Source organism: Actinomadura monticuli, assembly GCF_041463655.1.
In the GTDB taxonomy this organism is placed as follows: Bacteria; Actinomycetota; Actinomycetes; order Streptosporangiales; family Streptosporangiaceae; genus Spirillospora; species Spirillospora monticuli.
Genome location: NZ_JAXCEI010000028.1, coordinates 1 through 57,671, shown reverse-complemented (window position 1 = coordinate 57,671; position 57,671 = coordinate 1). Strand labels below are relative to the sequence as shown.

General features: G+C 72.5%; 48 protein-coding genes, 2 tRNA genes and 1 rRNA gene (1 of these 51 running past the window's edge). 36 read left to right on the top strand and 15 right to left on the bottom strand.

The features are described 5' to 3' along the window. Both SM611_RS36095 and SM611_RS36090 read right to left on the bottom strand, forming a co-directional pair. Positions 1 to 1,293 carry the 5' portion of a glycosyl hydrolase family 18 protein gene (locus SM611_RS36095; protein ID WP_371954902.1) on the bottom strand. Its footprint begins 531 nt before the window's first position, so only the first 1,293 of its 1,824 coding nucleotides appear in the window; the start codon lies at positions 1,291 to 1,293; its stop codon lies beyond the left edge, outside the window. Between the two features lie 195 nt (positions 1,294 to 1,488). Continuing rightward, positions 1,489 to 1,959 (bottom strand): MarR family winged helix-turn-helix transcriptional regulator, encoded by a 471-nt coding sequence (locus SM611_RS36090; protein ID WP_371954900.1) that lies wholly within the window; start codon positions 1,957 to 1,959, stop codon positions 1,489 to 1,491. A 61-nt stretch (positions 1,960 to 2,020) separates the two neighbouring features. Here SM611_RS36090 and SM611_RS36085 point away from each other — a divergent pair, with 61 nt between their 5' ends. Beyond that, a complete protein-coding gene (locus SM611_RS36085) occupies positions 2,021 to 2,437 on the top strand; it encodes a cupin domain-containing protein (protein ID WP_371954899.1) in 417 nt (138 codons plus the stop codon). A gap of 38 nt (positions 2,438 to 2,475) precedes the next feature. Here the strand turns inward: SM611_RS36085 and SM611_RS36080 are convergent, their stop codons facing one another. Together SM611_RS36080 and SM611_RS36075 are read right to left on the bottom strand one after the other, a co-directional pair. Continuing rightward, entirely contained in the window at positions 2,476 to 3,120 is a 645-nt protein-coding gene (locus tag SM611_RS36080) for a response regulator (protein WP_371954896.1), read from the bottom strand. Then, entirely contained in the window at positions 3,072 to 4,379 is a 1,308-nt protein-coding gene (locus tag SM611_RS36075; RefSeq protein ID WP_371954893.1) for a sensor histidine kinase, read from the bottom strand. Before SM611_RS36075 ends, SM611_RS36080 begins: the two co-directional genes overlap by 49 nt. A gap of 263 nt (positions 4,380 to 4,642) precedes the next feature. On the opposite strand from SM611_RS36075, the gene SM611_RS36070 reads away from it, so the two are divergent. Beyond that, on the top strand, positions 4,643 to 7,153 hold the full coding sequence (locus SM611_RS36070; protein ID WP_371954892.1) for a Tex family protein: 2,511 nt from the start codon (positions 4,643 to 4,645) through the stop codon (positions 7,151 to 7,153). Positions 7,154 to 7,204: 51 nt separating this feature from the next. Here the strand turns inward: SM611_RS36070 and SM611_RS36065 are convergent, their stop codons facing one another. Further along, complete coding sequence (locus SM611_RS36065) at positions 7,205 to 8,362, bottom strand: hypothetical protein (protein WP_371954891.1); 1,158 nt, start codon at positions 8,360 to 8,362, stop codon at positions 7,205 to 7,207. Positions 8,363 to 8,590: 228 nt separating this feature from the next. On the opposite strand from SM611_RS36065, the gene tig reads away from it, so the two are divergent. The 4 genes from tig (at position 8,591) to clpX (ending at position 13,216) form a co-directional block, all read left to right on the top strand. After that, positions 8,591 to 10,105 (top strand): trigger factor, encoded by a 1,515-nt coding sequence (gene tig / locus SM611_RS36060; RefSeq protein ID WP_371954890.1) that lies wholly within the window; start codon positions 8,591 to 8,593, stop codon positions 10,103 to 10,105. A gap of 317 nt (positions 10,106 to 10,422) precedes the next feature. Further along, positions 10,423 to 11,055 (top strand): ClpP family protease, encoded by a 633-nt coding sequence (locus SM611_RS36055; RefSeq protein WP_371954909.1) that lies wholly within the window; start codon positions 10,423 to 10,425, stop codon positions 11,053 to 11,055. A gap of 61 nt (positions 11,056 to 11,116) precedes the next feature. Continuing rightward, complete coding sequence (locus tag SM611_RS36050) at positions 11,117 to 11,767, top strand: ATP-dependent Clp protease proteolytic subunit (RefSeq protein WP_371954908.1); 651 nt, start codon at positions 11,117 to 11,119, stop codon at positions 11,765 to 11,767. Between the two features lie 174 nt (positions 11,768 to 11,941). Next, positions 11,942 to 13,216 carry an ATP-dependent Clp protease ATP-binding subunit ClpX gene (clpX, locus tag SM611_RS36045; protein WP_371954889.1) on the top strand — a complete coding sequence of 425 codons (1,275 nt, stop codon included), beginning with the start codon at positions 11,942 to 11,944 and terminating at the stop codon, positions 13,214 to 13,216. A gap of 161 nt (positions 13,217 to 13,377) precedes the next feature. Here clpX and SM611_RS36040 read toward each other — a convergent pair whose 3' ends face one another. Beyond that, positions 13,378 to 14,031: a response regulator transcription factor gene (locus tag SM611_RS36040; RefSeq protein WP_371954888.1), complete on the bottom strand. Its 654-nt coding sequence runs from the start codon at positions 14,029 to 14,031 to the stop codon at positions 13,378 to 13,380. Continuing rightward, positions 14,032 to 14,823 (bottom strand): sensor histidine kinase, encoded by a 792-nt coding sequence (locus tag SM611_RS36035; protein ID WP_371954887.1) that lies wholly within the window; start codon positions 14,821 to 14,823, stop codon positions 14,032 to 14,034. It abuts the gene before it with no gap. Positions 14,824 to 15,144: 321 nt separating this feature from the next. Between SM611_RS36035 and SM611_RS36030 the strand changes: the two genes are divergently transcribed. Beyond that, positions 15,145 to 17,766 (top strand): valine--tRNA ligase, encoded by a 2,622-nt coding sequence (locus tag SM611_RS36030; protein ID WP_371954886.1) that lies wholly within the window; start codon positions 15,145 to 15,147, stop codon positions 17,764 to 17,766. Positions 17,767 to 17,889: 123 nt separating this feature from the next. Continuing rightward, entirely contained in the window at positions 17,890 to 18,951 is a 1,062-nt protein-coding gene (locus SM611_RS36025) for a hypothetical protein (protein ID WP_371954885.1), read from the top strand. Here SM611_RS36025 and SM611_RS36020 read toward each other — a convergent pair. Then, positions 18,923 to 20,125, bottom strand: coding sequence for a folylpolyglutamate synthase/dihydrofolate synthase family protein (locus SM611_RS36020; RefSeq protein ID WP_371954883.1), 1,203 nt, complete (start codon positions 20,123 to 20,125; stop codon positions 18,923 to 18,925). The genes SM611_RS36025 and SM611_RS36020 overlap by 29 nt on opposite strands. Positions 20,126 to 20,232: 107 nt before the next feature. Between SM611_RS36020 and SM611_RS36015 the strand changes: the two genes are divergently transcribed. The 18 genes from SM611_RS36015 to SM611_RS35930 all read left to right on the top strand — a co-directional run bounded on the left by SM611_RS36015 (position 20,233) and on the right by SM611_RS35930 (position 43,439). Further along, positions 20,233 to 21,606, top strand: coding sequence for a bifunctional folylpolyglutamate synthase/dihydrofolate synthase (locus SM611_RS36015; protein ID WP_371954907.1), 1,374 nt, complete (start codon positions 20,233 to 20,235; stop codon positions 21,604 to 21,606). Further along, positions 21,603 to 21,947 carry a DUF4233 domain-containing protein gene (locus tag SM611_RS36010; protein ID WP_371954882.1) on the top strand — a complete coding sequence of 115 codons (345 nt, stop codon included), beginning with the start codon at positions 21,603 to 21,605 and terminating at the stop codon, positions 21,945 to 21,947. The genes SM611_RS36015 and SM611_RS36010 overlap by 4 nt, the downstream gene beginning before the upstream one ends. 127 nt (positions 21,948 to 22,074) lie before the next feature. Beyond that, positions 22,075 to 23,544 carry a hypothetical protein gene (locus tag SM611_RS36005; protein ID WP_371954881.1) on the top strand — a complete coding sequence of 490 codons (1,470 nt, stop codon included), beginning with the start codon at positions 22,075 to 22,077 and terminating at the stop codon, positions 23,542 to 23,544. Between the two features lie 46 nt (positions 23,545 to 23,590). After that, positions 23,591 to 24,001 carry a nucleoside-diphosphate kinase gene (gene ndk / locus SM611_RS36000; protein WP_371954880.1) on the top strand — a complete coding sequence of 137 codons (411 nt, stop codon included), beginning with the start codon at positions 23,591 to 23,593 and terminating at the stop codon, positions 23,999 to 24,001. 196 nt (positions 24,002 to 24,197) lie between these two features. After that, a complete protein-coding gene (locus SM611_RS35995; protein WP_371954879.1) occupies positions 24,198 to 25,232 on the top strand; it encodes a rod shape-determining protein in 1,035 nt (344 codons plus the stop codon). Positions 25,233 to 25,322: 90 nt separating this feature from the next. Continuing rightward, positions 25,323 to 26,342: a rod shape-determining protein MreC gene (mreC, locus tag SM611_RS35990; RefSeq protein WP_371954878.1), complete on the top strand. Its 1,020-nt coding sequence runs from the start codon at positions 25,323 to 25,325 to the stop codon at positions 26,340 to 26,342. Between the two features lie 2 nt (positions 26,343 to 26,344). Continuing rightward, positions 26,345 to 26,944, top strand: a complete 600-nt coding sequence (mreD, locus tag SM611_RS35985; RefSeq protein ID WP_371954877.1) for a rod shape-determining protein MreD — start codon at positions 26,345 to 26,347, stop codon at positions 26,942 to 26,944. Continuing rightward, positions 26,941 to 29,013 (top strand): penicillin-binding protein 2, encoded by a 2,073-nt coding sequence (gene mrdA / locus SM611_RS35980; RefSeq protein ID WP_371954876.1) that lies wholly within the window; start codon positions 26,941 to 26,943, stop codon positions 29,011 to 29,013. The genes mreD and mrdA overlap by 4 nt, the downstream gene beginning before the upstream one ends. Further along, positions 29,010 to 30,194, top strand: coding sequence for a rod shape-determining protein RodA (gene rodA / locus SM611_RS35975; RefSeq protein ID WP_371954875.1), 1,185 nt, complete (start codon positions 29,010 to 29,012; stop codon positions 30,192 to 30,194). The genes mrdA and rodA overlap by 4 nt, the downstream gene beginning before the upstream one ends. Before the next feature lie 101 nt (positions 30,195 to 30,295). Continuing rightward, positions 30,296 to 32,218, top strand: a complete 1,923-nt coding sequence (locus SM611_RS35970; protein WP_371954874.1) for a TIGR03960 family B12-binding radical SAM protein — start codon at positions 30,296 to 30,298, stop codon at positions 32,216 to 32,218. A gap of 238 nt (positions 32,219 to 32,456) precedes the next feature. Further along, on the top strand, positions 32,457 to 33,314 hold the full coding sequence (locus SM611_RS35965; RefSeq protein WP_371954872.1) for a TIGR03936 family radical SAM-associated protein: 858 nt from the start codon (positions 32,457 to 32,459) through the stop codon (positions 33,312 to 33,314). A 207-nt stretch (positions 33,315 to 33,521) separates the two neighbouring features. Further along, complete coding sequence (locus tag SM611_RS35960) at positions 33,522 to 36,761, top strand: Rne/Rng family ribonuclease (protein WP_371954871.1); 3,240 nt, start codon at positions 33,522 to 33,524, stop codon at positions 36,759 to 36,761. Between the two features lie 291 nt (positions 36,762 to 37,052). Continuing rightward, the gene (gene rplU / locus SM611_RS35955) at positions 37,053 to 37,367 is read left to right on the top strand and encodes a 50S ribosomal protein L21 (RefSeq protein WP_371954870.1); all 315 of its coding nucleotides are present in this window, start codon (positions 37,053 to 37,055) and stop codon (positions 37,365 to 37,367) included. Positions 37,368 to 37,381: 14 nt separating this feature from the next. Then, the gene (gene rpmA / locus SM611_RS35950; RefSeq protein WP_179847075.1) at positions 37,382 to 37,639 is read left to right on the top strand and encodes a 50S ribosomal protein L27; all 258 of its coding nucleotides are present in this window, start codon (positions 37,382 to 37,384) and stop codon (positions 37,637 to 37,639) included. Between the two features lie 83 nt (positions 37,640 to 37,722). After that, positions 37,723 to 39,120 carry a GTPase ObgE gene (obgE, locus tag SM611_RS35945; protein WP_371954868.1) on the top strand — a complete coding sequence of 466 codons (1,398 nt, stop codon included), beginning with the start codon at positions 37,723 to 37,725 and terminating at the stop codon, positions 39,118 to 39,120. Between the two features lie 107 nt (positions 39,121 to 39,227). Further along, the gene (gene proB / locus SM611_RS35940; RefSeq protein WP_371954867.1) at positions 39,228 to 40,334 is read left to right on the top strand and encodes a glutamate 5-kinase; all 1,107 of its coding nucleotides are present in this window, start codon (positions 39,228 to 39,230) and stop codon (positions 40,332 to 40,334) included. Between the two features lie 20 nt (positions 40,335 to 40,354). Further along, entirely contained in the window at positions 40,355 to 41,614 is a 1,260-nt protein-coding gene (locus tag SM611_RS35935; RefSeq protein WP_371954866.1) for a glutamate-5-semialdehyde dehydrogenase, read from the top strand. A 73-nt stretch (positions 41,615 to 41,687) separates the two neighbouring features. Beyond that, on the top strand, positions 41,688 to 43,439 hold the full coding sequence (locus SM611_RS35930) for a TIGR03767 family metallophosphoesterase (RefSeq protein ID WP_371954865.1): 1,752 nt from the start codon (positions 41,688 to 41,690) through the stop codon (positions 43,437 to 43,439). Between the two features lie 58 nt (positions 43,440 to 43,497). Here SM611_RS35930 and SM611_RS35925 read toward each other — a convergent pair whose 3' ends face one another. Beyond that, positions 43,498 to 44,532 carry a M48 family metallopeptidase gene (locus SM611_RS35925; protein ID WP_371954863.1) on the bottom strand — a complete coding sequence of 345 codons (1,035 nt, stop codon included), beginning with the start codon at positions 44,530 to 44,532 and terminating at the stop codon, positions 43,498 to 43,500. Between the two features lie 89 nt (positions 44,533 to 44,621). On the opposite strand from SM611_RS35925, the gene SM611_RS35920 reads away from it, so the two are divergent. The 8 genes from SM611_RS35920 to SM611_RS35885 all read left to right on the top strand — a co-directional run bounded on the left by SM611_RS35920 (position 44,622) and on the right by SM611_RS35885 (position 49,246). Then, positions 44,622 to 45,908, top strand: coding sequence for a phenylacetate--CoA ligase family protein (locus SM611_RS35920; RefSeq protein ID WP_371954862.1), 1,287 nt, complete (start codon positions 44,622 to 44,624; stop codon positions 45,906 to 45,908). Between the two features lie 53 nt (positions 45,909 to 45,961). Then, positions 45,962 to 46,549: a nicotinate-nucleotide adenylyltransferase gene (nadD, locus tag SM611_RS35915; RefSeq protein WP_371954861.1), complete on the top strand. Its 588-nt coding sequence runs from the start codon at positions 45,962 to 45,964 to the stop codon at positions 46,547 to 46,549. A gap of 191 nt (positions 46,550 to 46,740) precedes the next feature. After that, the gene (rsfS, locus tag SM611_RS35910; protein ID WP_371954859.1) at positions 46,741 to 47,154 is read left to right on the top strand and encodes a ribosome silencing factor; all 414 of its coding nucleotides are present in this window, start codon (positions 46,741 to 46,743) and stop codon (positions 47,152 to 47,154) included. Continuing rightward, positions 47,147 to 47,809 (top strand): histidine phosphatase family protein, encoded by a 663-nt coding sequence (locus SM611_RS35905; protein WP_371954858.1) that lies wholly within the window; start codon positions 47,147 to 47,149, stop codon positions 47,807 to 47,809. Before rsfS ends, SM611_RS35905 begins: the two co-directional genes overlap by 8 nt. A gap of 78 nt (positions 47,810 to 47,887) precedes the next feature. Then, positions 47,888 to 47,960, top strand: a tRNA-Ala gene (locus tag SM611_RS35900). 389 nt (positions 47,961 to 48,349) lie between these two features. Beyond that, positions 48,350 to 48,580, top strand: coding sequence for a hypothetical protein (locus SM611_RS35895; RefSeq protein ID WP_371954857.1), 231 nt, complete (start codon positions 48,350 to 48,352; stop codon positions 48,578 to 48,580). Positions 48,581 to 48,681: 101 nt separating this feature from the next. Continuing rightward, entirely contained in the window at positions 48,682 to 49,089 is a 408-nt protein-coding gene (locus SM611_RS35890) for a hypothetical protein (RefSeq protein WP_371954856.1), read from the top strand. A gap of 84 nt (positions 49,090 to 49,173) precedes the next feature. Further along, positions 49,174 to 49,246 (top strand) — tRNA-Ala (locus tag SM611_RS35885). Positions 49,247 to 49,296: 50 nt separating this feature from the next. Here SM611_RS35885 and SM611_RS35880 read toward each other — a convergent pair. The 4 genes from SM611_RS35880 to SM611_RS35865 are packed head-to-tail and all read right to left on the bottom strand — an operon-like array spanning position 49,297 to position 51,612. Beyond that, positions 49,297 to 50,400, bottom strand: coding sequence for a baeRF2 domain-containing protein (locus SM611_RS35880; RefSeq protein ID WP_371954855.1), 1,104 nt, complete (start codon positions 50,398 to 50,400; stop codon positions 49,297 to 49,299). 55 nt (positions 50,401 to 50,455) lie between these two features. Then, positions 50,456 to 50,965 (bottom strand): DUF1360 domain-containing protein, encoded by a 510-nt coding sequence (locus SM611_RS35875; RefSeq protein WP_371954854.1) that lies wholly within the window; start codon positions 50,963 to 50,965, stop codon positions 50,456 to 50,458. Then, a complete protein-coding gene (locus SM611_RS35870; protein WP_371954853.1) occupies positions 50,962 to 51,321 on the bottom strand; it encodes a VOC family protein in 360 nt (119 codons plus the stop codon). The genes SM611_RS35875 and SM611_RS35870 overlap by 4 nt, the downstream gene beginning before the upstream one ends. Continuing rightward, positions 51,322 to 51,612 (bottom strand): DUF7218 family protein, encoded by a 291-nt coding sequence (locus tag SM611_RS35865; RefSeq protein WP_371954852.1) that lies wholly within the window; start codon positions 51,610 to 51,612, stop codon positions 51,322 to 51,324. Between the two features lie 32 nt (positions 51,613 to 51,644). Between SM611_RS35865 and SM611_RS35860 the strand changes: the two genes are divergently transcribed. Further along, positions 51,645 to 54,878 carry an ATP-binding protein gene (locus SM611_RS35860; RefSeq protein WP_371954851.1) on the top strand — a complete coding sequence of 1,078 codons (3,234 nt, stop codon included), beginning with the start codon at positions 51,645 to 51,647 and terminating at the stop codon, positions 54,876 to 54,878. Positions 54,879 to 54,955: 77 nt separating this feature from the next. Here the strand turns inward: SM611_RS35860 and SM611_RS35855 are convergent, their stop codons facing one another. Next, the gene (locus SM611_RS35855) at positions 54,956 to 55,777 is read right to left on the bottom strand and encodes an ABC transporter permease (RefSeq protein WP_371954850.1); all 822 of its coding nucleotides are present in this window, start codon (positions 55,775 to 55,777) and stop codon (positions 54,956 to 54,958) included. Then, positions 55,774 to 56,766 carry an ATP-binding cassette domain-containing protein gene (locus SM611_RS35850; RefSeq protein WP_371954849.1) on the bottom strand — a complete coding sequence of 331 codons (993 nt, stop codon included), beginning with the start codon at positions 56,764 to 56,766 and terminating at the stop codon, positions 55,774 to 55,776. The genes SM611_RS35855 and SM611_RS35850 overlap by 4 nt, the downstream gene beginning before the upstream one ends. A gap of 846 nt (positions 56,767 to 57,612) precedes the next feature. On the opposite strand from SM611_RS35850, the gene SM611_RS35845 reads away from it, so the two are divergent. After that, positions 57,613 to 57,671, top strand: a 16S ribosomal RNA gene (locus SM611_RS35845); the annotation flags it as partial.

Below are 57,671 nucleotides of genomic sequence, written 5' to 3'. Positions count from 1 at the left end.
CGCGTCCATCTTGCCGCCGTCGCTCGCGTCGGCGGTGATCGCGGCCGTCACGAGGTTGTTCGACCCGAACGTGGACCGCAGCGCCGACAGCACGTTCTTCAGCGCGTTCGGGCCGCTGGTGTCGCAGGTGAGTCCGCAGGCGTTGGGGTACTCCCAGTCGATGTCGATGCCGTCGAACACGTCCGCCCAGCGCGGGTCCTCGACCAGGTCGTAGCAGGACTCGGCGAACGCGGCCGGGTTCTGCGCGGCCTGGCCGAAGCCGCCGGACCACGTCCAGCCGCCGAACGACCACAGCACCTTCAGGCCCGGGTGCAGCTTCTTGAGCTTGCGGAGCTGGTTGAAGCTGCCGCGCAGCGGCTGGTCCCAGGTGTCGCCGGCGCCGTCGACGCTCTGGTCGGCGGTGTAGGCCCTCTCGTAGTCCGCGTAGCTGTCGCCGACGGTGCACTTGCCGCCCTGGACGTTGCCGAACGCGTAGTTGATGTGGGTGAGCTTGCCGGCGGAGCCGCTGGTCTCGATGTTCTTGACGTGGTAGTTCCGCTGGTAGACGCCCCAGTCGACGAAGTAGCCGACGATCTTGTCCCCGCCGCCGCTGCCGCCCTCGTCGGTGGTGACCGCTACGGAGGCCGAGGCGGGAGAGGTGTTCCCGGCGGCGTCGCGGGCCTTGACGATGAAGGTGTAGGCGGTCTTGGCCGACAGCCCGCCGACGGTGGCGCCGGTGCCGGTGGTGGAGGCGGCCTTGGCGCCGCCGTTGTAGACGTCGTAGCCGGTGACGCCGACGTTGTCGGTCGACGCGTTCCAGGCCAGCGTGACGCTCGTGGCGGTCTTGCCGGTGGACCGGAGGCCGGACGGGGCCGCGGGGGCCTCGGTGTCGCCGCCGGGGGTGCCCGTGCCGTCGCAGGACGCGCCGTTGACCGTGCAGTTCGCGAACCAGCCGGAGCCGCTGCCGCCGAACCCGAAGCCGACGCTGGCGCCGGGCGCGATGGTGCCGTTCCAGCCCGCGTTGGTGAAGGTGTAGTGGTTCCCGGAGACGGTCTTCGTCGCGTCCCAGACGTTGCCGACGGACGTCCCGGACGGCATGTCCGCTTCGAGTCTCCAGCCGTTGACGGCCGAACCGGTCCCGTTGGTGATGGTGCAGCTTCCGTCGAAGCCGGTGCCCCAGTCGGAACCCTTCTTGCAGGTGGCGGTGACGGTCCCCGCCGACGACGCCGGGGGCGCCGTGAGCAGGGCGGTGGCCGCCGTCAGTGTCGCTGCGCCGGCGAGCGCGATGGCCCGCCGTCCGCCCGGTCTTGGCATGATTCTCCGTTCGGTCCGGCCCCCGAATCAAACAGGAATCCCCGCTCAATTCTTAGGAAACTTTCCTAAGAATTGGAAGGATGGTAACCGGGCCGGACGGCGCGTTCAAGGGCTCGCGGAGGGCCTGGAACCGCCCGGGCGGGTGGTCTAAGCGACTGCCTGGAGTCATGCGGCCGCCGGTCCGCCGAAAGAGTTTCAGGCCGTCCCGAACCAGCCGGGCATGTCGAGGCGCCACAGGTCGGCGGGCGTCATCCGGCGGAGGTCGTCCTCCAGGGCGCCGAGCCGGTCGGCGCCGAGCGAGCGGGCCCAGTCGTCCCGGATCCGGTCGAAGATCGCCGCGGACCGGGCGAGCGAGTCCGTCCCCCGCGCCGTCAGCCGGACGATCTTGCGCCGGGCGTCCCGGGGGTCGGCGCCGCGCTCGACGTACCCGGCCCGCTCCAGCGACTCGACCATCTTGCCCGCCGCCTGCTTGGACACCCCGAGCCGGCGGCCGAGCTCCACGGCCGTCGTGCCGTGCGGACCGATCGCCTGGAAGACGAACCCGTGCATCGGCCGCAGCTCCGGATGCCCCTCCCGGGCCAGCTCGGCGTGCAACTCGTCGACGATCACGCGGAAGGCGAGGAAGAGCCGCAGCGGCAGCTCGAATCCGGGCGCGTCACTTGACATGAAAGACAACCTCATTGACTATATGGACAACCACATTGTCTAAACTAGGGGATCGGGGCTCATGACGCTCATCCGCCACGACGAAAGCCGCCGCACCGAGACGCCGAACGGCACCATGACAACGTTCGCCACGCCCACGCAGGGCGGCACCGAGGGCATCGCCGTCTGGCGCGTCGACATGGCGGCCGGCCGGACCGGCCCGCTGCACGCCTTCGACACCGAGCAGGTCTGGACGTTCCTGGACGGCGCCGCCACCGTCGACCTGGACGGACGCAGGCTGGAGGCGGGCGCCGGCGACACCGTCGTCCTGCCCGCCGGCCTGCCCCGCCAGATGACGACCGGCGGCTCCGGGTTCACCGCCGTCGTCGCCGCCCACGCGGGCTGCCTCGCCTACGACCCCGAGGCCCGGGTCGACCCCGACAGGTGCGAGATCGCACCCCAGGGAGACGAGCGGATCGTCCCGCCCTGGGCCCGGTGACGGGACCCGGTGACCGGCCCCGCGACCCGGCCCGGTGATCAGGTGCCCAGGTAGGCGAGGACGGCCAGGACGCGGCGGTTGTCGTCCTCCGACGGCGGCAGCCCGAGCTTGCCGAAGATGCTGTTGGTGTGCTTGCTGATCGCCTTCTCGGTGACGAACAGCTTCCCGGCGATCGCCGCGTTCGACCGCCCCTCGGCCATCAGGCCCAGCACCTCGCGCTCGCGGGGGGTCAGCCGCTGCAGCGGCTCCTCGCGGGCGTGCCGGGTGAGCAGCTGCGACACCACGTCCGGGTCGAGGGCGGTGCCGCCGTCCGCGACCCGGCGCACCGAGTCGACGAAGACCTTCACGTCCGACACGCGGTCCTTCAGCAGGTAGCCGATGCCGCCCGTGCTGTCGGACAGCAGCTCCCGCGCGTACAGCTGCTCCACGTGCTGCGACAGCACCAGCACCGGCAGCCCCGGGACCTGCTCGCGCGCCTCCAGCGCCGCCCGCAGCCCCTCGTCGGTGAACGTCGGCGGGAGCCGCACGTCCACCACCGCGACGTCCGGGCGGTGCGCGGTCAGCGCCCGCAGCAGCGACGGGCCGTTGTCGACGGCCTCGACGACCTCGAAGCCGAACGCCTCCAGCAGGCGGATCAGCCCGTCCCGGAGGAGGGCGAGGTCTTCGGCGATGACAACGCGCACGGCAGCTCCATGGTCACGACGGTCGGCCCGCCGGGCGGGCTCGTCACCGCCATCGTCCCATCGAAGGCCGCCAGCCTGCGCTCGATGCCGCGCATCCCGCCGCCCGCCGCCGGGTCGGCGCCGCCCGTCCCGTCGTCCCCGACGATCATCAGCAGCCGGCCGCCGGAATGCTCGACCTGGACCCAGGCCCGCCGCGCGCCGGAGTGCTTGACGACGTTGGCGAGCATCTCCGCGACCGCGAAGTAGGCCGCCGACTCCACCGGCGCGTCGGCGCGTCCGGGCAGGTCGACGTGGACGTCCACGGGCAGCGGCAGGGTCAGCGCCAGGGCCCGCACGGCCCCGTCCAGCCCGCGCTCGGCCAGCACCGGCGGATGGATGCCGCGCACCAGGTCGCGCAGCTCCGTCAGCGCCGTCCCGCTCGCCTCCCGGGCCTCGGCCAGCAGCTTCTGCGCCATCTCGGGGTCGTGCCTCATCATCTCCTCGGCCAGCCCGATGTTCATGCTCAGCGCGACCAGCCGGGCCTGCGCGCCGTCGTGCAGGTCCCGCTCGATGCGGCGCAGCTCGGCGGCCGAGGCGTCCACGGTCTCCGACCGGGTCTCGGTCAGCCGCCGCACCCGCTCGGCCAGCGCGCTCCGCGTCGGCGCCAGCAGCGACCGGCCGAACAGCGCGTGCGCCCTCAGGATCGCCCCGCCCGCCGGGACCGAGAGCACCAGCAGCAGGGCGCCGCCGACGACCGTCCCCGCGTAGCCGACGGCGCCGAAGTCCTCGATCATCCAGAACGGGCCCCAGCCGTAGCCGGTCAGCAGCGCGACCCACCACGCCACGAACAGGCCCTCCAGCCCGTACACGGTCATGCCCCCGGCCAGCACCCCGAGGACGAGCGCGACCGGCACGTTCAGCAGCGACCACAGCAGGTCCCGCCACGTCGCCGGGTCGCCGAGCACCCACTTCAGGCGCCCGATCGGACCGGACGCCCCGGCCGGCTCCGGCCGGTACGGCTCCGGGATCGGCACGCCCTGCCAGTTCGCGGCCAGGGTCCGCTGCAGGTTCGCCACCGCGCGGATCGCCAGCAGCACCGACGGCGCCAGCACGATCCCGACGCCCAGCGGGATGAACGCGAGCGACAGCACCGCGAGGATGAACAGCGGGAGGTTCACCGCGTAGGCCAGGACGATCTGGGCCACCGCCCGGACGACGTTGAGGAACGTCGCGCGGGCGAGCCCGCCCAGCCGGTCGATGAGGTGATTCCCGCCGTCCACCCGTCCTCCAAGGATTCCGAGGTCCTGGGGGAGCCGCCGCGGCCGCTCCCGGTCCCACCATTGTGTCGCCGGACGTCCGGCGGCCCAGTGGGCCCAGGCCCCCCATCAGGGGCGGATCATGGGGGAGTTAGCCCTACCCTCTCGCGGATGAGCGGGGACGGCCGGTCGCCGACCGGCCCGTCCTTCGAGCGGTGACAAGACAACCGGCCCCGTTCCCTGGACAATGCACAGGCGACATTCAGGGGAGAAAGCGAATCCAAGCTGTGACAGCGACCATCAGCCAGACGTCCGGCGACCAGACCACGCCGTCCATCACCCAGCGCATCGCCGAGGAGATCGGCGTCCGCGAGGGGCAGGTGCGGGTCGCAGTCGACCTGCTCGACGGCGGGGCGACCGTCCCGTTCATCGCCCGCTACCGCAAGGAGGCGACCGGAACGCTCGACGACGCGCAGCTCCGCGCGCTGGAGGAGCGCCTGCGCTACCTGCGCGAGCTGGACGAGCGGCGCGCCGCGATCCTGGAGTCGGTCGAGTCGCAGGGCAAGCTCACGGGCGAGCTCAGGGCCCAGATCATGGCCGCCGACTCCAAGGCGCGGCTGGAGGACATCTACCTCCCGTACAAGCCGAAGCGGCGCACCAAGGCGCAGATCGCCCGCGAGGCCGGCCTCGAACCGCTCGCCGAGCTGCTGCTGGACGACCCGTCCCGCGACCCGCGGTCCGAGGCCGCCGCCTACGTCGACGCCGAGAAGGGCGTCGCGGACGAGACCGCCGCACTGGAGGGCGCCCGCGCCATCCTCGTCGAGCGCTTCGCCGAGGACGCCGACCTCATCGGCGCGCTGCGCGAGCGCATGTGGAACCAGGGCCGGATGGTCTCGCGCGTCCGGGAGGGCAAGGAGGAGAGCGGCGCCAAGTTCTCCGACTACTTCGAGTTCGCCGAGCCGTTCGCGAAACTGCCCTCGCACCGCGTCCTCGCGCTGTTCCGCGGCGAGAAGGAAGAGGTCCTCGACCTCGACCTGGAGCCCGAGGAGGCCGACGACTCCGCCGCGCGCAGCTCGTACGAGGCGGAGATCGCCCGCCGGTTCCAGATCGCCGACCAGGGGCGCCCGGCCGACAAGTGGCTGTCGGACGCCGTCCGCTGGGCCTGGCGCACCCGGATCCTCGTCCACCTCGGCATCGACCTGCGCACCCGGCTGCGGCAGGAGGCCGAGGACGAGGCGGTCCGCGTGTTCGCCGCGAACCTGCGCGACCTCCTGCTCGCCGCGCCCGCCGGCAGCCGCGCCACCATGGGCCTCGACCCGGGCCTGCGCACCGGCGTGAAGGTCGCCGTCGTCGACGCCACCGGCAAGGTCGTCGCCACCGACACGATCTACCCGCACGAGCCCCGCCGGAAGTGGGACGAGTCGATCGAGACGCTGGCCCGGCTGGCCCGCGAGCACAAGGTCGACCTCGTCTCCATCGGCAACGGCACCGCGTCCCGCGAGACCGACAAGCTCGCCGCCGACCTGATCGCCCGGCACCCCGACCTCGAACTCACCAAGATCATGGTGTCGGAGGCGGGCGCGTCGGTGTACTCGGCGTCGGAGTACGCCGGGCGCGAGCTGCCCGGCATGGACGTCTCGCTGCGCGGGGCGGTGTCCATCGCCCGCCGCCTCCAGGACCCGCTCGCCGAGCTGGTCAAGATCGACCCCAAGTCGATCGGCGTCGGCCAGTACCAGCACGACGTCTCGGAGGTGAAGCTGTCGCGCTCCCTGGACGCCGTCGTCGAGGACTGCGTCAACGCCGTCGGCGTGGACGTCAACACCGCGTCCGCGCCGCTGCTCACCCGGGTTTCCGGCATCGGCGAGGGGCTCGCGGAGAACATCGTGTCGCACCGCGACGCCAACGGCCCCTTCCGCAGCCGCGGCGGGCTGAAGGACGTCCCGCGCCTCGGGCCGAAGGCGTTCGAGCAGTGCGCGGGCTTCCTGCGCATCCCCGGTGGCGACGACCCGCTCGACGCCTCCAGCGTGCACCCGGAGTCGTATCCCGTCGTCCGCCGCATCCTGGACGCGGCGGGCGGCGACCTCAAGGGCCTCGTCGGCAACACCGCCGTGCTGCGCTCGCTGAAGCCCGCCGAGTTCGTCGACGAGACGTTCGGGCTGCCGACCGTCACCGACATCCTCGCCGAACTGGAGAAGCCGGGCCGCGACCCGCGCCCGGCGTTCAAGACCGCCACGTTCAAGGAGGGCGTCGACAAGATCGCCGACCTCGAGCCGGGGATGCTGCTGGAGGGCGTGGTCACCAACGTCGCCGCGTTCGGCGCGTTCGTGGACGTCGGCGTCCACCAGGACGGGCTCGTCCACATCTCCGCCATGTCCGACAAGTTCGTCGAGGACCCGCGCGACGTCGCCAAGCCCGGCGACATCGTCCGCGTGAAGGTGCTGGACGTCGACCTGCAGCGCAAGCGCATCTCGCTCACCCTCCGGCTGGACGACGAGCCCGGTGGTGGCAAGCAGGGTGGTGGCAAGCAGGGCGGCGGGAAGCAGGGCGGCGGTGGGCGGCGCGGCGAGCAGGGCGACCGCGGCGGACGCCCGGACCGCGGCGGCCAGAACCCGCGCGGCGGCGGCCAGAATCGCGGTGCCCAGAACCGCGGCGGCCGAGGTCGCGGCGGCCAGAACCGCGGAGGGCAGAACCGTGGTCAGGCCGGGGGCGGTCAGGGAGGCGGCGGCGCCATGGCCGACGCCCTCCGGCGGGCCGGCCTCGACAAGGGGCTCCTCGGCAAGGACCGCAAGGACCGCTGAAACGCGGCGGTCCCCGGCCTCACCGGAGGCCGGGGACCGCCGCTTCCAGGGTCACTCGGCGAACCCGCGCCAGCGTCCGTCCGCCCCGGTCTCGGTGGGGCTCTGCGGCCGGACGGGACGGCGCGGCGGCGTCCCCTCACGGGGCGGCACGTACCCCTCGGGCGGGTTGTACGGGCCTTGGCCGAGGGGGTCGCGCGCGTAGGGGGAGGCCTGCGGCGGCGGCACGGGGGCCCCGTGGACGGGCCCGATCCGCGGCCCGCCCAGCGCGGGCCCGCCGACCGCCGAATCGCCGAAGGGGTCCTGCGACGCGTAGGCGTCGTCCTCACCGGACGCCTTCTGCGGCTCTTCCTCGACCGGCCGGTGCCGGGGGAACTGCACGACGGCGACCGCGCCCAGCGCCAGCGCGCCGAGCCGCATCGCCGAGTGCGCGGCGTCCTGCGGCCACGGCTCCCCGTACAGGAACGTGCCCATGGTCAGCAGGTAGGACTTGGCGGCCACCGTCATGACCGTCGCCACGATCGACGTGCGGCAGCGCTGGAACGCCATCACCATGATCCCGAACCCGATGGCCGCCGCCACGAGGGTCAGGTACGGCCACGGCGTCGCGGCGATCCGCAGGCTGGTGGCGTCCGCGTCGTCGCTCCATCCCTTGATCGCCAGCTCGGCGGTGCCGACCGGAAAGCCGGCGCTGAGCCCGTAGGCGATGCCGGTGACCGGGCGCGCGTGCCGGCCGTCCGGCCGGTAGTCGCCGAGGACGAGGATGAGGACCGGCACCGCGACCGCCGGGGCGACCACGACCGCGATCTTCCACAGCGGCGCGTCCGCCGAGCTGATCGGCTCGTCCCCGCTCAGCGACGCGGTCAGCAGCAGGATCGCCCCGCCGATGAGCACCAGGCTCAGCCACTCGCGCGCCGTGAGCCGTTCGCCGAAGAAGACCAGCGCGATCAGCAGCAGCGGCACGATGCCCGACATGAAGATGGGCACGGCCTGGGACAGCGGCAGGTTCCGCAGCGCGACGATCTGCAGGCTGAGCCCGCCGAGCACGATGCCGAGCGCGATCAGGAAGATCCAGTTGCTGACGATGACCCAGGTCATGTTCAGGATGCGGTTGCCCCGCACGGCGGGCATCCGGTCCGCCGCGAGCTTGAAGACGGCGAACCCGAAATAGTAGAGGCCGGTGGCACCGACGGCCGCAGCAATCCCGTTCATCCCGGACGAGTATGGGCCTTTCGGTCACTCCTGTCACTCCCTGTACGGCGGCGTTGACGGGATTCGCCCGGTGTTGTGGGCGGCCGGTGTCCGCAGCCGGGGCCGCGACCCCATAGACTTGTCGGCGCGAAGGCGCGGAGCCGTATTTCGGCGTGCCCGCGCCCCTCGAGTTGAGCACGCGTCGAACGCCGCGGCCGAGACAGCGCCCGATCAAGGAGACCTACCCCAGTGAAGACCGATGTCGAGGAGCTGACCCCCACGCGGGTCAAGCTCACCGTCGAGGTTCCGTTCGACGAGCTCAAGCCGAACCTCGACAAGGCGTACAAGGAGATCTCGCAGCAGGTGCGGATCAAGGGCTTCCGGCCCGGCAAGGTCCCCGCCCCGCTGATCGACAAGTACGTCGGCCGGGGTGCGGTGCTGCAGGAGGCCGTCAACGACGCGCTCCCCGAGCTGTACGGCCGCGCCGTCGAGGAGTCCGAGATCTTCGTGCTCGGGCAGCCCGACGTCGAGGTGACCGAGCTGGACGACGGCACCCAGTTCGCCTTCACCGCCGAGGTCGACATCCGGCCGAAGTTCGAGGTGCCCGACTACGACGGCCTCGAGGTCGTCGTGGACGACGCCGAGGTGACCGACGAGCAGGTCGAGGAGACGATCGGCAACCTGCGCGAGCGCTTCGCGTCGCTCACCGGCGCCGAGCGCGCCGCCGAGGACGGCGACTTCGCCACCATCGACCTCGTCGCGAAGATCGACGGCGAGGAGATCGAGGACGCCTCCACCACCGGCTACTCCTACGAGGTCGGCAGCAACTCCTCCATCGAGGGCCTGGACGAGGCGCTCGTCGGCCTCGCCGCGGGCGAGGACAAGACGTTCACCAGCACCCTGGCCGGCGGCGAGCACGCCGGCGAGGAGGCCGAGGTCACCGTCACCGTGCAGAGCGTCAAGGTCAAGAACCTGCCCGACCTGGACGACGAGTTCGCCCAGCTCGCCAGCGAGTTCGACACCATCGAGGAGCTGCGCGAGGACGTCCGGACCCGGCTCGGCCGGCAGGTGAGGCTGCAGCAGCTGTCCGAGGCGCGCGACAAGGCCCTGGAGGCGCTGCTGGAGAAGGTCGACATCCCGCTTCCCGAGAAGGTCGTGGAAGAGGAGATCGGCCGCCGCAACCAGCAGCTGGAGCAGCAGCTCCAGATGGCCGGCATGACCAAGGAGGACTACCTCAAGGACGAGGAGAAGTCCGCCGAGGAGTTCGACACCGAGGTCGCCGACGCGGCCCGCCTCGCGGTCAAGGGCGGCTTCGTCCTCGACCAGCTCGCCGTCCAGGAGGAGCTGGGCGTCGAGAACGAGGAGCTCAGCGAGTACGTCGTCACGCAGGCGATGCAGATGGGCGTGCAGCCGCAGCAGCTCGCCGAGTACCTGACGCAGAACAACCAGCTTCCGGCGATCGTCTCGGAGGTGCTGCGCAGCAAGGCGCTGAACCTCGTCGTCGAGCACGTCACCGTCAAGGACGAGTCGGGCAACGAGATCGACGTCGAGGCCGTCCAGCGGGAGCTGAACGGCGAGACGGGCGAGACCGTCCAGGCCGAGGACGCCGGCGCCGAGGACGCCGGCGCCGAGGACGCCGGCGCCGAGGGCGCCGCCGAGGACGCCGCCGAGGAGACCCCCGCCGCGACGGCTGAGGCCGCCGCTGAGGAGGCCCCCGCCCCCGAGGCGCAGGACGAGAAGGACACGAAGGACAAGGACGCCTAAGGCGCTCTCTCGCACGTCGAGCACACGCCCCGCATCCGTACACCGGGTGCGGGGCGTGTCGCATGCGGAGGGGCGGACGTGCGAGGGGAGGGGCGCCGTGCGGCCGCGCCGCGTATGAGCGGAGCGAAGCGGGGGATGAGGGGGACGTCCCCGCGACGTCCCGTTGGCGAAGATCGTCCGGTACGCGGGCGGGGTCCGGCGCCGCCCGGGTACGCCCCTGGCGAAAAGGCGGCCCCCCGGGCTTAAGCGGGCCCGGTGGCGCGTTAATGTCCAATCATCCAGACCGATTAAAAGGACCGGAGGAACACCCGGTGAGCATGCCTCCGACTTTCGACGAGTCGTCGCGGATCCAGGCGCGGGTCGCCGAGGCGCCCCTGTCGCCCCTGGGCGACCAGCTGTTCCAGCGGCTGCTGCGCGAGCGCATCGTCTTCCTCGGCCAGCAGGTCGACGACGACATCGCCAACCGCATCTGCGCCGAGCTCCTGCTGCTGTCGGCCGAGGACGGCCGCCGCGACATCACGCTCTACATCAACTCGCCAGGTGGCTCGGTCACCGCCGGCATGGCGATCTACGACATCATGAAGTACGTCCCGAACGACATCGTCACGGTGGGCATGGGCCTGGCCGCGTCGATGGGCCAGTTCCTGCTCTGCGCGGGCACCACCGGCAAGCGGTACGCGCTGCCGCACGCGCGGATCATGATGCACCAGCCGTCCGGCGGCATCGGCGGCACGGCCTCCGACATCAAGATCCAGGCCGAGCAGATGCTGTACGTGAAGAAGACGCTCGCCGAGAAGATCGCCGAACACACCGGCCAGTCGCTCGAGCAGATCGAGCGCGACTCCGACCGCGACCGCTGGTTCACCGCCGACGAGGCCAAGGACTACGGGTTGGTCGACCACGTGGTGCTCAGCGCCAACCAGGTGCCCTCCGAGGGCCCCGTCTCCTGACGACCGCACAACGAATCGGAGGCACGCTGTGAGCGACCTGTACCGACCCGGTTTCGCCGATATGGTCCGGCCGGGCGCCGGCCCGATGCCGGTCGACAACCGCTACATCATTCCGTCGTTCGTCGAGCGCACCACGTACGGGGTCAAGGAGATGAACCCGTACAACAAGCTGTTCGAGGAGCGCATCATCTTCCTCGGCGTGCAGATCGACGACGCGTCCGCCAACGACGTGATGGCCCAGCTGATCACGCTGGAGTCGATCGACCCCGACCGCGACATCAGCATCTACATCAACTCGCCCGGCGGCTCCTTCACCGCCATGACGGCGATCTACGACACGATGCAGTTCGTCAAGCCCGACATCCAGACGGTCTGCATCGGGCAGGCCGCGTCCGCGGCGGCGGTGCTGCTCGCGGCGGGGACGCCGGGCAAGCGGGCGGCGCTGCCCAACTCGCGGATCCTGATCCACCAGCCCGCGACCGAGGGCACCTACGGCCAGTCCAGCGACATCGAGATCCAGGCCCGCGAGATCATGCGGATCCGCGAGCTGCTGGAGAGCATCCTGGCCGAGCACAGCGGCCGGAGCATCGAGGATGTCCGGCACGACATCGAGCGCGACAAGATCCTCACGGCGGACGAGGCGAAGGACTACGGTCTCATCGACGACGTCTTCGCCAGCAGGAAGCGGAAGGCCGAGGTAGTGTCGTCGTGAGACGGCACTAGGACGAGGGAGACCCCCAGCCCGGGCGCCACACTTTCCGGGCTAGGGGCTTTCCAAGTCCGTTGGAGGCGGTAACGTCGAATCCAACGTCGAGAGCCTTCGGGACGCAACCGAGCTGCGCCGCATCCTCTACGGCGGGCGGCCCCACGAAAAGGAGACAGTTGGGTGGCACGCATCGGCGACGGTGGTGATCTGCTCAAGTGCTCGTTCTGCGGGAAGAGCCAGAAGCAGGTCAAGAAGCTCATCGCGGGTCCGGGCGTGTACATCTGCGACGAGTGCATCGATCTCTGCAACGAGATCATCGAGGAGGAGCTCTCCGAGACCTCCGACCTCAAGTGGGACAACCTGCCCAAGCCGCGGGAGATCTACGAGTTCCTCGACTCCTACGTCATCGGGCAGGACACGGCGAAGAAGGCGCTGTCCGTCGCCGTCTACAACCACTACAAGCGGATCCAGTCGGGCGACACCGGCAGGGACGACCCGGTCGAGATCGGCAAGTCGAACATCCTGCTGCTCGGCCCCACCGGATCCGGTAAGACGCTACTCGCGCAGACGCTCGCCAAACTCCTCAACGTCCCGTTCGCCATCGCGGACGCCACGGCGCTGACGGAGGCCGGATACGTCGGGGAGGACGTCGAGAACATCCTCCTCAAACTGATCCAGGCGGCCGACTACGACGTCAAGAAGGCCGAGACCGGGATCATCTACATCGACGAGGTCGACAAGGTCGCCCGCAAGAGCGAGAACCCCTCGATCACCCGGGACGTCTCGGGCGAGGGCGTCCAGCAGGCCCTGCTGAAGATCCTGGAGGGCACCACCGCGAGCGTCCCGCCGCAGGGCGGCCGCAAGCACCCCCACCAGGAGTTCATCCAGATCGACACCACGAACGTGCTGTTCATCTGTGGCGGCGCGTTCGCCGGGCTCGAGAAGATCGTCGAGTCCCGGGTCGGCAAGCAGGGCATGGGCTTCGGCGCGCAGATCCGCTCCAAGTCCGACTTCGAGGTGTCGTCGGCCGTGCTCGGCGAGGTGATGCCGGAGGACCTGCTGAAGTTCGGGATGATCCCGGAGTTCATCGGCCGCCTCCCGGTGATCACCTCGGTCCACAACCTGGACCGCGACGCCCTCATCAACATCCTGACCGAGCCGAAGAACGCGCTGGTCCGCCAGTACCACCGCCTCTTCGAACTCGACGGGGTCGACCTGGAGTTCACCGACGACGCCCTGGAGGCGATCGCCGACCAGGCCATCCTGCGCGGCACCGGCGCCCGCGGCCTCCGCGCCATCATGGAGGAGGTCCTCCTCTCCGTGATGTACGAGGTCCCGAGCCGCCAGGACGTCGCCCGCGTCGTCATCACCCGCGAGGCCGTCCTGGAACACGTCAACCCGACCCTCGTCCCACGGGACCGTCCCAAGCGCGAGCCGCGCGAGAAGTCCGCCTGATCGGGGGCCCCGAAGTGGGGGCCTCCGCGGCACCAGAACGCCTCCGGCCGCCGGCCGGAGGCGTTCTCGCTTTCCTGGGCGGACGGCGATCGGCGGCGGCATGCGGCGTCCAGAGCCCGGCGGCCGGATGCGGTGGATGAGCGGGGCAGGCGGAGTGGCGGTCAGCCGCGGGATTCGCCGAGGCCGGCCTCGCGGGCCACGACGATGGCCTGGGCGCGGTCGGCGACGTGCAGCTTCATGAAGATGTTCGAGACGTGGTTGCGGACGGTCTTCTGGCTGAGGAAGAGCGTCCCGGCGATCTCGGCGTTGCTGCGGCCCTGCGCGATCAGCTCGAGGACCTCGCGTTCGCGCTCGGTCAGCTCGGGGAACGCGGCCCGCCTCGGGTCGGGCATGTCGGTGAAGTAGGTGAGGACGCGGCGCGCGATCTCCGGGCCGTAGATGGCCTCGCCGGCCGCGACCGCCCGGACGGCGCGGGCGATCTCCTCGGCGCCGGACTCCTTCAGCAGGTAGCCGCGGGCACCGGCGCGCATCGCGGCGAAGACGGAGTCGTCGTCGCGGAACATCGTCAGCACCAGCACGCCGATGCGGGGACTGGTCCGGGTGATGGTGCGGGTCGCCTCGATGCCGTTGCCGCCCGGCATGTGCAGGTCCATGACGACGACGTCGGGCTGCAGCTCGGCCGCCAGCTTCACCGCCTCCGGCCCGTTCTCCGCCTCCCCGACGACCTCCACGCCCAGCGCCTGCAAGAGACCCTTCAGGCCCTGCCGGAACACCGGGTGGTCGTCGGTGATGAGCACCCGGATGGTCTCCGTCATCTACGCCCGCCTTCTCCCGACCGAGGGCCGATGATACCCGGCTGAGTTCTCGGCGGTGCCGAGCGGCAGCCGGACGGAGACGAGGGTCCCGCCGCCGTTCCGGGAGGTGATCACGCAGCTGCCGCCGAGCTCGGCCGCCCACTCCTTCATCGCGGCGAGCCCGCGGCGCGGCTTCGGGGCGCCCCGCGCGGGGTCGGGGAGGCCGGGGCCGGTGTCGGCCACCACGAGCTGCAGCTCGGTGTCGCGCTTGAGCCGGACGGACGCGCAGCTCTCCGGGGCGTGCAGCCGGACGTTCGTCAGCGCCTCCTGCGCGATCCGGTACGCGGCCACCTCGACGGCCGCGGGCAGCCCCGCCGGTTCGCCGTCGAATCGGACGTCGACCCGCTCGCAGCAGCCCTCCGCGAACGACTCGATGGCGGCGACGAGGCCGAGGTCGTCCAGCGCGGGCGGCCGCAGCCCGTGCGCCAGGTCGCGGATGTCGCCGACGGCGCTCGCCAGCCGGTCGCGGACCTCGGCGAGCAGCGGGTCGGTCCGCTCCGGCTCGCACGCGAGGGTGATGCGCGCCGCGTCCAGCGACATGGCGAGGCTGGCGAGGGTCGGCCCGAGCCCGTCGTGCAGGTCGTGCCGGAGCCGCCGGCGCTCCTCCTCGCGGCTGGCGAGGATCCGCTCGCGGGAACGTTGCAGGTCCGCGGTGAGGCGGCGGAGGTGAGGGATGGTCGCGGCACGTGCCGCCACGGCCCCCGCGGTGAACGCGCCGGCCAGCACGGCGGCGCGTGCCAGTACCGCTCGCATCCCGTCCCTCTCTCTCCGCCCCGGTGTCGCGGACCTTCGGTGACCACCTTTTCGGGCGAGGCGACCCAGTGTCAGGTGACCTGTGTCCCGACCGCGACGGGAAAACGCTCTCAGGGGCTGATCAGGGCCCGGCGGATCGATCCTCCACGCCCCCGCGGATGTCGCGCATCGTGGCCTGGAGGTCGTGGTGCCGTCGTGCTCGGAGCCGATGGCGATGCGCGTGACGATCGCGAACGCGGGTGCTCGCCGGGGCAGATTCTCGCGCACGCGCGGGCGTCCCGGGGGCCGGTCACCCCCGGGGTCCCCGTAGAATCGTCAGCCGTGACACAGCCCAGCACTGAGCGCGGCCAGGGGGCCGCCGCGGACGTCGACCTGCCCACCCAGTACCGACCGGCCGACGTCGAGGGCCGGCTCTACGAGCGGTGGGTATCGGAGGGGCTGTTCACCGCCGATCCCGGCCGCGCGCCGGAGCGCCCCGCGTACTCGATCGTGATCCCGCCGCCGAACGTCACCGGTTCGCTGCACATGGGGCACGCCCTCGACCACTCCATCCAGGACACCCTCGTCCGGCGGCGCCGCATGCAGGGCCACGAGACGGTGTGGGTGCCCGGCATGGACCACGCCGGCATCGCCACCCAGAACGTCGTGGAGCGCGAGCTGGCCAAGGAGGGCCGGTCGCGGCACGACCTCGGGCGCGAGGCGTTCGTCGAGCGGGTCTGGCAGTGGAAGGCCGAGTCCGGCGGCCGGATCCTCGGCCAGATGCGCCGCCTCGGCGACAGCGTCGACTGGACGCGCGAGGCGTTCACGATGGACGACGACCGCGCCCGCGCCGTCCGCACGATCTTCAAGCGGCTGTTCGACGACGGCCTCATCTACCGCGCCGAGCGCATCATCAACTGGTGCCCGCGCTGCCTGACGGCCCTGTCCGACATCGAGGTCGAGCACGAGGAGGTCGACGGCGAGCTGGTCTCGATCCGGTACGGCTCCGGCGAGGACGAGCTGGTCGTCGCGACGACGCGGGCCGAGACGATGCTCGGCGACACCGCCGTGGCCGTCCACCCCGACGACGAGCGGTACCGGCACATGGTCGGGCGGGAGATCGAGCTCCCGCTGACCGGCCGCCGCATCCCGGTCGTCGCCGACGAGCACGTCGACCCCGAGTTCGGGACGGGCGCTGTCAAGGTGACCCCCGCGCACGACCCCAACGACTTCGAGATCGGCCGCCGGCACGACCTGCCGTCCCTGTCGGTGATGGACGAGCGCGGCGTCGTCACCGCGTCCGGCCCGTTCGAGGGGCTCGACCGGTTCGAGGCGCGCCCGGCGGTCGTGGCGGCGCTGCGCGAGCAGGGCCGCATCGTCGCGGAGGTCCGTCCCTACAAGCACTCGGTCGGGCACTGCCAGCGCTGCGCCACGGTCGTCGAGCCGCGCGTGTCGCTGCAGTGGTTCGTGAAGGTGGAGTCGCTGGCGCGGGCCGCGGGCGACGCCGTCCGCGACGGCCGCGTCGAGATCCACCCGCCGGAGATGGCGTCCCGCTACTTCGAGTGGGTCGACAACATGCACGACTGGTGCATCAGCCGGCAGCTGTGGTGGGGCCACCGCATCCCGGTCTGGTACGGGCCGGGCGGCGAGGTCGTGTGCCCGGGGCCCGACGAGGAGCCGCCCGCCGGCTGGACGCAGGACACCGACGTCCTCGACACCTGGTTCTCCTCGGCGCTGTGGCCGTTCTCCACGCTCGGCTGGCCCGACAAGACACCCGAACTGGAGCGGTTCTACCCGACGTCCGTGCTGGTGACCGGGTACGACATCCTCTTCTTCTGGGTCGCCCGCATGATGATGTTCGGGCTGTACGCGATGGACGGCGTCCAGCCGTTCGGCACCATCGCCCTGCACGGGATGGTCCGCGACCAGTACGGCAAGAAGATGTCCAAGTCGTTCGGGAACGTCATCGACCCGCTCGACTGGGTCGACGCGTACGGCGCGGACGCGACCCGCTTCACGCTGCTGCGCGGCGCGAACCCGGGCGGCGACGTCCCGGTGGCCGAGCAGTGGGCGCAGGGGTCGCGCAACTTCTGCAACAAGCTGTGGAACGCGACGCGGTTCGCGCTCATCAACGGCGCGCACGTCCGCGGCGGCATGCCCGCCGAGGTGACCACCGTCGACGCCTGGATCCTGTCGCGCCTCCAGTCGGTCATCGCCGAGGTCGACGAGCACCTGGAGGGCTACGACTTCGCGAAGGCGTGCGAGGCGCTCTACCACTTCGCGTGGGACGAGGTCTGCGACTGGTACGTCGAGTTGGCCAAGGTCCAGCTCGCCGACGAGCGGGCCGAGGCGACGCGGCGCGTCCTGGGCGAGGTGCTCGACAAGCTGCTGCGGCTGCTGCACCCGGTGATCCCGTTCGTCACCGAGGAGCTCTGGACCTCCCTCACCGGCGGCGAGACGATCCTCACCGCGCCGTGGCCGTCCGCCGAGCCCGCCCGCGCCGACAAGGCCGCCGAGGCGGAGATCGAGTCGCTGCAGCGGCTCGTGACCGAGGTCCGCCGGTTCCGCGCCGACCAGGGCCTGAAGCCCGGCCAGAAGGTCGCGGCGGCGCTGGAGTGGGGCGGCTCGCCGCTGGCCGCGCACGAGGAGGGCGTCCGCGCGCTGCTGCGCCTCACCGCGCCCGGCGACGGGTTCTCCGCCACCGCCTCGCTGCCTGTGGAGGGCGTCACGGTGCGGCTCGACACCGCGGGCGCGATCGACGTCGCCGCCGAGCGCAAGCGGCTGGAGAAGGACCTGGCCGCCGCCCGCAAGGAGGCCGACCAGGCGCGCCGCAAGCTCGGCAACGAGGCGTTCATGGCGAAGGCCCCCGAGGCGGTCGTCGCGAAGAACCGGGACCGGCTCGCCCAGGCCGAGGCCGACATCGGGCGGCTGGAGTCGCAGCTGAGCGTGCTGCCGGCGGGCTGACGCGGGCGGGTCGTCCGCCCGGAGGATTACGAGCGCGTGAACCGTCGGCGCGGCGCGCCCGTCGCGGTTACGATCCGGTTGGGCCTGCGGGCTTTTGGCGGTACTTGAACCATCGGGAGTGCAATGGCCGATTCACCTCCTCGCTCCGGCGCGCCGGGCTCCGCGTCCGGCGACGATCTGGACGCGGCGCAGGTCATCGAGGACGGGTCCGGGCCGGGGGCCGCGGACGCGCCGCCCTTCGGCGGGGCGCGCCCCTGGTGGTCGGCCGACTCCGGCGACGGGACGGGGCCGCACGGCGCGCTCGGCGGCACGGGGCCGCACGTCCTGCCGGCCCAGCGCGACGGCTCCGGCCCGTACCCGGTGCCGCCGTACGGGACGGGCCCCCTGGCGACGGTGAACGGCACCGGAGGGCATCCGATGGTCGGCGGCACGGGCGGGCATCCGATCGTGGGCGGCTCGGGGGCGTTCCCCGTGGTCGGCACCGGCGGGCATCCCATCGTCCAGGGCGGCACGGGCGCGCAGCCCGTGATCCGCGACGGCACGGGCCCGCTGCCGCCCGTCCCCGGCGCGCCGGGCCCGCGGCGGCGGCGCGTCCCGAGGCTGCTGCTGGTGGTGGGCGTTTCGGCGGCCGCCGCGGTGGCGCTCATGGCCGGGGCCCTGGCGTTCCGGACGGTCGGCGGCGGAGCCGAGCGGGACGCCCGCACGACCGCGGATCCCGCCTCCAAAAAGGTGATCAGCGCGGGCCCGGCCGCCGGCGGCCTCCGCAAGGACGCCCTGACGGCGCCGCAGGCGAGCGCGGCGTACCCGTTCATCGCGGGGGCGGTCGAGGCGGGCGGCCTCCCGGTCGCCGAGCAGGGGCTGGCGGTCTACACCGAGGAGCCGGTGCGCAAGGTCAACGTCCTGTTCATGGGCGGGACGGGCCAGGTCGGCGACCCGGCGGCCTTCCTGCGGAAGGTGCGGCCCACCACGTTCATCACGGGGCAGGGAGCGGACCCGGGCGACCAGGGCGGGAAGGCGGTCTGCGGGACGTTCGCCGTCCTGGCCGAGACCCACATGTACTGCGCGTGGGCGACCCGCGACTCCTACGGCGTCGTCGCGTCCAACCATCCGACGGTGAACCCGCAGTTCCCGCTGCTGGCCGACGTGATGCGCCGGATCAGGAAGGACGTCGAGAAGCCGAAGTGACGAACAGCCGCTCGGTGCCGGCGCCGATGACCTCCAGGACGTGCCCGGTGAAGTAGCCGGTGCCGAGGACGACGACGCGGTGCCCGAGCGTCGCGAGGGACTCCGGGGTGATCGCGGCGGAGCCGACGACGTCCCAGCCGGGCGGCAGCGGGCGGGTGAAGCGCAGGTGCGGCAGGGGCAGCCGGACGAACGTCACCGGCAGCCCGCCGAGTTCGGCGACGGCCCCGTCGAGGTCCTTGTGGTCGGGGAGGCAGACGACGGCGTGGTCGACCGCGCCCCAGGCGTCCCGGGCGGCGGCGAGCGCGGCGGCGACGCCGGTGCGGTCGATGGCGGAGTCGACGAGCAGCCTCGTCGCGGACCCGGGCACGTCGTGCCAGGACGCCCGTCCGGGCAGCACGACCGACGCCAGCACCTCGCGGAGCGTCCCGGCCGGGGGTTCGGGGACGTCCGGCATGCGGCGGGCGGCGGCGACGCCGAGTTCGGCCGCGGCCCGTCCCAGCCCGGCGGGCAGCAGGTCGTCGGGAAGCCCGGCGCCGCCCGGCCCGACGACCTCGGCGTCTCGCAGCACCGCGGCGACCGGAGCCGTCTGCGGCGCCGACAGGACGGCCGTCGCCGGCCCCGCCACGCCGAGCTTCTCCCGGGCGATCTCCGCCTCGGTGTCGCCGAGCACCCCGGCGTGTTCGAGGAAGACCGGCGTGATCGCGGCGACGTCGGGCGGGAAGAGGGAGACCTCGTCCGACCGTCCGCCCATCCCGGCCTCCAGGACGAGCGCGTCCGCGCCGGAACGCTCCGCGTGCAGGACGCCCGCGAGGAGGAAGAGACCGGACGGCGAAAGGTAGCCGTCCGAGGGCGGCGGAAGCGCACGGACGGCCTTGTCCAGGATGCCCGCCAGAATGGCGAGTTCGCCGCCGGAGACGGCGCGTCCGTTGATCCTGATCCGGTCGCGATTCGTGCGGAGTCCGGGACTTGTGACGGTGCACACGCGGAGGCCGGCGGCGGCGAGAAAGGCCGACGCGTAGGTGGCCGCCGTGCCCTTCCCCTTGGAGCCGACAACGGTCAGGACGGGCGCGTCCGGGGCCAGGACGCCCAGGGCGCCGGCGAGGGCGCGGGCCCGTCCGACATCGCGGGTCTCGCCCGGAGCCCGGCGCTCCCATTCCCGGAAGAACACGTCCATATCTCCAGTGTGGGGGCGGACGGAGCGTGGTGCGCCGCCGAGTAGGCTCTGAGACCGTGAGTCAGCGAACCGAGCCGGCCGGCTACCCGGCGACCGTCGGCGCGATCATGGCCCGCGGGGTCGAGTGGGAGATCGATCCCACCCTCGACCGGATCCGCGACCTGGTCGACGTCCTGGGGGAGCCGCAGCGCGCGTACCCGGTGATCCACGTCGCCGGGACGAACGGCAAGACCAGCACCGCCCGGCTCATCGAGGCGCTGCTCCGCGAGCGCGGGCTGCGCACGGGCCTTTACACCAGCCCCGAGCTGACCACGCTGCGCGAGCGCATCGCCATCGACGGGGAGCCGATCAGCGAGGAGCGGTTCGTCGAGACCTACAACGACGTCGCGCCCTACGCCGAGCTGGTCGACGGCAAGCACACGGCGCGGCTGTCGTTCTTCGAGGTGCTGACCGCGATGGCGTTCGCCGCCTTCGCCGACGCGCCCGTCGACGTGGCCGTGGTCGAGACGGGCATGGGCGGCACGTGGGACGCCACGAACGTCGCCGACGGCGTGGTCGCCGTGATCACCCCGATCGGGCTCGACCACACCCGCTACCTGGGCGACACGCTGGAGGAGATCGCCGGCGAGAAGGCGGGCATCGTCAAGGCCGGCGCGGTCGCGGTGCTGGCGCAGCAGCCGGTCGAGGCGGCCGAGGTGCTGCTGCGCAGGGTCGTGGAGATCGGCGCCACCGCGGCGCGCGAGGGCATCGAGTACGGCGTGCTCGGCCGCGACGTCGCCTTCGGCGGCCAGCAGCTCCGCCTCCAGGGCCTGCACGGCGTCTACGACGAGATCTTCCTGCCGCTGTTCGGCGAGCACCAGGCGAGCAACGCCGCGACGGCCCTCGCCGCCGTGGAGGCGTTCGCCAGCGGCGCGCCGACCAGGGGAGAGGCCAACCTGGAGGCCGCGACCCGCATCGCCGCCGGCGAGTCCTATCTCGGCGGCGACGAGGGCCAGCTCGATCCGGCGCTGGTCCGCAGCGGCTTCGCGCAGTCGGCCTCGCCGGGGCGGCTGGAGGTCGCGCGGACGGGCCCGACCGTCCTGCTGGACGCCGCGCACAACCCGGCCGGGATGGCGGCGACCGTCGCCACGGTCACCGAGTCGTTCGGCTTCACCCGGCTCGCCGGCGTGCTCGCCATCGCCGCCGACAAGGATGTCGCGGGCGTCCTGGACCAGCTCGAACCCGTGCTGGCCGAGCTGGTGGTGACCCGCAACTCCTCGCCGCGCTCGATGCCGCCCGAGGAACTGGCCGAGATCGCCGAGGGGATCTTCGGGCCGGAGCGCGTCCATGTCGCGGCGCGCCTGGACGACGCCATCGACCGCGCGATCGGGCTCGCCGAGGAGACCGGCGAGTACCGGGGCGCCGGCGTGCTGATCACCGGGTCGGTGGTCACCGCCGGGGACGCGCGCACCCTGCTGCGCGTGGAGGGAGGCCGCTCATGAGCACGCGGATCGCGGACAACCCGGCCCGGCGGCTGTTCGCCGCGGTGCTGGCGTGCGAGGCCGTCGTGATCGGGCTGGCGATCCCGGTCGCCGTGGTGGTGCTGGACGTGGACGGCGCGGTCGCCGGCGGCGTGTGCGGGGGCCTGGCGCTCGCCTGCCTGCTCCTGGCGGGGCTGCTGCGCCGCCCGTGGGCGATCCCGGCGGGCACCGCGCTCCAGGTGCTCATCGTCGCGACCGGTTTCATGGTGCCGGCCATGTTCTTCCTCGGCGTCGTTTTCGGCGCGCTCTGGGGAACGGCCATTTGGCTCGGACGGAAGGCGGCGAGCGCGCAGCCGCGCTAGGTTCGGCGGGACGGCAGCCAATCATCCCGCCGATTGCCGCAAATTTCAGCTATTGCCCCAATTTGGACATCTTTCCTTTTTTGGAAATGCGCGTCCGGCGGATGACGACCCTCCGGAGGAGCAGGCCGTGTCCACCCACGCACCGTCCACTCGTACGCGGGCCGCTCGCGCACCATCCCGTCGAGCGCCGGACCGCTTCGCCGAGGGCCCGGTACGGCGGCGGCTCGCCGCGCTCGGCGTGCTGCTGCTGACCGGCACCGCGCTGCCCGCCGCCGTCCTGACCGTGCCCGACGCCACCGGCAACGTCGTCCCCGCCGCGGCGGGCGCCCTCGGCCTCGGCGACGCGGGCGTCGCCGGCCTGCTGCGCGCCACCGGCCTGTCCCTGCCCGCGCTGCTGCTCGCCGTTCCGCCCGCCGCCGTCGCGGCCCGCCGGTTCCCCGCGTGGACGGTCCTCGCGGCGGGCCTCGCCGTGCTCCTGGTCGGCGTCGGCACCGCCCGCCTCGCCCATTCCGTCCCCCTCGCAGGGGCGGTCCGGGCCGCGCAGGGCGCGGGCGCCGGCATCGTCCTGCCCGCCACGCTCGTGCTCGTCTGGGAGCGCCGCGACCGCGTCCTGGCGGCCGTATGGGCGGGCGTGCTCGCCGGCATGCTCGTCCTGGCGATGCCGCTGGCGCTGGCGGCCGTCCCCCGGCCCGCCGCCGGCGCGGCCGCCGCCGACTGGCGGATCGCGCTCGCCCCCTTCCCGTGGCTCGCCGTCGCAGCCGCCGGCGCGGCGCTCGCCCGCCCGCTGCTGCGGCGCCGCGTCCCCTGGACGCTCCCCGCGTCCCGGCACACCGAGCGCGGACACCTGCTGCTCCCGCTCGTCCCGGCCGCGGGCTTCACGTTCCTCGCCCTCGTCGCCGCCGGCGAGTGGTCGCCGGGCGCGCGGCTCGTCCTCGCGGGCCTCGCCGTCCCCGCGCTGCTCGGCCTCGCCGTCACCGGCGGACGGGACGCCCCGGCGGGCAGCCCGCACGGCTGCGCCGTCGTCATGATCGCCGCCGGCCTCCTCACCTACCCGGTCGCGGGCCCGCTCGCGGGCGTCGCCGCCGCCACCGCCCACGCGCGCGGGGACGGAGTGCCCCTGCTCCCGTTCGGGGCGGCCGCCGCCGCGGCCCTGGCCGGCGCGCTCGCGGCCGCCGGCGCGCCCGCCCGCGCCGCCCTCCCCACCGGGTTCCTGCTGCTGGTCCTGGCGGTGCCGCTCGGCCTCGCCACCGGCCCCGGCGACCCGTGGGCGCTGCTCGCCCCGCTCGTCCCGCTCGGCGCGGGCGCCGGGATGGCCCTCGCCGCCTCGCTGCGGGACGCCGAGGCCGGCGCCGCGCTGTTCGGCCTGTGCCTGTGCTTCCCCGCCGTGCTGGCCGGGCAGCTCCTCGTCCTGTCCCTGCAGGCGTCGCGGCTGCGCGAGGCGCGTCCGGTGACGGAGGCGCAGCAGGCGCACGCCCTGCTGGACGGCTACCGCGGCTGGCTCGTCGTGGCGGGAATGGCCGCCCTGCTGCTCGCCGCCGCCGCCCTCGGACTGGGCGCGCGGCGCCGGAATTCCGCTTCCGCCCTGCGAGCCGGGTAGTATTCGCGCGCTTACCGAAACCGAAATTCCGCAAGGAGAGCCACCCGTGTCCGAGCGCACTCTTGTCCTGGTCAAGCCCGACGGCGTCCGCCGCGGCGTCATCGGCGAGGTCATCTCCCGGATCGAGCGCAAGGGCCTGACGCTCGTCGCGCTGGAACTGCGCACCCTCGCCCGCGAGACCGCCGAGTCCCACTACGAGGAGCACTCCAGCAAGCCGTTCTTCGGCGAGCTGGTCGAGTTCATCACCGGCGGGCCGCTCGTCGCCATGGTCGTCGAGGGCCCCCGCGCCATCGAGGCGTTCCGCGCCCTGGCCGGTGCCACCGACCCGGTCAGCGCCACCCCCGGCACCATCCGCGGCGACTTCGCGCTGGAGATCGGCGAGAACATCGTGCACGGCTCCGACTCGACCTACTCCGCCGAGCGGGAGATCAAGCTCTTCTTCCCCGAGCTGGGCTGAAGCGCGCCCGCGAGGGCGCCGACCGAGCGCGGGCCGGACCATCCGGCCCGCGTCTTCTTTAGCGAAAACCGAGCTGGTCAGGACGCGTTTTTTTCGTGACGCGCGGCGGTGGGGTGACTGCCCGCGGGCGGGGGTGCACGTTACGATGGACGCGCCGCTATACACGCCCGTCAATCATGAAGGGCTCCCTTTCTTCATGGGTAACAAGCTGTCGTTTCTTGGCCGTGACATGGCCGTCGATCTTGGTACCGCCAACACACTCGTGTACGTGCGCGGGCGTGGCATCGTGCTGAACGAACCATCCGTGGTGGCGATCAATACCAACACCGGCAAGATCGTGGCGGTCGGCATCGAGGCGAAACGGATGATCGGCCGCACGCCCGGCAACATCGTCGCCGTCCGCCCGCTCAAGGACGGCGTCATCGCCGACTTCGACGTCACCGAGCGCATGCTGCGCTACTTCATCCAGAAGGTGCACAAGCGCCGGCACTTCGCCAAGCCGCGGATCGTCGTGGCCGTCCCGAGCGGGATCACCGGGGTGGAGCAGCGCGCGGTGAAGGAGGCCGGCTACCAGGCCGGCGCCCGCCGCGTCTACATCATCGAGGAGCCGATGGCCGCCGCGATCGGCGCCGGGCTGCCCGTCTACGAGCCGACCGGCAACATGGTCGTCGACATAGGGGGCGGCACCACCGAGGTCGCGATCATCTCGCTCGGCGGCATCGTCACCAGCCAGTCCGTCCGCGTCGGCGGCGACGAGCTGGACCAGGCCGTCATCTCGTTCTCCAAGAAGGAGTACTCCCTGATGCTCGGGGAACGTACCGCTGAGGAGATCAAGATGGCGATCGGATCGGCCTATCCCGGCGGCGAGGAGGAGCCGCACGCCGAGATCAGGGGCCGCGACCTCGTCAGCGGGCTGCCGAAGACCGTGGTGATCTCCGCGGAGGAGGTCAGGCGGGCCATCGAGGAACCCGTCAACGCCGTGGTCGACGCGGTGAAGACCACCCTCGACAAGTGCCCGCCCGAGCTGTCGGGCGACATCATGGACCGCGGGATCGCGCTGACCGGCGGCGGGGCGCTGCTGAAGAACCTCGACGAACGGCTCCGCGAGGAGACCGGGATGCCCATCCACCTGGTGGACAACCCGCTCGACTCGGTGGTGCTCGGCACGGGCAAGTGCGTCGAGGACTTCGAGTCGCTCCGCACGGTCCTCGTGCCGGAGCCGCGGCACTAGTTCGGACGCGGTCCGCCGGGAGGACGCGGGGGCCGTCCCCCGGCGGGAGGCTCCGCGCTCCCGGCGGAACAGGAAACCGGAGGTCGGTGCGTGAAGGACACCCGGCGCACCCGCATGGTGCTCGGCGGGCTGCTCGTCGTGGCGCTCACGATGATCACGATTGACTACCGCGGCGGGGCGGACTCCCCGCTGCGCGGTCTGCGCGACCTCGGCGCGACCGTGTTCGGCCCGGTGGAGCGCGCGTCGGCGGCCGTCGTCCGGCCGGTCGGCAACACCTTCGACGCGATCACCGACGCGCCCGGCGAGCGGCGCCGCGCCGACCAGCTGGAGCGGCAGAACCAGAAGCTGCGCGAGCAGCTGCGCTCCGCCCGGCTCGACAAGGACAAGTCCGCGCAGCTCGAGCGGCTGCTCGGCACCGCCGGGATGGGCGGCTACAAGATCCACGCCGCGCAGGTGATCTCCGCCGGGCAGGGCTTCGAGGACACCGTCACGATCGACGTCGGCAGCCGCAGCGGCATCAAGCCCGACATGACGGTGATGAGCGGCGAGGGGCTCGTCGGCCGCGTCACCCGCGTCGGGCCCGCGACGTCGACCGTGCTGCTCGCCACCGACCAGACCTCCTCCATCGGCTCCCGCCTGGAGGACTCCAAGGAGATCGGGATCGTGCAGGGCCGCGGCCGCCGCGGCCTCGGCGGGGGCGGCGAGACCCCGCTGCGGTTCCAGCTGCTGGACGCCGCCGCGCCCATCCACGTCGGCCAGCGGATCGTGACGCTCGGGTCGCAGGGCCAGCGCCCGTACGTGCCCGGCGTCCCGATCGGCCAGGTCGAGCGCATCGAGAAGTCCACCGGCGGGCTGACCCGCACCGCCTACGTCCGGCCGTTCGTGCGGTTCACCAGCCTGGACGTCGTCGCCGTCGTGGTCGCCCCGCCGAAGACCGACCCGCGGGACGCGGTGCTGCCGCCCAAGCCGAAACCGGCCCCGACCCCGACCCCGACCCCCGGCCCGAGCAAGAGCCCGAAGGTGAGCAAGAGCCCGGAGGCCGGCGAGAGCGCCGGCGCGCGGCCGAACGGCTCCGCGAGCCCGTCCACAGAACCGAGCGCGGGGGACTGAACGTGCTGAATCCGCCCGAGGCGTCGCCGGCCGGCCGCACCGCGGTGGCCGCGCTGGTGATCGTCGTGACCCTGATCCTGCAGGTGTCGGTGGCGAACCGGCTGCCGCTGCCCGGCGGCGTGCAGCCCGACCTGGTGCTGCTGGCCGTCGTGGCGCTGGCGCTGGTCGCCGGGTCGATGACCGGCATGGTCACCGGCTTCCTCGCCGGCCTCGCCGCCGACATCATCCCGCCTTCCGACCACACGCTCGGCCGGTACGCGCTCGTCTACTGCCTCATCGGCTTCCTGTGCGGCGTCGCCGCCGCCGAGATGGACCGCCAGTCCGTCGTGCCGTTCTTCGCCGTCGCCGCCGGAGCCCTCGCCGGGACCGTGCTGTACGCGGCGACCGGGATGATCCTCGGCGACCCGCGCGCCGAGTGGGCGACGGTGTCGAGCATGGTCCCGCTGCAGGTCCTCTACGACATCATCGCCAGCCCGTTCGTCGTGTGGGCGGTGCTGCGCGCCACCCGCCGGTACGAGAGCGGCGAACGATCACGGGGCGACCGCCTCGCGGTGCCCGCCGCCCGCTACCGCGCGATGTCGGGGCGGGGCGGGGCGCTGTGAACTCCAGGACCCACTTCCGCCTCGTCGTCCTCTACGTGCTGGTCGCCGCGCTGCTGCTCGTCCTCGTCGGGCGCATGTGGACGCTCCAGGTCCTGGAGGGCGAGCACTACAAGGGCATCGCCGCGCAGAACCGCACCCGCGACATCGTCGTCCCCGCCGTCCGCGGCATGATCCTGGACGACCGGGGCGAACCGCTCGTCCGGAACCGCAGCGCGCTCGTCGTGTCCGTCGACCGCACCACGCTGTCGCGGCAGAAGGACGGCGGCGCGGCCGTGCTGAGGCGGCTCGCCGGCGTCCTCGGGACGACCTACGACGAGATCTCCAAGCGGGTCCGGCTGTGCGGGCCGAACGTCAAGCGGCCGTGCTGGCCCGGCTCCCCGTACCAGCCGATCCCCGTCGAGGACCACGTCGACCCGAAGCGCGCCCTCCAGATCATGGAGCGGCAGGAGTACTTCCCCGGCGTCACCGCGCAGATCCAGGCCGTCCGCGACTACCCGGCGCCGAAGGGGGCGAGCGCCGCCCAGGTCCTCGGCTACCTCCAGCCGGTCACGCAGGAGGAACTGGACAAGCGCAAGGGCCTGAAGGTCACCGGGTACAGCGGCGTCGACCTCGTCGGCCGCGCCGGGCTGGAGGCGCAGTACGACGCGGTGCTGCGCGGCGACCCCGGTTTCCGCAGGGTGCTCGTCGACAGCCAGGGGCGCGTCACCGGCACCGCCGAGGAGAAGCAGGCGGTGGCCGGCGACCACCTCGTCACCAGCATCGACGCCGGGGTGCAGGGCGCCGCGGAGAAGGCCCTCAAGCACGCGATCGACAGCGCGCGCAAGGGCGGCCACCCCGCCGACGCCGGCGCCGCCGTCGTGATGGACGTCCGCACCGGCCGGATCATCGCGATGTCCAGCTACCCGACCTACGACCCGAAGATCTGGACCGGCGGCATCTCCCAGGAGCAGTACGACGCGCTGCTCGGCAAGAAGCAGGGCGAGCCGCTGATCTCCCGGGTCACCCAGGGCCAGTTCGCGCCCGGCTCCACCTTCAAGATCTCCTCGGTGGCCGCCGCGGTGAAGGACGGCGCCAGCCTGACGGGCATCTACCCGTGCCCCGGCTCCTACAACGTCGGGAACCGGGCGTTCAGCAACGCCGGGGGCGCGTCGTACGGCCCGATGACCCTGCACACCGCCCTCGTGAAGTCCTGCGACACGGTCTTCTACAGGTTCGCCTACCTGGAGTGGAAGGCCGACGGCGGGATGCACCCGAAGAAGAACCCGTCCGACCCGATGGTGAAGATGGCCCGCGACTACGGGTTCGGCACCAAGACCGGGATCGACCTTCCCAGCGAGAGCGCCGGCCGCATCCCGGACCGGAAGTGGAAGAAGGACTACTGGGCGGCCACCAAGGCCGGCAACTGCAAGGGCGCCAAGGAGGGCTACCCCGACGTCGCCAAGACCGATCCCGCCCGCGCCGCCTACCTGAAGGCGGTCGCGACGGAGAACTGCACCGAGGGGTACGTCTACCGCCCCGGTGACGCGGCCAACTTCTCCGTCGGGCAGGGCAACGTCCTGGTGACGCCGCTGCAACTCGTCCGCGCGTACGCGACGCTCGCCAACGGCGGCAGGCTGGTGACGCCGAGGCTCGGCGTCGCGGTGATGCGGTCGGACGGCACGGTCGTCCGCCGCATCGACGCCCCGGCGGCGGGGAGGCTGCCCGTCGACACGAAGGTGCTGGCGTACATCCGCAAGGCCCTCGGCCAGGTGACCAAGGAGGGCACCGCGGCCGGAGCGTTCAACGGGTTCGACTTCAAGCGCGTCGACGTGGGCGGCAAGACCGGTACCGCGGAGGTCTACGGCAAGCAGGACAGCTCCTGGTTCGCCTCGTTCGGCCCGATGAAGGACCCGCGCTTCGCGGTCGTCGCCATGGTCTCGCAGGGCGGGTTCGGCGCCTCGACGTCCGCCCCGGCCGTCCGCGAGATCTGGGAGGCCATGTACGGGACGAAGGACAGGAAGCCCATCCTCAAGGACGGCAGGCTCCCGTCCGAGCTGCCGAAGACGCCCGGCGAGGGAGCCGCGCCGTGATCACCGGGACCGGTGCCGGGCCGGTCGAGGGCTACGGCGCGCGGCGCACGTGGCAGAGCCGGCTCGGCGGTCTGCGGCGGCTCGACTGGCCGCTGTTCCTCGCCGTCCTGGCGCTGTCGGTGGTGGGGGCGCTGCTGGTCCGCTCGGCCACCTTCCACCTGCTCACCGAGCAGGGCGAGGACCCGGAGAGCCTGCTCAAGCGGCACATCCTGAACCTGATCATCGGGTTCCTGCTCGGCGGCGTCGTCACCGTCCTCGACTACCGGCTGCTGCGCGCCTACGTCCCGATCCTGTACGGCGTGGCGTGCGTGGGCCTGCTGGCCGTGCTGACCCCGCTGGGCTCGACGATCAACGGGTCGCATTCGTGGATCGTGCTCGGCGGCGGCTTCCAGGTGCAGCCGTCGGAGTTCGCGAAGGTCGGGCTCGTGGTGCTGCTCGCGATGATCCTCGGGGAGCCGCGGGACGGCGAGATCGGGCCCGGCCGCCGCGACGTGCTGCTCGCGCTCGTCCTCGCCGGGGTGCCCGGCCTGCTGATCATGCTCCAGCCGGACCTCGGCACCACGCTGGTGTTCATCGCCGTGGTGCTCGGCATGCTGGCGATCTCCGGCGCGCAGAAGCGCTGGCTGTTCGGGCTGGTCGGCGGCGGCGTGACCGCCGCCGCGGCGGTCTGGTTCTTCGGGCTGCTGAAGGACTACCAGATCGACCGGTTCACCGCGTTCCTGAACCCGGAGGCCGACCCGCGCGGCGCCGGCTACAACGCCCAGCAGGCCCGGATCGCGGTCGGGTCGGGCGGCGCGTTCGGCAAGGGCCTGTTCCAGGGGGAGCAGACCGGCGGCCACTTCGTCCCCGAGCAGCAGACCGACTTCATCTTCACGGTGGCGGGGGAGGAGCTCGGCTTCGTCGGCGCCGCGATCATCATCGCGCTGCTCGGCGTGGTGCTGTGGCGCGGGCTGCGGATCGCCACCCAGGCCGCCGACCTGTTCGGCACGCTCGTCGCGACCGGCGTCGTGTGCTGGCTGGGGTTCCAGACGTTCGAGAACGTCGGGATGACGCTCGGGATCATGCCGATCACCGGCCTGCCGCTGCCGTTCATCTCCTACGGCGGGTCCGCGACGTTCGCGAACATGATCGCCTTCGGCCTGCTGCAGGCGGTCCATGTGCGCCGCCGCGCGTTCGACTGAGGCCGCCCGGAGCTTCGAGGCCGCCCGGAGCGTTCGTATAGCGTCCGGCGACCGCGTAGGCTGGACGTTCATCCCACGTCCCCTGCACGGAGGGTTCCGTCATGCCGGTCGAGTCGCTCTTCCCGCGCCTGGAGCCGCTGCTCCCGAGCGTGCAGAAGCCGATTCAGTACGTTGGCGGCGAGCTGAACTCCCAGCTCAAGGACTGGGACGAGACCGACGTCCGGTGGGCGCTCATGTACCCGGACGCCTACGAGGTGGGCCAGCCGAACCAGGGCGTCCAGATCCTTTACGAGATCCTGAACGAGCGCGACGGCGTGCTCGCCGAGCGGACGTACTCGGTGTGGCCCGACCTCGAGGCGGTCATGCGCGAGCACGGCATCCCGCAGTTCACCGTCGACGCGCACCGCCCGGTCGGCGCGTTCGACGTGCTCGGCGTGTCGTTCTCCACCGAGCTCGGCTACACCAACATGCTGACGGCGCTCGACCTCGCCGGCATCCCGCTCGACGCCGCCGACCGCACCGGCGACCACCCGATCGTGATCGCGGGCGGGCACGCCGCGTTCAACCCCGAGCCGATCGCCGACTTCATCGACGCGGCCGTCCTCGGCGACGGCGAGGAGATCGCGCTCGGCATCACCGAGGTGATCCGCGAGTGGAAGGCGGAGGGCGAGCCCGGCGGGCGGGACGGGCTGCTCATGCGGCTCGCGGCGTCTGGCGGCGTCTACGTGCCCCGCTTCTACGACGTCACCTACCTGCCCGACGGCCGGATCCAGCGGGTCGCGCCGAACCGTCCGGGCGTCCCGTGGCGGATCGAGAAGCACACCGTCATGGACCTCGACCAGTGGCCCTACCCGAAGAAGCCGCTCGTCCCGCTCGCCGAGACCGTGCACGAGCGGTTCAGCGTGGAGATCTTCCGCGGCTGCACCCGCGGCTGCCGGTTCTGCCAGGCCGGGATGATCACCCGTCCGGTGCGGGAGCGGTCGATCACCACCATCGGGAACATGGTCGAGCAGGGGCTCAAGGAGTCCGGCTTCCAGGAGGTCGGGCTGCTCAGCCTGTCCAGCGCCGACCACAGCGAGATCGGCGACGTCGCCAAGGGCCTCGCCGACCGGTACGAGGGCACCAACACCTCGCTGTCGCTGCCGTCCACCCGCGTGGACGCCTTCAACATCACGCTCGCCAACGAGTTCTCGCGCGGCGGCCGCCGCTCGGGCCTCACGTTCGCGCCGGAGGGCGGCTCCGAGCGGATGCGCAAGGTGATCAACAAGATGGTCACCGAGGACGACCTGATCCGCACCGTCTCCACCGCCTACGAGAACGGCTGGCGGCAGGTCAAGCTCTACTTCATGTGCGGCCTCCCCACCGAGGAGGACGAGGACGTCCTCGCGATCGCCGACATGGCCAGGCGCGTCATCCAGGCGGGGCGCGAGGCCACCGGCCGCAAGGACATCCGCTGCACCGTGTCGATCGGCGGGTTCGTGCCCAAGCCGCACACCCCGTTCCAGTGGGCCGCGCAGTGCGACCACGAGACCGTCGACCGGCGCCTGCACGCGCTCAAGGACGCCCTGCGCGGCGACAAGGAGTACGGCCGCGCCATCGGGTTGCGCTACCACGACGGCCAGCCGTCCATCATCGAGGGCCTGCTGTCGCGCGGCGACCGGCGCGTCGGCAAGGTCATCCGCGCCGTCTGGGAGGACGGCGGCCGATTCGACGGCTGGAGCGAGCACTTCTCCTACGAGCGCTGGACGGCGTGCGCGGAGAAGGCCCTGGGCGACGAGCCCGTCGACCTCGCCTGGTACACCGTCCGCGAGCGCGACGAGGTCGAGGTCCTGCCCTGGGACCACCTCGACGCGGGTCTCGACCGCGAGTGGCTCTGGCAGGACTGGCAGGACGCGATCGACGAGACCGAGGTCGAGGACTGCCGCTGGACGCCCTGCTACGACTGCGGCGTGTGCCCGACCATGGGCACGGAGATCCAGATAGGCCCCACCGGCAAGAAGCTCCTGCCCCTGTCGGTTGTCTGATCCGCGTGCTCTGAGCGGCATCGTCCGGGCATGCCCTGAACGGCGTGTTCTTTGCCCGCCGGACGACCCGCGCGGGCGCCCGAATGTCCGGAAGCGGTTGCGGGAGCGCCCTGAGCTGCGCGGGTCCCGGGCTTCATGCCCCGGTGCTTGGCCGAACGATGCTCGGGGACCCGTACTCTATAGGGAGACCTAGTTTTTCGACTCGACGCGAGTAGGAAGGACCAGAACCCTGGCACCCATGCCGGAGGGTCCGGCGCCGGCCCCCGTGACCCAGCGACTGCGCGTCCGCTACGCCAAGCGGGGCAGGCTGCGGTTCACGAGCCACCGCGACATTTCCCGGGCCGTGGAACGCGCCGTCAGGCGCGCCGGGATCCCTGTCGCGTTCAGCGGCGGATTCACCCCCCACCCGAAGATCTCGTACGCGGGTGCGGCGGCGACAGGGGTGGCCAGTGAGGCCGAATACCTCGAAATCGGGCTTACCGAGACCCGCGACCCTGCGCGGGTGCGGGCCGATCTCGACGCGGCTCTGCCCCCCGGGCTCGACATCGTCGATGTCGTGCCGGTCCGGGCGGGCCGCGGTGACGCGCCGGTCAGGCCGAGCGCGTTCGCCGATCGGCTCGAGGCGTCCGAATGGCGGATCAGGCTGGACGGCGTGCCCGAGGGCGACGCCGCCGCGGCCGTGGCCGCCTTCATGGCCGCCGAGAACATCGAGGTGGAACGCCTCACGAAGAAGGGGCGGCGCCGTTTCGACGTGCGCGCCGCCGTGTCCGCTTGCGAGCTGGACCGGCGCGCCGCGGAGGCGGCGGATGCCCCTTGTGCGATACTTCGAATGGTTGTTCGGCATTCCACACCGGCCGTACGACCCGACGACATCCTCACCGGACTGCGCCAGGTCGCCGACCTCGCGCCGCCGTCACCGCCGCTGGTGACCAGGCTGGCGCAGGGGCCCCTCGACGCGGACACCGGTGGCCTCGCGGATCCCTTGGATCCCGACCGGGAGATCGGCCTGCCGTCCGGCGACGACGCCGAGACGGCCCGCGGCCCTGTGCGGCCGCAGCCCGGGGACGCCGCGAGCGTGGATGCCGTCAGCGCCTGACCGTGGTACCGAAGCCGTGGGAGCACGGAACCGGTTCCGCAGGGTACGGCGGGCGCACCCCCGACGACTTCGTCGTCATGGCCGGACACCGTCCGGCGATGGCGACGCCGATGACTGAACGAGGTGCTCTCGTGCGGCGCACCGCACCGGTCCGCCCCCTGGCGGAGCGAGCGGACGCGCCCGGGAGCCTGACGGGAGATTGCCCGGATGGTTGAGAACGAAGCCGATTCGGCCGCCGCCGAAGGCACCGATAGCGAAATGACCGAGACGACCGATACGACGGCCGCCGAGACCGCGAGCGCGGAGAGCGGCGGCACGCAGAACGGGAGCGCGGAGAACGCCGCCGCGGAGAACGCCGGGGGCGGGGTCACCTCGCGTCCCCGCCGGGCGAGCCGCCCCGCCGGCCCGCCACCCGAGGTGGACAGCTCTCCGGCCCGGCCCCCCGCGGCGGAGCAGCCCGCCGACGGGCCCGCTGACGATGAGCCCGCCGAGCAGCCCGCCGAGCAGCCCGCGGAGCCGGCCGCCGAGGCCGAGGCGCCCGCCCCGGAGGAGGCGCCCGAGCCGCCGAAGCGCGCCACCCGGACCCGCACCCGCACCCGGAGCGCGAAGGCCGCCGCCGAGCCGCCCGTCCCGATGACCGGCGCGGAGACCTCCCCGGAGACCGGGACCGAGCCCGAGGCCGCCGAGGAGCCGCCGGCCCCCCGCACCCGGACCCGCCGCCGCTCCGCCGCGTCCGCCACCGAGACGCCCGCCGCCCCGCCGTTCCCGGAGATCCCGGCCGTCCCGGTCGCGGGCTCGGAGGCGACCCCCGAGCAGGTGTCGGAGACCGAGCCCGCGAGCGGCGTCGGCATCCCCGGCGTGACGTTCCAGCCGCCGATGGTCGTCTTCCAGCCGCCGCAGCCGAAGGCCGAGGCCCCGGCCCGTCCCAAGGACGAGCCGAAGCCCGAGCCCGCCGAGCCCGCCGATCGCGACACCGGCGACGACGACCAGGACCACGGCCCCGCCGACGAGGACGACTCCGACGACCGTCCGTCCCGCAGGCGCCGCCGCCGCGGTGGCCGCGGTCGCGGCCGGGGCAAGGACGGCGCCGAGGACGAGGCCCAGGGCGACGAGGCCGAGGCCGAGGAGCCCAAGGACGAGCAGCCCGCCAAGACCGGCCGGGCCGCCAAGGGCGGCAAGTCCGCCAAGGCCAAGAAGGACAAGGAGCCCAAGGCCGAGGAGGCGGAGCACGACGCCGCCGAGGACGAGGACGACGACGAGTCCGGCCAGGGCGGGACGAGCCGCCGCCGGCGCCGCCGCCGTCGCCGCTCCGGGGCCGACGGCGAAGCCGGGAACGGCACGGACGACCCGCCGAACACCGTCGTGCACGTGCGCACCGCCCGCGAGGAGCGCGCCGCCGCCGAGGACGAGGTCCGCTCCGTGCGGGGCTCGACCCGGCTGGAGGCCAAGAAGCAGCGCCGCCGCGAGGGCCGCGAGCAGGGCCGCCGCCGCCCGCCGGTGATCACCGAGGCGGAGTTCCTGGCGCGCCGCGAGGCCGTCGAGCGCGTCATGGTGGTGCGGCAGGAGGGCGAGCGCACCCAGATCGCCGTCCTGGAGGACGACGTCCTCGTCGAGCACTACGTCAACCGCGCCACGCACCAGTCGTACGTGGGCAACGTCTACCTGGGCAAGGTCCAGAACGTCCTGCCGTCGATGGAGGCGGCGTTCGTCGACATCGGCAAGGGCCGCAACGCCGTCCTGTACGCGGGCGAGGTCAACTGGGACGCCTCCGGCCTGGAGGGCCAGCCGCGCCGCATCGAGTCGGCGCTGAAGTCGGGCCAGTCGGTGCTCGCCCAGGTCACCAAGGACCCGCTCGGGCACAAGGGCGCCCGGCTCACCAGCCAGGTCTCGCTGCCCGGCCGCTACCTCGTGTACGTGCCGGACGGCTCGATGACCGGCATCAGCCGCAAGCTGCCCGACAAGGAGCGCAGCCGGCTCAAGTCGATCCTGAAGAAGATCATGCCGGACAACGCCGGCGTGATCGTCCGGACGGCCGCCGAGGGCGCCACCGAAGAGGAGCTCTCGCGGGACGTCTCGCGCCTCGCGGCCCAGTGGGAGAGCATCCAGAAGAAGGTGAAGACGGCGTCGGCGCCGTCGCTGCTCTACGGCGAGCCCGACCTGACGGTCCGGGTCATCCGCGACATCTTCAACGAGGACTTCTCCAAGCTGGTCGTGTCCGGCGCCGAGGCGTGGGACACCGTGTCCGAGTACGTCGAGTACGTCGCCCCGCATCTCGCCGACCGCGTCGAGCGCTGGACGGGCGACCAGGACGCGCTGTCCGCGTTCCGCGTCGACGAGCAGATCGCGAAGGCCCTCGACCGCAAGGTCTGGCTGCCGTCCGGCGGCTCGCTGGTGATCGACAAGACCGAGGCCATGACGGTCATCGACGTCAACACCGGCAAGTTCACCGGGCAGGGCGGCAACCTCGAGGAGACCGTCACCCGCAACAACCTGGAGGCGGCCGAGGAGATCGTCCGCCAGCTCCGGCTCCGCGACATCGGCGGCATCGTCGTGATCGACTTCATCGACATGGTGCTGGAGTCCAACCGGGACCTGGTGCTGCGCCGCCTCGTCGAGTGCCTGTCGCGGGACCGTACCAAGCACCAGGTCGCCGAGGTCACCTCGCTGGGCCTGGTCCAGATGACCCGCAAGCGCGTCGGCCAGGGCCTGCTGGAGGCGTTCTCGGAGACCTGCGAGTGCTGCAACGGCCGCGGCATCCATGTCCAGCTGACGCCGGTCGAGCCCAAGCCGGACAAGGCGGCCGGCAAGGAGAGCGGCCGCCGCCGCAAGCGCAAGGGCGAGGTCGAGAAGGCCGTCGAGGAGAAGCTCGCCCAGCGGGAGACCAAGCCCAAGGAGGCGGCCGAGCGGGAGCCCGCCGCTCCCGTGGCGGAGGCGCCCGTGCTGGACGTGCCCGGGGCGGAAGCGCCCGTGCTGGAGGCTCCCGTGCTGGAGGCTCCGGTGGTGGAGCCCAAGCCGGAGCCGGTCCGGTCCCGGCCGAAGAAGTCGGGCCCGGCGAAGCGCCCGGCGGGCCCGCCCCCGGAGATCGACGACTTCCCGGCCCAGGCCGCCGTGGAGGCCGCCGAAGCCGCCGAGGAGGCGGCCGGCACCTCCCCGGCCGCCCTGGACTCCGCCGAGCCCGTTCCGGTCGCCGCCAACGGCACCGGCCCCGACCTGGACGGCGCCGAGGACGCCGGCGATGTGGTCGCCGACGCCTCCACCGCCGAACCGAACGGCGCCGAGCCGACCGGCGCCGAGCCGACCGGCGCCGAGTCGAACGGCGCCGAGTCGAACGGCGCCGCGCCGGCCGGGGGCGAGGGCGACGACGAGGGCGGCCCGGCCGTCCACCGCCGCCGCACCCGCCGTCCGCGCGCCGCGCAGACCGCCGACGCGGGCGAGTCCTCGGACTGACGCCCGCACCCGGGCCCTGGCCGGACGCGTTCGCGTTCCGGTCAGGGCGTCCGGTACCCTTGTACTTCGGCGCGCCGTAGGCGCGTCGCCCGAACCCGCACCGCGAGCCCCGTCCGGGGGTCGTTCGGTGCTCACCTCGCCGATCCGGTGAGGACAAGCAGAGAGCGCCAGGGATCCCCTGGTGTGCCGCCTTCGGCCCCGTGCCGGGGGTAGGCCCCCGTCCGGGGGCTGGTTCAACCACGCGTGGGACCGGTTCAGTCCGGAAGCACGCGCAGACGAAGGGTTTCCGCGGTGTACGCGATTGTCCGCGCAGGCGGCCGGCAGGAGAAGGTCGCCGTCGACGACGTGCTGACCGTCGACAAGCTGGCCGGCGAGGTCGGCTCGACCGTCAAGCTTCAGGCCCTGCTGGTCGTGGACGGCGAAGACGTCGTCAGCAAGGCGGCCGACCTCGCGCGCTACGAGGTGACCGCCGAGATCCTCGGCGCGGTCAAGGGCCCCAAGATCAACATCATGCACTACCGGAACAAGACCGGGTACAAGCGGCGGATGGGTCACCGTCAGCCCTACACCGAGGTCAAGATCACCGGTATCAAGGCCGGGAAGTAAGGGAGAGCGGTCACATGGCACACAAGAAGGGCGCATCGTCCAGCCGTAACGGTCGCGACTCCAACGCCCAGCGCCTCGGCGTGAAGCGGTTCGGCGGCCAGGTCGTCAACGCCGGTGAGATCATCGTCCGGCAGCGCGGCACCCACTTCCACCCCGGCCCGGGCGTCGGGCGCGGCGGCGACGACACGCTGTTCGCGCTGGTCGCGGGCGCGGTGAAGTTCCGCCGCTACCGCGGCCGCAACGCCGTGAGCGTTGTCCCGCCGGCGGAGTAACACCGCCTGGGGAAGAGACATTCATGAAGGGGCGGACCGTTTCAGGTCCGCCCCTTCGCCGTTTTCACTGAGGAGAGTTCACCGTGGCCGCTGGAGCGGGATCGGGCGCGCAGTTCGTCGACCGGGTGGTGCTGCACGTCGCGGCGGGCAACGGCGGGAACGGGTGCGCCTCGATCCACCGGGAGAAGTTCAAGCCGCTCGGCGGCCCGGACGGCGCGAACGGCGGGCGCGGCGGTGACGTCGTCCTCGTCGTCGACTCCAACTGGGCGAGCCTCCTCGAGTACCACCGGCGCCCGCACCGCAAGGCCGGCAACGGCAGGCCGGGGCAGGGCAGCCTGCGCACGGGCGCGGACGGCGGCGACGTGATCCTCCCCGTCCCGGACGGCACCGTCGTCAAGGAGGGCGACCGGGTCCTCGCCGACCTGATCGGCGAGGGCACCCGCTTCGTGGTCGCGAAGGGCGGCCACGGCGGGCTCGGGAACGCGGCGCTGGCGTCCGCGAAGCGCAAGGCGCCCGGGTTCGCGCTGCTCGGCGAGCCGGGCGAGGAGCGGGACGTCGTCCTGGAGCTGAAGAGCGTCGCCGACGTCGCGCTCGTCGGCTTCCCCAGCGCGGGCAAGTCGTCGCTGATCGCGGCGCTGTCCGCCGCGAAGCCGAAGATCGCCGCCTACCCGTTCACGACGCTGATCCCGAACCTCGGCGTGGTCAGCGCGGGCGACACGACGTTCACGGTCGCGGACGTGCCGGGCCTCATCGAGGGCGCCAGCGAGGGCCGCGGCCTCGGCCTCGACTTCCTGCGCCACATCGAGCGCTCGTCCACCCTCGCGCACGTCCTCGACTGCGCCACGATGGAGCCGGGCCGCGACCCCGTCAGCGACTTCGAGGTCATCGAGCGGGAGCTGCGGGCCTACGACCGGGTGCTCGGCGACCGCCCCCTGTCGGACCGGCCGCGCGTCGTCGTCCTCAACAAGGTGGACGTGCCGGACGGCCGCGACCTCGCCGAGATGGTGCGCCCCGAGTTCGAGGAGCGCGGCCTGAAGGTGTTCGAGGTGTCGGCGGCGACGCACGAGGGCCTGCGGGAGCTGTCGTTCGCGATGGCGGCGATGGTGGCCGAGTACCGCGCGTCGCTGCCGCAGGCGGAGCCGACCCGCATCGTGATCCGGCCCGAGCCGGTCGGCGGCGACGCCGACTTCGAGGTGAAGAACCTCGGCGACAACACGTACTTGATCACCGGGGAGAAGCCCGTCCGGTGGCTGCGGCAGACCGACTTCGCCAACGAGGAGGCCGTCGGCTACCTCGCCGACCGGCTCGCCCGGCTCGGCGTGGAGGAGGCGCTCGGCGAGGCCGGCGCCAGCGCCGGCGCCACCGTCCTGATCGGCACGATGGACGACTCGATCGTGTTCGACTGGGAGCCGGAGGTCCCGGCGGGCGAGGCGGCCATGGGCCCGCGCGGCACCGACCGGCGCCTGGAGGGCTGGTCATGAGCGCAGCGAACGGGGGGTGTGGGGGGTCGTCCCCCCACGGGGAGCGGAGTCATGAGCGGCAGCGAACCGGGGGGTGTGGGGGGGCGTCCCCCGCGGGGGGCGGAGTCGTGAGCGAGCGCACGGAGATCGCCAAGGCACGCCGCGTCGTGGTGAAGGCGGGGTCGTCGTCGCTGACCACGCCGCAGGGGACGATCGACGCGAACCGCATCGACGCGCTCGTGGACGTCCTCGCGGCCCGCCGCGCCGACGGCACCGAGATCGTGTTCGTGTCGTCCGGTGCGATCGCCGCCGGGCTCGGACCGCTGGGGCTGACCCGCCGCCCGCCGGACCTCGCGACCCAGCAGGCGGCGGCGAGCGTCGGGCAGGGCCTGCTGTTCGCGCGCTACACCTCGTCGTTCGCCCGGTACGCGCTGACGGTCGGGCAGGTGCTGCTCACCGCCGATGACATGATGCGCCGCTCGCACCATCGCAACGCGCAGCGCACTCTGGGGCAGCTCCTCGCGATGGGGATCCTGCCGATCGTGAACGAGAACGACACCGTCGCCACCGACGAGATCCGGTTCGGCGACAACGACCGGCTCGCCGCGCTCGTCGCCCACCTGATCCGCGCGGACGCGCTCGTCCTGCTGTCGGACGTCGACGCCCTCTACACCGGTGACCCGCGTCAGCCCGGAGCGCGCCGCGTCGACGACGTCCGCGGCCCGGGCGACCTGAAGGACGTGAAGCTCGGCCGGTCCGGACGGGTCGGCACCGGCGGCATGGTCACCAAGGTCGAGGCGGCCCGGATCGCGGGCATCCCCGTCGTGCTGACCAACGCCGCGTCCGCGGCGCACGCGCTCGCCGGGGAGCGGGTGGGCACGCTGTTCCACCCGGCCGAGGGCCGGCGCATGTCGACGCGGAACCTGTGGCTCGCGCACGCCACCACCGGGCAGGGGCGCGTCACCCTCGACGCGGGCGCCGTCGAGGCGGTCGTGCGGCGCCGCAAGTCGCTGCTCCCCGCCGGAGTGACGGCCGTGGACGGCGACTTCGCGGCCGGCGACCCGGTCGACCTGTGCGACACCGCCGGCCACGTCGTCGCGCGCGGCCTGGTGAACTACGACGCGTCCGAGATCCCCGACCTCATGGGGCGCTCGACACGCTGGCTCGCCCGCGAGCTGGGCGCGGAGTACGAACGCGAGATAATCCACCGCGACCATCTGGTCGTCCTGGACTAGCCGGACTAGGGAGCCTGCTGATGAGCGACGAGCGCGAGGAATTCCTTCGGGTGGCGCGGCGCGCCGGGGACGCGGCGGCCGGGCTGGCTCCGCTGCCGCGCGCGGCGAAGGACGCGGCGCTGCACCGCGTCGCGGACGCGCTGGTCGCCGCCGCCCCCGAGATCATCAAGGCCAACGAGGTCGACGTGGCGCGGGCCCGCGAGAGCGGTACGTCCGAGTACATGATCGACCGGCTGAGCCTGTCGGAGGAGCGCATCGCCGCGATCGCCGACGCCGTCCGGAAGGTGGCCGCGCTGCCGGACCCGGTGGGCGAGACGGTGCGCGGGAGCGTGCTGCCGAACGGCCTGGAGCTGCGGCAGATCCGGGTGCCGCTCGGCGTCGTCGGGATCATCTACGAGGGCCGCCCGAACGTGACCGTGGACGCCGCCGCGCTCTGCCTGAAGAGCGGGAACGTCGCGCTGCTGCGCGGCTCGTCATCGGCGCACGACTCGAACACGGTGCTGGTCGAGGTCATGCAGAGCGCGCTCGCCGAGACCGAGGTCCCGGCGGACGCGGTGCAGCTCGTCCCCGGGACGTCCCGCGAGTCGGTGAAGCACCTGATGCGGGCGCGCGGGCTGGTGGACGTGCTGATCCCGCGCGGCGGCGCGTCGCTGATCAACTCGGTGGTGGAGGAGTCGACCGTCCCCGTGATCGAGACGGGCGTCGGGAACTGCGCCGTGTACGTGGACGCCGCCGCCGACATCGACATGGCCGTCGACATCCTGCTGAACGCCAAGACGCAGCGTCCTTCGGTGTGCAACGCGGCGGAGACGTTCCTGGTGCACGCCGACGTCGCCGACGCGTTCGTCCCGCGCGCGCTTGCGGCGCTCAAGGCCGCCGGGGTCACCGTCCACGGCGACGACCGGATCCGCTCCTACGGCGGCGACGCGGTGGAGGCCACCGAGGACGACTGGTTCGCCGAGTACCTGTCGCTCGACATCGCCGCGCGTGTGGTCGACTCCCTGGAGGACGCCGTCGCGCACATCCGCAAGTACGGGTCGGGCCACACGGAGGCGATCGTCACGACGTCCCAGCCCGCGGCGAAGCGCTTCGTGTCGCTGGTCGACTCTGCGGCCGTGATGGTGAACGCCTCGACCCGCTTCACCGACGGCGAGGAGTTCGGCTTCGGCGCGGAGATCGGCATCTCGACGCAGAAGCTGCACGCGCGCGGCCCGATGGGGCTGCCGGAGCTGACGTCCACGAAGTACGTGGTGACCGGTGAGGGCCACACGCGCGGCTGAACCCGGCCGTCCGTCCAAGTTGTGACATTTTTGCCATTGATGTCACGTTGACAGTGTGGTCTGATTCACGATTGTGACTCGTGAGTACAGCCGTCGCCGTGTCCTGAAGGGCGCCGCCCTCGGCGCGGGCATCGCCTCCACCGGGCTGGCCGCGTTCCCCGCGCGTCCCGCCGCCGCCGCGCCCGCGCTGGCCGGCCCCGTCGCCGGCACCACCCTCGACCGGACGTACGTGCTCGGCGCGGCCGGCGCCGGCGGGTACCGCCCGGTGATCACCGGTCCGGGGGAGCCGCACCTGCTGCGCCGCGACCTCGGCGGCACCGCCGCCGCGCGCCGCGCCGCCACCCGCCGCGGCGTCCTGGCGTTCGGGCATCTCACCGACGTGCACATCATCGACGCGCAGTCCCCGGCCCGGGTCGAGTTCATCGACCGGATCCGGGACCTGGTCAGCGGGTTCCCGGAGGGCGGCTACCGGCCGCAGGAGATCCTGTCCACGCAGGTCGCCGAGGCGATGGTGCAGGCGCTGAACAAGGTGGGGCGCGGCCCCGCGACCGGCCTCGGCCTCGCCTTCACCATCAACACCGGGGACGCCGCCGACAACGTCCAGTACAACGAGATCCGCTGGATCATCGACCTGCTGGACGGCGGCCGCGTCCGCCCCGACTCGGGCGACCCGAACCGGTACGAGGGCGTCATGGACTGGACGTCCTACGATCGCGCCTACTGGCACCCCGAGGGCCCGCCGCCCGGCGCGCAGGCCGACGTGGCGCTCGCCAAGTACGGGTTCCCGCGCGTCCGTGGCCTGATCGACGCCGCGCGCAGGCCGTTCCAGGCGACCGGGCTGCGCATGCCGTGGCTCGCCGCGTTCGGCAACCACGACGGCCTCATCCAGGGCAACCTGCCGGTCAACCCGCTCGTCTCCGGCCTCGCCACCGGCGCCATCAAGATCGGCGCCCCGGCGGACGACGGGCAGGCCGAGCGCCTCGCCCGCATGATCCAGGAGGGGGACGCCGCCGAGCTCGTCCGGCTGAGCCGCGAGCAGGGCGGCGCGGGCGGGCTGTTCCGCCCCGTGACGCCCGACTGGAACCGGCGGATGCTGTCGCGCGCCGAGGTCGTCGCCGAGCACTTCACGACGTCCGCGCCCCTGCGCGGCCACGGCTTCACCGCCGCCAACCTCCGGGACGGGACGGCCTACTACGCGTTCGACCAGGGAGTGGTGCGCGGTCTCGTCCTCGACACCGTCAACCCGAACGGCTACTCGGAGGGCTCGCTCGACAAGAAGCAGTTCGCCTGGCTGGAGTCGCAGCTCAAGGCCGGAAGCAGCCGCTACCTGGCCCCGGACGGATCGGTCGTCGAGCAGGCGGTGAAGGACCGGCTGTTCGTCCTGTTCAGCCACCACCCGATCGCCTCGCTGGAGAACCCGCTCGGCGGCGACCGCGTCCTCGGCGACGAGATCCAGGCGCTCCTCCTGCGCTACCCGAACGTCATCCTGTGGGTGAACGGCCACACGCACCGCAACGAGGTCATCCCGCACGCCCGCACGGCCGGGGGAGGGTTCTGGGAGGTGAACACGGCCGCGCACATCGACTTCCCGCAGCAGAGCCGCATCGTGGAACTCGCCGACAACGGCGACGGGACCCTGTCGATCTTCGCGACGATCGTGGACTCCGCGGGCCCCGCGTCCTACGGCGGCCGGCTCACCGACCCCGTCGCGCTGGCGTCGCTGTCCCGCGAGCTGGCGGGCAACGACTGGCAGGACCGCGACTCGGGCCGCCGCGGCGAGACCGCCGACCGCAACGTCGAACTCCTCGTCCCCGCCCCCTTCTAGGCACGGGAAGGGCCGCCGCGTCCGTGTCGCGGCGGCCCCGGCGGCCCCGGCGTTCCCGCTAGGTGCCGGCCGTCGGACCGTTGTCCCGCCGGGTGAGCCGGTCGAACAGCCCGCCGGCCGCGCCCGCCGCCGCGTCCGCCATGTCGCGGACCTTCCCCACGAACGGGTCGGCCGTCCGCTCCCACGACTCCCGGTAGGAGCGCGCCGCGTCCTGGATCCCGTCCCGGACGGACGCGTTGGCGTCGTCGTCGCGGCGCGGGTAGTCGCCGGCGAGGATCCGCTCGTACTCCCCGCTGCGCGCCCACCGGTCGATCTCCGCGAACCGGATCACCGCGAACGGGTGCGACTGCCCGAGCAGGTTCAGGAACTTCAGGACGCCGTCCCGCACGTCGCCGGCCGCGTCGTACTCGCGCGCCTGCTGCAGGAACGCCTCACTGCTCATCTCGCCGAGCCGGACCCCCCCGGCCAGCTTCATGTTGACCCGCTTCGCCGCGTCCACGTCCTGCCCGGCGAGCAGCCCCGCCCGGTCGGACGACAGCTCCGCCTTCCGGAACCACTCGCGCAGCCCGATGATGATCGCCGCGATGCCGACGTTGCCGAGCGGCAGCCACGCGAGCCGCGCCCCGAGCTGCAGTAGGACCTGCATCATCGTCTGGTACACCGCGTGCCCCGACAGGATGTGCCCCACCTCGTGCCCGATGACGAACCGCAGCTCCTCGTCGTCCAGCAGGTCGATGAGGCCGGTGTTCACCACGATGAACGGATGGTCCGAACCGAGGGCCATCGCGTTCGGCGTCGGGTCCTGCCGGACGAACAGCTCCGGGACCTCCGGCATGTCCAGGATGTAGCAGGCGTCCCGGACCATGTCGTGGATGTGCCGGAACTGGTCCTCGCCGACGCGCACCGTCCCGCCGAGGAACATGAGCCGCAGCGACCGCTCGTTGATCAGCCCCGACATCTTGCGCAGGACGACGTCGAACCCGGAGAGCGAGCGCAGCGCCACGAGCGCCGAACGGTCCGCCGGGTGTTCGTAGGCCCGGGAACTGATTCCCGGGAACCGCGTACGTGCTCGATCCGGTGTGTTCTCCGTCATGTCTGGCATGGTATTCCCGACGAACCAGATGGCCGCACGGTTCCACGCCAGGAATGCCGGCCCACTGCGGTCCGCCCGGGAGGCACGTTATGTTCGACCCCAGAGCCGAGGCCATGTCGGTGGACGAGCGGGCCGCGCTGCAGCGGCACCGGCTGTGGGGGCTCGTCGACCGGCTTCTCGCGGCCGGCGGCGTGCAGGGCGCGCGGCTGAAGGAGGCCGGCGTCGGGGGCGGATCGGACGTGACGCTCGCCCAGCTCCGCAACCTCCCGTTCACCACCAAGCAGGACCTCTGGGACGGCTACCCGTTCGGGATGCTCGCCGTCCCGCAGGACCAGGTCGCCGCCGTCCACGGCTCCAGCGGCACGCGCGGGCGCCCCACCCTCGTCGCCTACACCAGGGCCGACCTCGACCTGTGGGCCGCCATGTGCGCGCGTTCGCTGTCGTGCGCCGGGGCGTCGCCGGGCAGCATCGTCCACAACGCCTACGGGTACGGGCTGTTCACCGGCGGCATCGGCATCCACCAGGGCGCCGTGGCGTTCGGCGCGACCGTCGTGCCCGTGTCGGGCGGCATGACCGACCGGCAGGTGCGGCTCCTCGCCGACCTGCGCGCCGACGTCCTCGCCTGCACCCCCGCCTACGCGCTGCGCCTCGGCGAGGCCGTCGCCGAGGCCGGCGTCGAACTGCCCGCCCTCAAGGCCGGGCTCTTCGGCGCCGAACCGTGGTCGGAGGAACTGCGCGCCGCCATCGAGGACGTCCTGCCCGTCAAGGCGATGGACATCTACGGGCTCTCCGAGGTCATCGGGCCGGGTGTGGCCACCGAATGCCTCGAACAGGACGGCCTGCACGTCAACGAGGACCACTTCATCGTCGAGGCCGTCGACCCGTCCACCGGCGACCCCGTCGAGGACGGCACCCCCGGCGAGCTCGTCTTCAGCACCCCCACCAAGCAGGCCCTGCCCCTGCTGCGCTACCGGACCGGCGACATCGCGTCGCTCGCCCGCGGCGAATGCCCCTGCGGGCGGACCCTCGTCCGGATGAGCAAGGTCCTCGGACGCACCGACGACATGATCGTCGTCCGGGGCGTCAACGTGTACCCGAGCGAGGTCGAGCGCGTCCTGCTCGGCTCCGGGCTCGTCCGCCCGCACTACCAGCTCGTCGTCGACCGGCGCAGCCCCGCCGTCCGCCTCCTCGTCGCCTGCGAGGCCCTGTCCGGCGACCCGAAGGACCGCCTCGTCCACGCGCTGCACGAGACGCTCGGCCTCACCGCCGAGGTGTTCGTCCTGCCCGAGGGAACCGTGCCGCGGGTCGAGGTCGGCAAGGCCGTCCGCGTCGTGACCTGGGAGGACGGCCGACCGCCGATCCCCGGCCTCGACTGACCCCGGGGACCCGGCCGTCCGGGGCCCCGGCCCGGCCGATTATTCTCGTCGCCATGACGCAAAAGCGGCGGCTGGGAGTCATGGGCGGCACGTTCGACCCCATCCACCACGGGCACCTCGTGGCCGCGAGCGAGGTCGCGCACTTCTTCTCCCTCGACGAGGTCGTGTTCGTGCCCACCGGCCTGTCCTCCCACAAGGAGGGAGGCGACGTCACCCCCGCCGAGGACCGCTACCTCATGGCCGTCATCGCCACCGCGTCCAACCCGCGCTTCTCCGTCAGCCGCATCGACATCGACCGGCCCGGCCCCACCTATACGGTCGACACCCTCCGCGACATGCGCCGCATCCAGGACCCCGGCACCGAACTTTTCTTCATCACCGGCGCCGACGCGCTGGAGAAGATGCTCACCTGGCACGACACCGACGAACTGTTCGAACTCGCCCACTTCGTCGGCGTCACCCGGCCCGGCCACCGCCTCGCCGACCCTGGCCTCCCCAACGGGCGCGTCTCCCTCATGGAGGTGCCCGCCCTGTCCATCTCCTCCACCGAATGCCGCGAACGCGTCCAGGCAGGCGAACCCATCTGGTATCTCGTCCCGGACGGGATCGTCCAGTACATCAACAAGCGCGACCTGTACTAGCGGCCCTGGAACGGCCCTGGAACGGACTCGGCGCGACGCGGCGGGCGCCCCGGCGGAGGGCGCATATTCTGGAGGTGGAAGGGCCGCATGAGCATCGCGGTCGTACAGCGACAAAGGGGTCCGTCGATCAGCGCCGCCCGTGAGAGGGTGTCAACGGACACGACCCCTACAGGGAGGATCGCGAGCGCATCGTGACCGCATCCGAGAGGGCTGCACAGCTGGTCCGGATCGCCGCCGAGGCGGCGGGCGACAAGCTGGCCGACGACATCCTTGCCTACGACGTGAGCGAGCAGCTCGTCATCACCGACGCGTTCGTGCTCTGCTCCGCCCCCAGCGACCGGCAGGTCCGCGCCATCGTGGACGAGGTCGAGAAGCGCCTGCGCGAGGAGGCCGACGCCAGGCCCGTGCGCCGCGAAGGCGAGCGCGAGGGCCGCTGGGTCCTGCTGGACTACGCCGACATCATCGTGCACATCCAGCACGAGGAAGACCGCATGTACTACGCCCTCGAACGCCTGTGGAAAGACTGCCCGCTCCTCGACCTTCCGGACAGCGTCACCGCCCACCAGGCCCAGCGCGCCCGCGCCGTCGGGAGCCCGAGTGAGTGACACCCGGCCCACCCGCGAACCCGGCAGGCGCCGCCTCGTCCTCTGGCGGCACGGCCAGACCGGCTGGAACGTCGAACGCCGCTTCCAGGGCAAGACCGATATCCCCCTGGACGACACCGGCGTCCAGCAGGCCCAGCGCGCCGCCAGGCTCCTCGCCGGGCTCCGCCCCACCGCCCTGCTCGCCTCCCCCCTCCGCCGCGCCGCCGACACCGCCCAGGCCCTCGCCGACATCACCGGACTCCCCGTCCGCTACGACAAGGACCTCATCGAACGCGACGGCGGCGCCTGGGAAGGGCTCACCTCCAGCGAGATCCGCGAACGCTACCCCGCCGAACACGCCGCCTGGCAGCCGCCCGGCGGCGAGACCAGCGCCCAGGTCGCCAAACGCGTCGGCGCCGCCCTCGAACGCGCCCTCGACGACCTGCCGCCCAACGGCCAGCTCGTCGTCGCCTCCCACGGCGCCGCCCTCCGCCTCGGCATGTCCCACCTCCTCGGCCTCCCCGAAGAGACCTGGGAACGCCTCGGCGGCCTGTCCAACTGCTGCTGGTCCGTCGTCACCGAAATGCGCGACGGCGGCTGGCGGCTCGCCGAGCACAACGCCGGCACCCTGCCCGAACCCGTCCTCAGCGACGACCGCCCCGACGCCGGCACCTGACTCCCAAACGATTCGAGACCAGCACCGTCCGTCCTATACACTGGCGGGGCGCCGCAGGATGAACGTCCATGCGGCGGCGGGGCTATGGCGCAGTTGGTAGCGCGCCTCCATGGCATGGAGGAGGTCTGGGGTTCGAATCCCCATAGCTCCACTCGGAGTTGGGAGTGGTGTGGTCAGAGCCTGATGGCTCTTTCCCGCCACTCCTTCGTCATGTTGACCCGGGGGGCGACCCCCGGACCCCCGATGTGGGTGCTCCGCCCCCACGCCCCCTGCCGGTTGCGGTCTGTGCCTTCGGTTCGGTCCGTTGTCGGCTTGTGTTCTTTTGGGGCTTCGCCCCTTGCCCCCTTTCGGGCTTCGCCCGTCTTCCTGGGGCTTCGCCCCTTGCCGCCTTTCGGGCTCCATTCCTTCGGGAGGCTTGGTCTCCTGCGAGTTTTGGCTGGTCGGGGGGTGGGGTCCCCTTGGCGTGTGGTTGGGGCCGTCTGGCGACTGGGTTGAGCTGAACGGCTTGAGCCAGGGGGGCGGGATGGTTTCATGCGGAGTATGGGAAGACATCGCAGGGGGGCGAAGCGCGAGGTCACCGTGGGGGACCTCATCGACGAACTGCGCCGGTTCGAGCCCGGGACGCAGGTCCGGCTGGCCGTCCAGCCGCGGTTGCCGCAGGAGCACGCCGTCGGGCCCGTCGCGGAGGCCGACGGGGTGGTCTGGATCGGTGACGGCGGGCATCGGGGGTACGCGCCCGACGAGGTCGGCGAGCGCCTCGGGTGGATCTGACCGCAAAGCCTTCGCCATGAATCCCGGGCCGGGGCTTCGCGAAGTCGATCATGCGGGAACAGCCAGTGACGTGGCGATGCATGATCGAAAGGTTGACCCCGATGAGAAGCCGGATTCCCGGCGGGCTGCTGCCCGTCGCGGTCGCCGCGGCGGCCTTCACGGCGATGGCCGTGCCCGCGTCCGCCGCGGACGCGCCGCCGCCCGCGCCGCGGCAGAGCACCAGTGCGAACGACTGCGTCCAGGCGATGAGCCTGCTGTCGTCGCTGGTCAGCGCGATGCACGATCGCATCGACCTCACCAGGGCCGTGTGCTCGATGGAGGCGGAGGAGGAGCCCGCGGAGACCGTGGAGACCGCTCCGGTCGAGAGCACCTACACCGAACCGGGCGGGCGGACGGTCAAGCAGCGGGAGACGCTGCTCGGGCTGCCGGTGGAATGGCCCAAAAGCCTCACCATCAAGGTCCCGACCCTCAACGAGGGCGTGTACACGTACCAGGCCGGGGAGCGCTGACCCCCGCGGGCCGCGGAGGGGCGTTCCCCTCCGCGGCCCCCGTCCCATCCGCTCCGAACGTGCACTAAGCTTTTCCTCGATCGAGGGGCTATGGCGCAGTTGGTAGCGCGCCTCCATGGCATGGAGGAGGTCTGGGGTTCGAATCCCCATAGCTCCACTTGGATTCGGGAGTGGTGTGGCCGTCGGCCCGCCACTCCTTCGTCGTCTCTAGACCTGCGGGAGCGTGGTGTAGCGCAGGACGGCGCCGACGCTCGCGTCGCCGTTGAGCGGCAGGACGACCAGGTCGCTGTCCGTCGCCGCGGCCGCTCTGACCAGGGCCGCGTCCGCCCGGTCCTCACGGGGGTCGGTGATGCCGAACTCCTCGCGGAGCTCGTCGGCGGTCGCGGCCACCTGGGTGGGATCCGGGCCGATCCACAGGCGCGAGTCCGCGTCGGGCTCGTCGACCAGGAGCAGCGTCTCCACCTGGCCGTGGCGCAGCGCCTCGGTGGTGGCGGGGAGGCCCGCGACGGCCCGTTCGCCGTTCGCCAGTTCGCGCTCGAAGCGCTCCGCGACCGTCATCACGTGTTCGGCCGTCTTCAGGTTGAGGAGGCGGTGCAGCTCCACGTCCAGGTCCGGGTCGTCGATGCTGGTGTTCTTGTCCGCCTCGACGGTGTGCTCCAGGACGCTCTCCGAGACCTCCTCCAGGACGGCGTTGCGGGCGCGTACGTCGCCGGCTATCACGACGGCCTCGGCGCGGCAGCGGTCGGCGGCGCGGTCGATCTCGTGGGCGACCTTCTTCGCGTTCAGCTTCCAGGTGTTCTCCGTGGAGCGCTGGAACCGGGACTGGTTCCAGTCGCCCGCCTTCACCTTGCGGATGGGGAAGTCCTCGTCCCCGCGCACGTCGATGTGCTCGTGCCGTCCGTCGCCGTTCACGCAGTCGATCGCGCCGCCGCGGCGGTCCACGACCGCCAGCAGGTGCGGGAACCTCTCGCCGCGTTCGGCCAGGAAGGGCAGGACGTCCGGGAGCGGCGCCAGGGTGGCGCGGGTGGCGCGGGGCGGGCCGGGGAGGCGTTCGGTGTGCACCACCTCGCCGTCCGCCGCGAAGACCACGATGCCCTCGGAGCGGCGCAGCGCCAGCTCCTCCTCGATGGTCCGCTCGATCGCGCGGACGGTCGCCTTCGGGGTGTTCTGGTCCTCCAGGTCCGCGCGCAGCGCCCGCCAGCGCAGCTCGGCCGCCTTGGCCGCGTCCTCGGTGGTGCGGGTGAGGTCGGCGTACACCGACGCGTACGGGCCCGGACGTTGGTACAGCGTCTTGAGGAATGCCAGATCCATGGGGTGGCCCTACCCCTTCTAGCTCAGACAAACGTAAAGAAGACGGGCGTTACGGTCACCCCTCGGCGGACCGCTGCAGGCGCGCGTAGGCGAGTTGCAGCCAGTCCGAACCCGCGACCGCCGTCATCGTCGTGCCGGCCAGGCGCGTCGCCTGCGGGGCGAACACCAGGCCCGCCGCGTAGGCCGTCGCCACCCACTGCGCCGTGCAGAACGGGCAGGTGACCAGTTCGCCGACCGCGTGCCGGACGCCCCGGCCGCGCACCTCCTCCGCGACCTCCGCCGGCCCGGACGTGCCGGAGTAGCGGGTGAAGGGGGCGCGCAGCGGGCTCGTCACCGGGTCCTTGGCGATCAGCCGGGACACCTTGTGCGTCGTGATCGTCATCAGTGCCAGGTCGGCGAAGCCGATGGCCGGCGGACGGTCGCGCGTCCTGCGTCCGAGCAGCGCCATGGCCGCCGTGGTGAGCGCGTAGACGCCCAGCGTGCCGAGGTAGGAGCCGAGCGGACGGTCCTCGCCGGCGGCGTACTCCCGCTTCTGCTTGCGCGCCGTGTCGACGACCGCGTTCATCGCTTCTCCTTGCCGGGTTCGACTATCAGGCAGAACTCGTTGCCCTCGGGGTCGGCCAGCACCGTCGTCGGCCACCCGTCGTCCACGAAGGGACCGCGGACGACGGTCGCGCCGAGGGCGGTGACGCGGGCCGGTTCCGCGTCCATGTCGGTGATGCGGAGGTCGGGGTGCATCCGGTTCTTCGCGGACTTCGGCTCGGGGACGCGTTGCAGCAGGATCGTCGGCCCCGCGCGGTCCGGGTCCGTCAGGGGGACGTACGGGGGGTCGAACTCTCCGCGCTCATAGCCGAGCGCGGCGGCCCAGAAGTCGGCGAGGGTGTCGGGGGCACGGCAGTCCAGGACGAAGACGAGTTTCATCTAGTGGTCGCGCAGCGCCTTGACCAGCTCGGACTTGTTCATCGAGGAGCGTCCCCCGATGCCGATCTCGCGGGCGCGGGCGAGCAACTCGTCCTTCGTCCACTCGTCGTAGGAGGGGTTCTTGCCGCCCTTGCGGCTCACGTTCTTCTTGCCGCGGTTCGCGGAGGCGTTGGCGATGCGCGCGGCCTTCTCCTTGCTCTCGCCCTTGTCGCGGAGCTCCTGGTAGGTCTTCTCGTCCTTGATCTGTGCTCTAGGCATATCGGACAGGTACCCGACACGCGCGGTCCACACATCGGGAACAATGGCGGCGGGGAAGGGGACTCGTGCGCATCGGCATCCTGGGCCCGCTCGAGGTGCGGGACGAAGCCGCGCGGCCCGTCGAGGTCGGCGGCCGGAGGCTGCGCGCCCTGCTCGTCCGGCTGGCCGCCGAGGCGGGCCGCCCCGTGTCCGCCGAGCGGCTGCTGGACGACCTGTGGGAGGGCGCGCCGCCCGGAGGCAACGCCCTGCAGGCACTCGTCTCCCGACTGCGCGGCGTCGCCGGCCGGGACGTCGTCGAGCACGGTCCGGGCGGGTACCGGCTCGGCGTCGACCCGGCCGAGGTCGACGCCGTCGCGTTCGAGCGCGGTCTCGTCGCGGCGCGGGCGGAGGACGAACCGGCGCGGCGGGCCGCCGGGCTGCGCGCGGCGCTCGCGCTGTGGCGCGGCCCCGCGCTCGCCGACGTGGCCGGCGCCGACTTCGCCCACGGCATCGTCACGCGGCTGGACGAGCTGCGCGTCGCCGCCGTCGAGGACCGCGTCGAGGCGGAGACCGCGGCCGGGCTGCCCGTCCCGCCGGCCGCCGAACTGGAGCCGCTCGCCGCCGCGAACCCGCTCCGCGAACGGCTGCGCGGGCAGTACATGCGCGCCCTCTACGCGGCCGGACGGCAGGCCGAGGCGCTGCAGGTGTACGAGGAGACGCGGCGCGCGCTCGCCGACCGGCTCGGCGTCGACCCGTCCCCGGAGCTGGCCGCCGTCCATCTGGCCATCCTGCGGCGCGAGGCGGCGGCGCCCGCCGCGCCCGCCGCGCCCGAACCCGCGCCCGCCGTCCCCGAGCCGCCGCGCACCAACCTGCCCGCGCAGCTCACCAGCTTCGTCGGACGGGAGGAGGAGTCGCGGCGGGTCGGCAAGCTGCTGCGCGAGACCCGCCTCGTCACCCTCACCGGGCCCGGCGGCGCCGGCAAGACGCGGCTGGCCGGGGAGAGCGCCGCCGCGCTCGTCGAGGAGATGCCGGACGGCGTCTGGTTCGTCCCGCTCGCACCGGTCGGCGACCCGGGCGACGTGGCACAGGCCGTGCTGTCGGCGCTCGGCGTCCCCGAGACCGTCCGGCCGGGGGAGACGCGCGTCATCGTGCGGCCCCTCGAACGGCTCACCGACTTCCTCGCCGCCAAGCGGATGGTCGTCGTCCTCGACAACTGCGAGCACCTCCTCGACGCCGTCGCGGCGCTCGTCGACCGCGTCCTCACGCAGGCGCAGGGCGTCCGGATCCTCGCGACGAGCCGCGAGCCGCTGGGCATCACCGGCGAGTCGCTGTGCCCCGTGCCGTCCCTGCCCCTCCCGGGCGAGGACGTCGCCGACCCGGCCGAGGCGCTCGGACACGCGTCGGTGCGGCTGTTCGCCGACCGGGCCGCGGCCGTCCGCCCCGGCTTCACCGTGGACGCCGGCACCGTCGCCGACGTCGTCGCGATCTGCCGGGCGCTCGACGGCATCCCGCTCGCGATCGAGCTGGCCGCCGCGCGGCTGCGCTCCCTCACCTCCGGCCAGGTCGCGGCGCGGCTCGGCGACCGGTTCCGGCTGCTCGCCGGCGGCAGCCGCGCGGCCCTGCCCCGGCACCGGACGCTGCGCGCCGTCGTCGATTGGAGCTGGGACCTCCTCGACGACGGGGAGCGCACCGTCCTGCGCCGGCTGTCGGTCTTCGCCGGCGGCGCCACCCCGGAGGCCGCCGTGGCGGTGTGCGGGCAGGACGCGGCCGAGACGGGGGCGCAGGACGTCATCGACGTGATCGCCGCGCTGATCGACAAGTCGCTGGTGATGGCGGACGGCGACGCCGACGTCCGCTACCGGCTGCTGGAGACCGTCCGCGTCTACGCGGGCGAGCGGCTGGAGCAGGCGGGCGAGACCCGGCGTGTCCGGGACGTGCACGCCCGCTATGTCACCGGGCTCGCCGAACGCGCCGAACCGGAGTTGCGCCGCCGCGACCAGCTGCGCTGGGCCGACCGGGTGGCCGCCGAACGCGACAACGTCACGGCCGCGTTCCGCCACCTGATCGAGACCGGCGACGTCGAGACGGGCCTGCGGCTCGTCGCGGCCCTGGTGTGGTTCTGGGTGCTCCGCGACATGGAGGTCGAGACCGGCGGCTGGGCGATCGCCGTCCACGAGCTGGCCGGCGACACCGCGCCGCCCGGCCTGGAGGAGCAGTACGCGCTCTGCGCCGTCTTCGCCCGCATCACCGGCGAGATGGCGAAGGACTCGGGGCCGACGCCGGAGGCGCTGCGCGCCGTCCTGGCCGACATCGCCGCCACCGTGCCCGAGCGGCCGATGCACCCCGTCCTCGCCCTCGCGGCGCCGGCGTCCGGCATCTTCTCGGGCGACATGGGGGAGTTGCGCGCGCGGCTGCGGAACATCCAGGACCATCCCGACCCGTGGGTCCGCGCCATGGTACGGGTCCTCCTCGGGCACATGGGGATCAACACCGGTGACATCGCGGAGGCCGCACCGGCGGCCGCCGACGGCTACGTGCGGTTCCGTGAGCTGGGCGACCGCTTCGGGATGATCGTCGCGCTGAGCGGGATGATGCAGGTCGCCCTGGCCCGCGGCGAGCTGGCCGACGCCGTCCGGTTCGGCGAGGAGGCGTACGGCTACGCCACGACCGGGGTCAGCCCGGAGCAGGGCGCGGGCATCCTCACCCAGCTCGCCCGCGCGCGGGCCCGGCAGGGTGACGTCGCGGGGGCCCGCGCGGACCTCGAACGCGCCATGGCGCAGACCGAGCGGATCGGCGAGTTCGCCGACGCGGCGGGCGCCTCGCTGATGCTGTGCGAACTGGCCCTTGAGGAGGGCGACCGGGACGCCGCGCGCGTGCATGCGGACCGCGCCTACAAGTGGGTCGAATCGCGCGGCCACCGGCCCGACTTCGCGCAGGCCGCCCGCCGGACCCACAGCCGCCTCGGCTGCTTCGCCGAGGAGGACGGCGACCTGGCGGAGGCGCGGCGCCTGCACGCCGAGGCGTTCCGGAATCTGCGCGACGACCCGATGATGGGCAACCCGACCGTCGCGTCCCTCGTCGAGGGCCTCGCCGCCTACGCCGCCGCGCGCGGCGCGTTCGTCCGGGCCGCCGAACTGCTGGGTACCGCGCACAACCTGCACGGCTACCAGGACACGTCCTCCTACGACGTCCACCGGGTCCTGACCGCGGCGACCCGCGCCCTCGGCGCCGCCGCGTTCGCGGCCGCCTACGAGCGCGGGCGGGAGACGACCCGCGAGGACGTCTTCGAGCAGGGCGCCGACCTGGTCGCGTCCGCCTGACCGCCGGCGCGGGAACGCGAAGGCGCGCCGTCCCCTGCCAGGGGGCGGCGCGCCTTCCGCCTGCGTGCCCGCCGCGCTCAGACCCTGCGCGAGTACATGCGCATGGCCAGCGGGAACGTGACCGCGACGATGCCCGCGGCCCATGCGAGCGTGAACCAGACGTGGTCGCCGACCGGGCCGCCGACCGTCAGCGCCCGCACCGACTCCGCCAGGTGCGTGACCGGGTTGATCTTCGTCCACGCCTCCAGCCAGCCCGGCATCGTGGACGTGTCCGGGACGAGGATGCTGCTGCCGAACGTCAGCGGCATCACCCACAGGAACGCGAGGCCCTGCACCGTCTCCGGCGACGGCGCGAGCAGCCCGACCAGGACGGAGACCCACGACACGGCCAGGTAGAACACGTACGCCACCGCGAACGCGGCCAGCACCGACAGCGGGTCGGTGTGGAACCTGAACCCGAGGGCCGACCCGAACCCGACCAGCACCGTCATCACGATGACGAACCGGACGGTGTCCCCGAGGACCGTCCCGACCAGCGGCGCCGAACGTGCGATCGGGAGGCTCCGGAACCGGTCGAACACGCCCTTGTGGATGTCCTCGTTCAGGGCCGTCCCGAGGCCCATGGTCGCGAACATGGCCATCTGGGCGACGAGCCCCGGAAGCAACTTCTGCAGGTACGAGTGCGTGTCGCCCGCCACCGCGCCGCCGAACACGTAGAGGAACAGCAGCAGGAATACGATCGGCATCAGCGTCGTGTCCAGCAGCTTCTCCGGCGAGTGCTTCAGCTGGGCGACGTTGCGCCACGCCAGCGTCAGCCCGTGGCGCAGTGTCCGCCGCGGGCTGATGCGCGCCGGCGGCTCGCCGGCGGCCGGACGGGCGTCGATCGTCATCGTGGTCATGCCACGCTCCCTTCGAATTGGTCGGAGCCCGCCGCGCCGGACTGCGCGGGGCCGTCGGCCGGGCGGCCGGTCAGCGTGAGGAACACCTCGTCCAGGCTCGGCATCCGCAACGCGAGCTCGGCCGCCACGATGGACGCCTCGTCCAGCCGCCGGACCAGCGCCGACAGCACCCCCGGATCGCTCACCGGCGCCATGACGAGCCCGGTCGCCTCCTGCACCTCGGGCCTCTCCCGGGTCAGCTCGGCCACGATCGCGGTGAGCTGGCCGGTGCGGTACGGCTCCGCGGCGCGCACCGCGAGGGTCTGCCGCCCGGTCCGCGCCTTCAGGTCGTCGGAGGTCCCCTCGGCGATGACCCGGCCGTGGTCGAACACCGCGATCCGGTCGGCGAGCGCGTCGGCCTCCTCCAGGTACTGCGTGGTCAGCAGCACGGTCGCGCCGTCGGCGACGACGTCGCGGACCGTGTCCCACACCTCGTTGCGGGCCCGCGGGTCCAGCCCGGTCGTCGGCTCGTCCAGGTAGATGACCTCGGGATGGTTGATGAGGCTCGCCGCCAGGTCGAGCCGGCGCCGCATACCGCCGGAGTACGTCTTCACGGCCCGCGACGCCGCCTCGGTCAACCGGAACCGGTCCAGCAGCTGCCGCGCCCTGGCCTTCGCCTCGAGTCTGCCGAGGTCCAGCAGGCGGGCGATCATCACCAGGTTCTCGGTGCCGGTCAGCTCCTCGTCCACCGACGCGTACTGCCCGGTGAGCCCGATCTTCGCCCGGACGCGCACCGCGTCCTTGACGACGTCATAGCCGGACACCACGGCCCGTCCGGCGTCGGGCCTGAGCAGCGTTGCCAGCACCCGCACGGCGGTGGTCTTGCCGGCGCCGTTCGGCCCGAGCACGCCGAGCACCGTGCCGCGGCGCGCCGAGATGTCCACACCGTCCAGGGCCACCGTCTCCCCGAACCTTTTGCGCAACCCCTCCGCGCGGATCACTTCGTCCATCGATTCGCCTTTCCGCCGTGCTTCATCTGTGACGGTCACCACCGTGGACGAAGGCGCTGATACGCCGCGGACATCGGCCTCCAGGCGCTGACAGGACACTGACACCGCGCTGATGCCGAACCGCGGAACCCCGAATGACCTGCGAGTTCTTCGGGCGAACGAGATGTTCGCCCCATGGCTTCGCGTGCAGTGGACGACGGTGTGGGGCGTGCCTGTGAGCCGGTCGATGAAGGCACCGGGGGCCCGTGGCGGCCTCCGCCGATTTGACGGACCGTTCGGGCCTGCCTAATGTCTGTCGTGCCCCAAGGGGATGCGGGACGCCGAGAGGCGGACGGCCCCAGGGGACGCCGACAGAGGAAAACGGTTCGCAGCTTGCTCCGGGCCGAGGTACTCTTGACAGGCAAGCCCGGACGGGATGCAGGACGCCGCGAGGTGGCCGGCCCGCAGGGCATCTCCTACGGAACGATCTTCGCCAGGCTCTTGGCCTGGGGGTGTGTCGTCTCCGCGGGGGACTGGGACGCCTTCGATCGTCGAAAAGATCTTCGTTGATCGGCTTGACAACGGAAGCGGACCGGGTAAGTTAGAAGGGTTGCCCCGGAGTCGGGTCCTGCGAGAGTGGGGGTTCGGTGCGGTGGGTGTCCGTTTCTTGAGAACTCAACAGCGTGTTAAAAGCCAGTGCCTTTATCGGCTCGGTCTGTTGGCCGGGTCGCCCCGTGGCCAGCCTCTTTCGGGGGGTTGGTGGGGATTTCTTTGAGGCAATGTGCGGCTCTTCGGAGTCGTGTTTTTGCTGGGATTGTTTCCAAGGTTTGGCCGGCTGGGGTTCGCCCCCTGGTTGGTCGTTGGGCCTTAATGGAGAGTTTGATCCTGGCTCAGGACGAACGCTGGCGGCGTGCTTAACACATGCA

What these genes read in the sequence shown, in the direction of transcription:
- SM611_RS36090 (WP_371954900.1), bottom strand. Translation starts at nt 1,959, where the DNA reads ATGTCAAGTGACGCGCCCGGATTCGAGCTGCCGCTGCGGCTCTTCCTC.
- SM611_RS36085 (WP_371954899.1), top strand. Translation starts at nt 2,021, where the DNA reads ATGACGCTCATCCGCCACGACGAAAGCCGCCGCACCGAGACGCCGAAC.
- SM611_RS36065 (WP_371954891.1), bottom strand. Translation starts at nt 8,362, where the DNA reads ATGAACGGGATTGCTGCGGCCGTCGGTGCCACCGGCCTCTACTATTTC.
- SM611_RS36055 (WP_371954909.1), top strand. Translation starts at nt 10,423, where the DNA reads ATGCCTCCGACTTTCGACGAGTCGTCGCGGATCCAGGCGCGGGTCGCC.
- SM611_RS36050 (WP_371954908.1), top strand. Translation starts at nt 11,117, where the DNA reads ATGGTCCGGCCGGGCGCCGGCCCGATGCCGGTCGACAACCGCTACATC.
- SM611_RS36040 (WP_371954888.1), bottom strand. Translation starts at nt 14,031, where the DNA reads ATGACGGAGACCATCCGGGTGCTCATCACCGACGACCACCCGGTGTTC.
- SM611_RS36035 (WP_371954887.1), bottom strand. Translation starts at nt 14,823, where the DNA reads ATGCGAGCGGTACTGGCACGCGCCGCCGTGCTGGCCGGCGCGTTCACC.
- SM611_RS36025 (WP_371954885.1), top strand. Translation starts at nt 17,890, where the DNA reads ATGGCCGATTCACCTCCTCGCTCCGGCGCGCCGGGCTCCGCGTCCGGC.
- SM611_RS36020 (WP_371954883.1), bottom strand. Translation starts at nt 20,125, where the DNA reads ATGGACGTGTTCTTCCGGGAATGGGAGCGCCGGGCTCCGGGCGAGACC.
- SM611_RS36015 (WP_371954907.1), top strand. Translation starts at nt 20,233, where the DNA reads ATGGCCCGCGGGGTCGAGTGGGAGATCGATCCCACCCTCGACCGGATC.
- SM611_RS36010 (WP_371954882.1), top strand. Translation starts at nt 21,603, where the DNA reads ATGAGCACGCGGATCGCGGACAACCCGGCCCGGCGGCTGTTCGCCGCG.
- SM611_RS35995 (WP_371954879.1), top strand. Translation starts at nt 24,198, where the DNA reads ATGGGTAACAAGCTGTCGTTTCTTGGCCGTGACATGGCCGTCGATCTT.
- SM611_RS35970 (WP_371954874.1), top strand. Translation starts at nt 30,296, where the DNA reads ATGCCGGTCGAGTCGCTCTTCCCGCGCCTGGAGCCGCTGCTCCCGAGC.
- SM611_RS35965 (WP_371954872.1), top strand. Translation starts at nt 32,457, where the DNA reads ATGCCGGAGGGTCCGGCGCCGGCCCCCGTGACCCAGCGACTGCGCGTC.
- SM611_RS35960 (WP_371954871.1), top strand. Translation starts at nt 33,522, where the DNA reads ATGGTTGAGAACGAAGCCGATTCGGCCGCCGCCGAAGGCACCGATAGC.
- rpmA (WP_179847075.1), top strand. Translation starts at nt 37,382, where the DNA reads ATGGCACACAAGAAGGGCGCATCGTCCAGCCGTAACGGTCGCGACTCC.
- SM611_RS35935 (WP_371954866.1), top strand. Translation starts at nt 40,355, where the DNA reads ATGAGCGACGAGCGCGAGGAATTCCTTCGGGTGGCGCGGCGCGCCGGG.
- SM611_RS35925 (WP_371954863.1), bottom strand. Translation starts at nt 44,532, where the DNA reads ATGACGGAGAACACACCGGATCGAGCACGTACGCGGTTCCCGGGAATC.
- SM611_RS35920 (WP_371954862.1), top strand. Translation starts at nt 44,622, where the DNA reads ATGTTCGACCCCAGAGCCGAGGCCATGTCGGTGGACGAGCGGGCCGCG.
- nadD (WP_371954861.1), top strand. Translation starts at nt 45,962, where the DNA reads ATGACGCAAAAGCGGCGGCTGGGAGTCATGGGCGGCACGTTCGACCCC.
- SM611_RS35895 (WP_371954857.1), top strand. Translation starts at nt 48,350, where the DNA reads ATGGGAAGACATCGCAGGGGGGCGAAGCGCGAGGTCACCGTGGGGGAC.
- SM611_RS35890 (WP_371954856.1), top strand. Translation starts at nt 48,682, where the DNA reads ATGAGAAGCCGGATTCCCGGCGGGCTGCTGCCCGTCGCGGTCGCCGCG.
- SM611_RS35880 (WP_371954855.1), bottom strand. Translation starts at nt 50,400, where the DNA reads ATGGATCTGGCATTCCTCAAGACGCTGTACCAACGTCCGGGCCCGTAC.
- SM611_RS35875 (WP_371954854.1), bottom strand. Translation starts at nt 50,965, where the DNA reads ATGAACGCGGTCGTCGACACGGCGCGCAAGCAGAAGCGGGAGTACGCC.
- SM611_RS35870 (WP_371954853.1), bottom strand. Translation starts at nt 51,321, where the DNA reads ATGAAACTCGTCTTCGTCCTGGACTGCCGTGCCCCCGACACCCTCGCC.
- SM611_RS35855 (WP_371954850.1), bottom strand. Translation starts at nt 55,777, where the DNA reads ATGACCACGATGACGATCGACGCCCGTCCGGCCGCCGGCGAGCCGCCG.
- SM611_RS35850 (WP_371954849.1), bottom strand. Translation starts at nt 56,766, where the DNA reads ATGGACGAAGTGATCCGCGCGGAGGGGTTGCGCAAAAGGTTCGGGGAG.